The organism is Photorhabdus antumapuensis (genome assembly GCF_020387775.1).
In the GTDB taxonomy this organism is placed as follows: Bacteria; Pseudomonadota; Gammaproteobacteria; order Enterobacterales; family Enterobacteriaceae; genus Photorhabdus; species Photorhabdus antumapuensis.
On record NZ_JAHZMK010000053.1, the window covers coordinates 57,672 to 115,342 of the forward strand.

Consider the following 57,671-nt stretch of genomic DNA (forward strand, 5'->3'; position numbering starts at 1 on the left):
AGCGTAGTCGCTTGGGGGGATCGGGAATATGGTGGCCTAATTCCGCCAGAAATTGCCGCATTAAAGGATATTGTCAGCCTGAGTTTAGCAAGTACTGCTGTCACCGCCCTAAGGGCAGATCGCAGCGTAGTGGCTTGGGGGACTCACGGTTGGGGCGGACAAATCCCACCAGAAATTGCCAAATTGAAAGATATCATCAGCATAAGTGCAACAAATTTTGCTTTCTCAGCCCTACGGGCAGATCGCAGCCTAGTCGCTTGGGGATATTCTGATGCTGGTGGCAAGTTACCACCTGAGATCGCCAAATTACAAGATATTGTCAGTCTGAGTACAACAAGCCTTGCTTTCGCAGCCCTACGGGCAAACCACAGCGTGGTCACTTGGGGGAATCAAGGTCAAGAAAAAGAACAGCTTCCACCTGAAATCGCTAAATTGCAGGATATTGTCAAGCTGAGTTCAACAGGTATGTCTTTCTTAGCACAGAGAGCTGACCGCAGTCTGGTAGCCTGGGGAAATCCAGATGCAGGTGGCCTACTCCCACCTGAAATTGCCAAATTACAGGATATTGTCAGTTGGAGTACAACGGGAAATTCATTTGCTGTTCTGCGGGCAAACCATAGTGTGGTCGCATGGGGCGATGAAAAATCAGGCGGTCTACTCCCACCTGAAATTGCCAAATTGCAAGATATCGTCAGTCTGAATTCATCAGTATCCTCATTTTCAGCTCTGCGGGCAGATCGTAGCGTAGTAGCGTGGGGAAATCCGGATTCCGGCGGCCAAGTCCCATCCGAAATTGCCAAATTACAGGATATCATCGCCATTGAAGCAACAATATCTGCATTCGCGGCCCTACGAGCAGATCGCAGCATAGTCGCTTGGGGTGATCCAGATTCAGGTGGCCTCATCCCACCTGAAATTGCCAAATTGCAGGATATCGTCAGCTTAGATTCTGCCGGAAAAACATTTATGGCCTTACGAGCGAATGGTCAAATAGTAGCTTGGGATACTAAAGTGCATAGTGCATAGTGAATATGATTAGCTCACATCCATTGCATTGTTTGTTTATGTGTAGACCCAAAAAATATGCCAGTGGCAAATATACCTGAACGGTATACCGTCAAACGGGCTATTAAAGGTGAAAAGGGAAAAAACATCGGACAGTCAATACAAGGTGTTGTTTAACTTTTGGCAACACCTCCAACAGGCAGAGCTGGAGTCCAATGAAGCAACCCAATGAAACCTGTCGTTAAAACGGGTAACGCGTAATGATGACCAACACGCTATCTAACTAACCGGAAAAGAGGAATCCCTGAAAGGTAGATGTAATTTAACCAGGACGGGATTACAGCAACAAATGAAAATTTCTAACCTGGCAACTGGGGAATAACTCCCCATTGGAGTATCCAATGTATGCAGATAACACTCTCATCAACAAAATGAAGCAAAATTTCGGCCAAATGACAACTTACTACCGCCGCTGGCTAATATCGGCGGGTGGTGTCTGTTTGTCGGTAAGTGCGCTTTTTTCCACCTCAGCGTTTGCAGACGACTGGATGAACTGGAATTCCACTCATGCCATCAAAGCCCTTGGGCATCCGGTAGTTCATGGAAAAGACAACAACGGTAAGCCGGTTCGTTATCCACCCGTAGGTACTAGTAATTTGCTCGGTGTATTACCGTCAGTAGTAGAGAAAAGTTTTCCACAAACGGGCAAACCTAATCAGTTAAAAGACGTCATATTCTGGGTCAAAGCGAAACATAACATCTTCATAGTCCCGCACGTGGTCACAGGTAAATACACTTGTAAGATGAGTACCAAACGTAAAGATGGGAGCGGGGGACAGGCTACGCTAACCCTTAGTACGGATGCAGTCGTTGAAAATCAAGATTATGCGTCCTTCAAAGGGGACACCAAAGTCATGGAATCTTATCTGACTGACCTGGTTTATTCTGTACGATGCAACGGAACAGGGTTTTCATGGGAACGACAACCTAACGAGAAAGTCCGATTCGAAAAAACTTGGGAAAATCCAGTTCCGTCAATTGAAATGCAAGACAAACAAATCTGGATTCATAATGTTGCTTTCTGGAGTCCACCAGATAACGTTAGCAAACAGCCCAATGGTGAGTTTTTTAACGACCCTGCCATCCTTGCTACCCAAGAGAAGGTGAAGCCCTGACCGATGGATATCATTTATCCGGGATGTAGCGGTAGTAACAAATATAAATCTTTAACAAGACAATCGGGAAGCAATTCCCGGTTGAATATCCAATGAATAGTGATATAACACTTAATTATAATTCACTCTGTCTTTTATTAATCTTAAATATCAGCATAATTAATTGCAGTTGTTACATCGACTTTCTACGGTTAATTATGCCTACAGTAAAAGCTGAATTAATCACCTATAAAAAGAAACTTGCGGGCGCAAAAGATGAAGGTTTTTCATTGATCAGTTTTTGTAAATCTCATCATTTTCCCCGTTTCCTGCCTCGTATTTAAACTTTCCCATTTCCATTAAATTGACATTCGGATTTTTTCGCTTTTACTTTTCATCTATTTGATCTTTAAGGTTTAAAGCCAGAAAAGGTAAAAGAGATACCAATAATATTAAAATAAAAGCCTCTTTTTCAATACTGTTAAATACAATTGTTCTTTCTTCGCTATACGGTTAACCTTGTTAAATGTTTTAATATAATCCCATGTTTTTGTTATTTGGTTAACCTTATCACCTTATTAATCAATCTAAAATCCGTTTTTCCTGATGTTTTCTCTTCCAATATCAGTATAACATCGAATCTTTTATCCGCTTTAAAAAATCCTCAATCACGGTTTTTTACCTTTGATGATTAAAGTTTTTACCTGTTTTTTCTGATTAAAATAGAATGACGAATAAAAAAAGCACACTTCTAACCCCGGCCCCTTTTTTTATTCATTTTTTCGCAATTAATAATTAAATGCACAGGCTGCATTAAATATTTGCACATCAATAACGTAGAAGAACGTTTATGGTCACAGAAACAGTCACTCACTCCACACTGAATCGCCCGAACTGTGCGGAAGCACTATTTGCAGCCAATAAAGCGGTCCTATGTGTAAGGAGATATGATGGAGCTGGAACGGAAGCCAATGACCCTGATTATTTACGAAAAATAAGCCACCAAATTCCGTATTACAGATAAATGCCGACTGAAAAAGTCAAATCCCCGCGATACAAAATACCCATTAGCCATCCTTCCCCAAGAAAATTTCTACGGAAATGCATCGGTAACGCGACACGTATGAGCAGGTACGTGTATACTGTTACAAGAATTTTATTCTGCTTTTATTTATACCCAGTAGATTTCAAGTTGCAGCGCAGCGGTAAAAGCAGCAACCTGAAAGATGAAGGGTATACATTATTATCCAATCAACCAAGATATCATCATGATCCAAGGCACATTATATATTGTCTCTGCGCCAAGCGGGGCGGGTAAATCAAGTCTGATTCAGGCTTTATTAAAAACACAACCTTTGTACGATACTCAGGTTTCTGTTTCCCATACCACGCGCGCAATGCGTCCCGGTGAAAATCATGGTGAACACTATTTCTTTATCACTGAAGAAGCCTTTTGCCAAATGATCGATAATCACGAATTTCTGGAACACGCCCGTGTTTTCGGTAATTATTACGGCACATCCCAGAAAGTGATTGAAGAAACCCTTGCCAGTGGCGTTGATGTCTTTCTTGATATCGATTGGCAAGGCGCGCAGCAGATCCGCAAAAAAATGCCCTCTGCCCGCAGTATTTTTATCCTGCCACCGTCAAAAGAAGAGCTTTGCCGCCGTCTGCGCGGTCGGGGTCAGGACAGTGAAGACATTATTGAAAAACGCATGGAGCAGGCTGTTGCAGAAATGGTTCACTATAACGAGTATGATTATTTAATCGTTAATGATGCTTTCAATACTGCATTGGCCGATCTGCACACCATTATCCGTTCAGAACGCCTGCATCGGGAACGCCAGGCACAACGGCATGATGCTTTAATCAGCAAATTATTGGCAGACTGAACCCAATTTCAGTATTATGCCCAGTCATTTCTTTACCTGTGGAGTCGCACACATATGGCACGCGTAACTGTTCAAGACGCTGTAGAAAAAATTGGTAACCGTTTTGACCTGGTGTTGGTCGCTGCTCGTCGAGCACGTCAACTGCAAACAGGCGGTAAAGACCCGCTGGTTGCTGAAGAGAACGATAAAGTGACCGTTATCGCTCTGCGTGAAGTGGAAGAGGGTCTGATTAACGGTAAAATCCTGGATGTACGTGAGCGCCAGGAACAACAAGAGCAGGAAGCAGCAGAAATGCAGGCGGTTTCCGCTATCGCAGAAAGTCGTCGTTAATCTACGGTAGGTCTGCCTTGTACCTGTTCGAAAGCCTGAATCTGCTGATCCAAAAATACCTGCCTGGGAGTCAGATTGAACTCCTCAAGCAGGCTTATTCTGTTGCACGGGATGCCCATGAAGGGCAAACCCGTACCAGTGGTGAACCCTACATTACGCACCCTGTCGCGGTTGCCTGTATTCTGGCCGAGATGCGTCTCGACCATGAGACACTGATGGCCGCTTTGTTGCATGATGTTATTGAAGACACACCCGCCACCTTTCAGGATATCGCACAACCTTTTGGCCCTGTGGTCGCTGGGTTAGTTGAGGGAGTTTCCAAGCTTGATAAGCTGAATTTCCGCGATAAAAAAGAGGCACAAGCAGAAAACTTCCGCAAAATGATCATGGCGATGGTGCAAGATATTCGCGTCATTTTGATCAAACTGGCAGACCGTACCCATAATATGCGTACTCTCGGGGCGTTACGTCCAGATAAACGCCGTCGTATCGCCCGGGAAACGTTAGAGATCTACAGCCCCTTAGCCCACCGTCTGGGGATTCATCATCTGAAAACGGAGTTAGAGGAATTAGGGTTTGAGGCCCTTCACCCTAACCGCTACCGGGTTATCAAAGAGGTGGTAAAAGCGGCCCGTGGTAACCGTAAGGAGATGATCCAGAAAATTCTGTCTGAAATTGCAGGCCGGCTGGCCGAAGCCAGTATTGAGTGCAAAGTCAGTGGCAGGGAAAAACATCTCTATTCTATCTACCGGAAAATGCACCTCAAAGAGCAACGTTTCCATTCTATTATGGATATCTATGCATTTCGGGTCATCGTTAATAATGTTGATATCTGCTATCGGGTTTTGGGGCAGATGCACAGCCTGTATAAACCCCGCCCGGGCAGAGTAAAAGATTACATTGCCATCCCCAAGGCCAACGGCTATCAATCTTTGCACACATCCCTGATTGGCCCGCACGGCGTGCCTGTTGAAGTCCAGATCCGCACCGAAGATATGGATCAAATGGCTGAAATGGGCGTCGCAGCACACTGGGCTTACAAAGAACAAGGTGAATCCGGTACAGCCGCGCAAGTTCGTGCTCAGCGCTGGATGCAAAGTTTGCTGGAACTACAGCAAAGTGCCGGCAGCTCTTTTGAATTTATCGAAAGCGTTAAATCTGATCTGTTTCCTGATGAGATTTACGTTTTTACCCCGAAAGGGCGCATTGTGGAATTACCCGCCGGTGCCACCCCAGTTGACTTTGCTTATGCCGTACACACCGATATTGGTCACGCCTGCGTGGGTTCACGAGTGGATCGTCAGCCATATCCATTGTCTCAATCGCTGACCAGCGGCCAAACCGTTGAAATTATCACCGCGCCGGGCGCTCGTCCAAATGCTGCCTGGCTGAACTTTGTCGTCAGTTCAAAAGCCCGCGCTAAAATCCGTCAGTTGCTGAAAAACCTTAAGCGGGAAGACTCCATTGGGCTGGGCCGCCGCCTGTTAAATCACGCGTTAGGTAATGGGAAAAAACTGGTTGATATTCCACAGGAAAATATCAATAAAGAGTTGACGAGAATGAAACTCTCAACAATAGATGATCTACTGGCTGAAATCGGGCTTGGCAATACCATGAGTATCGTCGTCGCCCGCAACCTGTTAAGCGAACAGGAAAATACCACAAACACCCGTAGCCATAACAGCGGAGCACGTAAATTGCCCATCAAAGGCGCTGACGGTGTGCTTATTACGTTTGCCAAATGTTGCCGACCCATCCCCGGTGACCCGATTATCGCCCATATCAGCCCCGGCAAAGGGTTGGTTATCCACCATGAATCCTGCCGTAACATTCGCGGCTATCAGAAAGAACCCGAAAAATTTATGGCCGTTGAATGGGATAAAGAGATCAATAACGATTTCACCGCCGAAATAAAAGTGGATATGTTTAACCACCAGGGGGCTTTAGCAAATCTGACAGCCGCCATTAATGCAGCCAATTCCAGTATTCAAAGTATGAATACAGAAGAGAAAGATGGTCGTGTTTACTGCGCTTTTATCCGGCTGACCACCAAAGACCGTATTCAGTTAGCGAATATTATGCGCAAAATCCGAATTATGCCGGATGTGATGCGAGTCAGCCGTAACAGAAACTAAACCGGATAGCCCGCGAAAATCAGCAGGCGAACAGCTAACAGCGCTATCCACCGCCGACCCACAAGACTCGACCGGCAATGACGGCACTAGTGGCACGTCATCCCGGTTATCAAAGAACAGACCAATCAATGCTGAATTAACCTCATCCAGTATACGGTCTAACCAACCCTCTTCACCCACACCAAACATCAATACTAACCCGATAGCGATAAACAACAGTGGCAAGATCCATGTTCGGCACCAATACGCTAACAGCATACGGGGATACAGCGAGTAGCGAATTTTGTTGCCCAATAAGAATCCACAGGCAATCAGCAATACAATACCGATAACCAGTACCACCCGGCTTATCAGCATCCCATAAGGCATCACACACAGAATCGATAAAAACTCATTCTTCCACATGTGTGATACGACTCAGGAGATAAACGGACCACAAGCCCGCTGCAAAAACCAAGTGCGTATGTGATTAGCTTGTGATGATGTCCGGGAGCGCGTCGACTTCACCGTTTTCGTTACCGGTGCCTGACCCTTCTGGGGTATAGGTTCAACGACTGCCGTAACAATCAGCATCAGCCGGCGACTTCCCTGCTTCTCACGAAAGAAGACTTTTTCACAGGCAATCACATCACGTCTCTCATTATAGATATAATTCATCACATCTGTTGCCCGGCGTTCTGTCACTCGGAACACCTGGCTGATTTCACTTTTGGTAAATCCGCTCCCCTTCAATAATCCCCAATACGCGACCGCCATGTACAACGGTGTATCATTCAAATGAGACAAGCAGGCAGGCAGACGAAAATTTCCATGATTACTTTGTTTACCCGTAATAGTCTGACTTCCAAGCAAATCGGTCTGGCTGCCGCTTATCTGAAGCAGCATTGAATCATTAACATTGATTGTCATTTTACTCTCCCCCGATGACTAACTGGTCTACCTGTTACCACATGAGAAATGAAATACTGTGATTTATCTGAAATGAAATACCTATAGGCTAATCTGCCCACCCTATTTAATGATTTGTGTAAAAATAACTTCCATAGTGGGATTATTTCACTACCAAAGTCACGTCCATAGACGTCTCAAAAGGACCATAATCCTTAGCTTGTATCGGCCCGGTCTGTATAAGAGCCACAGTAAAGTCGTTGGCGGATCTAGTCGTCTGTGGCTGGTTCTGCACACTAAAGTTCAGAATATCTTTAGCCTCACGGCTGAATGGTATTGACTTGCCGATTGCAATACCTGATGCCAAAGTCGTCGACTGACCTATACTTCGTAGTTTCAGTTCTACCCTCAGCGGTTTACCAGGCACAGATATACCGTCGCCATCTGGATACGGAGTAGACAACGTCAAAATAACGTTCCCGCCTGTAGCATTTTTCTTATCGCTTACAGTGCAATCAATAATTAGCCTTAAACCAAACCTCTCGGAGCCATCTCCATTATAAATCGTAGCCGGGTATGGTCCGTACGACTGGCGAACCTCGCCAAAGGGAAAAACACTCCGCCAACTACCTGAATTTGCTGAGGCGAGACTACAAACTGGAAGCTCCAGTATTGTTGCAGGATCGCTAAGGCTCTTATTGGAACTCAAATCTTTATGAAGGCCTGATGTCGACCCCCATCCTACAAAATCCATGCCATTAATTAAAAATTCCACTGGTGTGTCACGGCTAGTCTCGAATTCAATGTCCTTGCTAAGTTCTCTCTCCCATGAAAATCCGGTCCCACTACAAGACATATCAAAAAGGAGCTCACTTAGTGCAGCATTTTCTATGTCTTCAGAGTCTGACCTAAGGAAATCCTCAGTACCATAATTATTACCCACAGCAGCTTCCGCTTCATATTTATGCGAGGCTGTCCCTGGGCGACCGTCTTTAAAGCGGGCATTGATTGTACATTCGTACTTACCTGAAATAACTTTTGGGGTCATAAAAAAATGTGTATTCCCCGCTCTAATATTGAATTTGGTGTCTTTCAGTTTTGCGCCAGGAGTCGCCGTAGTTGTTACTTTTATATCCCTCATTATGGGAAAAACCCCATCAAGGTTAGCAGTACCATTTGCCGGATAGCGGATCATCGTGTTGTCCATCGGCCGTACCCTCTGAGGTGGCCCAAGAGCCTGAATAATCTTCTCGGCGCTCCACTGTCCAACGGCTTCCCCCGCAAGCGCCAAAGGAGCAGAAAAGATACCCATAGACAAACAGATTCCCCCTGCCCATATCGGCCACCAGCGACAACGAACCGCTATCCGCCCTAAATCCCATTTCATCCTGTTCATAAGCGTTTTATCGGTATTCATTGGATGCTCAACCGGAAATTACTCCCCAGTTGTCCTGTTAGAAATTTTCATTAGTTACCCTCTCCCCATCCTAGATAAATCACCTATTATCCTAGGGGCTTACTTTCTTCTGGCTATCGTTCTCTGTATCGGGTCGCCCGTACAGATCGTCACTATTATTCCCCCATTTCAGCGACAGGTTTCGTTCAGCTGCTTCATTGGACTCCAGCTCTTATCCGCCTTCTTCATCGGCGGCTCACCCAAGTTAAATGCCACCTCGCACTGACTGTCTGGCGCATTGCCCCATTTCACTTTCAATACCCCATTTAACGGCATACCGCTCAGGTACACTTGTCCACCCTCTCCCACTATCGCCGCCAAACCTTGGTTTGTATCCCCTTTCAGCATTGCCATGGCCCCAAACGGTACGGGTTTACCATTGTGGGTTAGATTCATCATCAATTGCTGCCCGATACGCACGGGATAATCCACCATCACCACGGCACCTTGAGTTGGGAATACGTTCTTACTACCCTGCATCATGCTCGCCCCTTCCGGCAACGATGATGGGTCCAGGCTGATACTGTTACGGTTGTACGTCCGGGCATACGGCACAACCGCATACCCCCAGCGATTAGTCGTAACCTGGCTGGAATTCATCACACGAATGCCTTCAACCCCTGCGGTCCGAACTAATACAGCAGCATCTCCAATACGTGATGCTAAGGTGATACCATGTTGATGAGCTAACAGCCCGCCACTAAATCCGTAGTTCACACCACGCCCGCCTTGTGAATCGTAGTTGTACCCCAAGCTGGCCTGCCCAAAGGCGTCTCTGTATCCCATCGACACTGACCCGCTGTTTCCCTGACCTTGATTAGCCTGGCTTTGTGATACGTTCCAGGACAAACTATTGTCATCCAATATTGAACCGCCTACGCCCAGTTGGTTACTACTACGTCCTGTACTATCATGGGACAAACTGTAGTTGGCATATGCATTATTTAGAACCGCATAGGAGCCAAACAAACTCAGCGGAACGTTCAGGTTCAATGATACTTGCCGGTTCTCAGGCCAGTCGCCGTTACCGCGCGTGCGATCAATACTGTAATTAAGCCCCCAACTTACTTTGGAAAAAGAACCACTCAATCCCATTGACAACGTGGTGTTGGTTTTAGAACTGCCCCAGTAGTTATCCCGTTGACCACTGAGCCACAGAGAATAGTTACCGGGCAACGACTGACTCAGGCTCATCTGCCAGCTACTGCGACGTCGCTCAGAAATCCAAGGAGGGAGCCCCTCCCAAGAACTGTAGCCTTGGGTGTTGGCATCCGAGAAACTCAGGTAGTTACGGGTAGAATAGCGGTAGGCTGTTAAATCCACCGTGGTACCGGTCGTCATCATATTTTTCGAATATTTTGCGCGGTAAGACTCTCCCCGCAGGGTGTCAGTCGTATTTTGCAACCGGGTTCGGGAGGTCGTGACATCTGTGGATAACGCCCCCATCATACCAAGGGATAGCCCTGCCCCCAGTGCCGCAGACTGATAAGATTGCGCTACCAAACCACCGCCATATAAAGTGACGTTGCCCGGCAGACCGTAAATAAGCGAAGCCATACCAAATACTGGTTCACGTATTCCACGGCTATATCTGCCACTCTGATGATAGCGCCCGGCGGCTACTTCATACTTGAATCGTCCTTGACGTAGCATAATGGGCAAACTGGAATATGCCTGACTGAATCCATGATGGGTACCATCCGCCTCAGTTATTGTGACCTGCAAGTCGCCACTGGTACTGCTGCCCACCAGATCCGTGATACGAAATGGACCTGGTGCCACGTTAGTTTGGTAAATCACATTGCCGTTCTGCGTCACGGTGATTTGAGCATTGGATTTAGCTATCCCACTGATAATTGGAGAAAAATAACTCTGCCCGCCCGACATCATCGGGTCGCTGGTAGCAAGCCCAACACCACGATAAGGAAAACCATCAAATACCTGACCAGCCACACTACCCGTCGAAGTATCCCCTATCGTCAGATCACTACGTAACGCTACTACATCCCGCTGCAAGTAGGTTTGCAGGAAATTCCATCTTTGCTGAGACTGAGTCGCTTTCTTCACTGCATCATTAAATGAGTCATACCGATTATAAGTCTGAGCACTATAAGAATAGGTGGCAGTATTACGAAGACGCCAGGCTCCCAAATTCAACCCAGAATTGAAACTACCGAACAGACTCTGCCCAGTCTGTTTATTGCCAAATTGTGAACGTCGGTTCTGACTACCATTGATGTTATAGTTCAACAGAAAAGCCGGAATGCCCTCCTGCCACAACTTCGGATCAACCTGTTCACCCGTTGAAGGTTTCATCGCTATTTGGGGTACACCCAGATTCAACCGCATCTGGGAAAAATTTAGACGAGCCGTCGCCTGAGGAATGAATTTACTCAATGGGCCATCTATCGGCTTATCCATCGGCAACACTTTCAGTGCCGGTGTACCACTGATATTAACACCCGCCGCTGCCAACAAATCTGGGGTAAGTACCGGAACCAACTCCCCATTGCCACCACTGCCAAGCTGGAAAATAATGTCACGTGAGTCAAAAAAAGTGCCATTCATGTAAATGTCAACACGGTAAGTCCCCGGTGCCTGACCTCCAGCCGTTTCAAACTGTGATAAGTCCACCGATTGCCCTGAATTTGAGCCAAAGTCCAGTAAGGCCGGATCAAAATAGTCACGCGCTGCCGCTTGAACACTCCAGCCAGCCAGCAACACCAACATCACTCGACAAAAAACTGGAGAAAAACGCAACCCAACTCCGCGCTTTGATACCGTCAGAGAAGTAGAAATACCTTGATTTATACGACAAGTAGACGGCCGTTCTGAACGACGGCTCATTGCCGAAATTAACTCTTTCATTCTTAATTGCCATCTCTTATTTAATAAAAGATCCATTGCTTATATCTATCTTGGTACCTGCTATTCGCTACCAGATACGACAATGGACTTGCTCTCTTCATCGGTATTCAATCCGAACTCATTGATAGCTCGCCACGATACCGTAACCTTACTGCCAAGCGACACGTTGCCCGTTGGCAGCGACCAGCTCTGCTGACCAAATGGCGGCACCATCTTAAACAAGTCCTTATCCGGTACAGCAAACGCATTGACATGCAAAGTCTGCAACGTTATCCAAAATGGTGATAGGTTACTCAGCGTTACCGTATCCTTTTTGACCGACACCCGTAATTGTTTTACCGCACCAGTCACCCCTTCTTTTGGCAATCCTTCAGGGCGATAAAACATCTTTATCATCAGGACCATCACTATTTTCACCCGGCCAATACCATTTTCTGTGGACACTGACAATGGCTTCTCAGAAGGCAACAGACGCACATTCAGAAAGAACGCCGATTCCCGATCTCTTGGAAAATCTCCACCAGTACGCAGGATTTTCAGTACCTGCCTGCTATGTGCATTTACCTTAGCCAGAGGCGGAATCACCAGAAATGGTGCGTTAACCGCTATCGGTAACCCAGTCTTTGAGTCCAGTTCCCGCACCATTGACTGAATGAGATAGTTGTTACTACTGTTATTACTGAAAGTCGAAATAACACCATTTCTGGATGACTCAGGGTAGATCACACGCATGTCATCCATATATACCCCTTCCAGGCTCTTTTCTTCCGCCCTCAGTGGCAATGCAAGCAAAAGTGATATCATTGCCAGAACGTTCAATACAGCCGTAACTATTTGCTTCATTTGCGTATTACGCCCTACCATGTGATGTTCTTTTATTCCTGAAAACGTTGCTCAATGAGTGTGCAACGTGCCACTCTGTAGTTCACTTACCCCTCCAGCATCAGTTATCATTGACCATGTCACCTTGCCACCAGAATTACCTGCTAAACCTGTCAAGGAAAAAGTTGCCTGATCAAAAGGTGCCAGCATTGATGGGTTTTTGTTCAAATCCACCTTCTCACCATCCAGTTTCAACTGGGCAAATGTCTGGTAATACGGTGTCGGATTGGTGACCACAACGGTATTACCCGTTCGTGTAAACGTCAGCCGGGCATACGCCTGCTTCGGTGTCACTGACAAGCCATCTGGCCGATAAATAAATTTAATATTCATACCCAGTGAGATAGACAGAGATGCAGCAACCCCCTCCTGTTGCTTATTGGCCTCACCCTCACCGGTAGGCATTCCTCTCGCAGGAATTGCGTTGATGCGAAAACTATACAGAGATTCACGATCAGTCGGGAAATCGCCACCGGTACGTATAATACGCATTACATTCGAGCTATTACCCTCTATACGAAACAACGGGGGCAATACAATAAACACCGATGAATGGCTAGTAGAGCTACCCCATGGGGTCACAGCAGCCTGTATCAAATACACATCACTACCTGAGTTCTGTAACGAGATGTTTTGCACCCGGTCACTTTGATGATAAATGATACGTGTCTTCCCCAGTACCAGACCGGCATGCGCCGGTGACACTATCATTACCCATAACCCGAGCATGACTACGACCATCATTTTTATGTTCATACTCTTCCACTATCACTGATACGCAAACTCAAAATGTATTGCGAGCGCCATTGATCCTCCGCACAATACATGCATGTTTTTACTATCATTATTACACTCTGCTTGATTACCTATACCCGCGCCACCTACACCCCCTATATACGCCGTAAACGTCCTCTCCACTCCATTCAGATACCGCTTACCATCTTTATCAGTAGGGATAGATAGATCAATCCTATACGGGTTCCCCTGCGGCCTTGCATCGACAAACTGATTGGCACCGAGAGTATCGTCGCGCAACCTAACCCCTACCCCTTTAGTGGAGTTAACGACCGATGTGCGACTAGACATAAAAAGTTTTCCATCCGTGTTGGTGCCAGCATCAGGGACATCACCCCATATGTATAAAACTGGTGGCCTTTGGTTTTCGGCTAGTGGATCACAATCACTCAATCGCAATTTCAGCTCTTGCCCAGAACTTTCCACATATTTGTTATTTTTGAGTTCACCGGCCTGAACACCATCAAACGTCACGTTATAGCTATTGTTTATCCCCCCATCAGAATCACGAGGCTTCGATTGCCCGTTGACACTCAACTCGCAAGTCTTAGGTATAATAGTGCCCTTAAAAGAAATCGTTTCCGCCTGCACCGGAAACGACACACAACCTCCTGCCCATCCCATCAATATCATAATAAGTAGCAGATATTTTGCCCGGCTGTTATATGTCATTAAGCCACTGTTTATAAGATTTTTATTTCTGGTTTTCATTTAACCTCCATCCTATTCTGACCATCCGTGATGAATTACCCCTCATGGATAAGTGAATATAAATCTGACTTTCGCAACCAGCGAGCCAGGCTGGATACCCTCACTGCCTTTACGTGTAATCGCCACCGTCATAGGAATACTCACACCACTTGCCACCTCAATATCATCGCTTAAAATAGTGGGAACATTATTCATTAACCAGTTGTCTTCCTGCTCTATTTCCTGCTGATCACCCACGGCAAAAACAAACCCCAGTCCCTTAGAGGTTCCACCAGGAGAATCATCAGAGCCAGGATCACGAAACACCGTGCTTGTACCATCGATGGTGTTACCCACTACAGTAATATTAGGTTGAACACCGAGCACGCTTGGATCGCCACAATCGGTTAACTTCAGCACAAATGTCTGAGGATCTAATATATCCCCTGGATTCTTAAACTTTGCCGCAGGTAGTGAGCCAAAATCCAACGTTGAACCGTCCATATGACTATCGCCACCGGAGCCAATATCTACACCACAAGGATCAGGATAAATATCAGCGTTAAAAGTCACACTCACCCCATTCGTTTGCGTACCCATGGGGCCCTTAGCCATGACACCACCGGCCAGAAACGGTAAAGCCAATATGACCCCCCAACAGAAACGGCGCATCACAATACACAACATTGAGTATCCGCCCTTAGTCAGAAAAGTCGGCTGGTCATCCAACCTATGTTTTTCTCGCCTTGCCATTTCGTGTTCACCTCAAGCTTACTTTCTCACCGCTATTTCGCGGACGTAACGTCCTGTAACGCCGATAACATCAACGATAATCAAACGTAAATGTCATCGTTGCGCTGATTTTTCCTGCCTTTTTGCAGTCTGCTATCGTCTGCCCAGCGGCTGGCGCACATACCAGAGAAAAATTTACCGGCACAACCACCGGAGGAGACAGATCGCTTATAATCGTGCCTGGATTAGCCAACTTAAACGGATCACCGTCACTTACCTTCGAAGACCAATCCTTATCACCAAACTTCTTCAATTTCACAGTGATGCCCATTGCCGTTGAAACTTGGCTTCCTTCTTTATTACTGTTACGAAACAACGTCTTATCAGAAGTGCCGTCATGATTTCCGGTAACCGTTATCGTGGGAACAAGACTGTTTTTATTTACCACACTCGTGCAATTTCCTAGCTCCAGCTTAGCTTCTCTATTGACTTGCCCTGACACTACATCGCTAAATTGCACAGTGCCAAGTTCGATATTATTGCTGCTTCCAATAAGAGTGATATCACACGTCCCTTGGGTGATTTCTGCCTTGAATGTGGCTATATCGCAGTTTTTGCCACACTTTCCCGCCCACAAAGGACCAGAAAAAAGCCACAAAACCCCCGCCATACCGATGTAACTCAGGTACCTGCGTACATACAGGACCATTGAGATACCGGTTTTATTGGATTGTGCCATCGAAGTTATCTCCTCCACCGAGATCGTTGATCACCGCCCATTCCACTTTCTTTTTATTCTGACTATTCTGAGCGGGATAAACGTGGGTACTGAAAGGTGCCAGCATTTGTGGATGATTCGCGGAAAACGTCACGGGAATCCCATCAACTTTGATCTGCGTAAAACTGATGTGATAAGGCGAATTGTTGCTGACTTGAACGCCCCCGGGGGCATGGGTAAAGCGCAGCGCTTTGTATGCCAGCTCTGGTGTACCCACCAATCCCGTTGGCCGATAAAATAGTTTGATGGTATTACCGATGGCATAGACCAGCCCACCCGAAATCTTAGCGCTTTCAAAGCGCTGGCCCAGAGGGTTACTTCTGGGAATAGCGGAAGCAGTAAAATAAAAGACACTCTCCCGGTCGGTTGGCAATTTGCTGGTATCACCTAAGATGCGCAGGACATTATTTCCTTTAGGATCGAGACGAAATAAAGGCGGTGAGACGAAAAACGGTGTTTTACCCTTACCATCAACGGTGCTGGTGATTTTAGTTGTCACCAGATAAGGGATATTAGTTGTCGTATTGCGCACCGAGACTGTTGCTTCAGCTTTATCCTGTGGAAAAATAACGCGTGTAGCATCGATGCCAAATCCGCCTTCAGCCTGACTCTGTGACGCGAACAAAAACGCGGCAAATACAAGACTTTTTACTATGATGTTGGGAAGTCGGAGTTTACTGATCATCTTTTATTTCTCATATCTTGGCTCAACCAGCCAGTAGTTGCCTAATAAAAGGCATCATCAATCATCTAAGACTTTTTATCGAAAGAGCCTGAGGAAGCACCCCTCAGGCTGAAACAACATAAACTTAGTTATATGCATAGGAGAAGGTGATTGGAGCGTAAATATCCTGACCTGATTCTGGCTCAGCAATTGTTGATGCCATATGCGCAGTGAATGTTACGGAATAACCATCGAAGTCCTTGCCCTTGGCCCCCGAAGCAGCCCCGCCTTTCAGAAGGACATCGCCATCATTGACAACTATTTTCGTGTCAGAACCATCCTTATAAGTTAGTAGTGCACCTACATTCTTAGCTTTTTCATTATGATTAAAGATGGCGTTATTCGATCCGCCCACCACTGACCCTGTCACATGCAGTTTAACTTTGTTTGCATCGGTATTATCGTCATCACAGTTACTAAGAGAGATAGTAATTGGTTTAGAGAAATCAGAAACATACGATCCGATGCCTATTTGATTAGCAACAGGACTCCCCTTCTTAAATGCTGCTCTCGAAACGTTCCCCAAATCCACTTTCGCGTCTGCACTAGAGCTGCTTACATCACATGTCGCAGCCACAACCGAACCTGAAATTGTTACTAAGGCATTCTTCTTCACCTGCCCCGCCTTCGGCGTCGGCGTCACAGGCCCACCTGCCGAATCTGCCGAAGCTGCCGAAACTACTCCTAAAACCAACGCCGCCACGACGCTTATCTTCAATATCTTTTTCATTTGATTAACCTTATTTAAGTATCGAACAAAAATCATACTTAACTTTACATGCCATTTGCTGATAAACAGCAACATTTAGCTGTACATAAATTTGTCACTTAGGACCATTTTGACAATCAAGATAGACTGTGATATTTTTGTATGAAAACCCAGCATTATCGAAACAACTTAACGACAATCGTCAAAATTTAAGGATATTTTATTGTTGAGTCCGAAAAATAAGATCAACAATTTCAAGCAAGGGACCTGAGAGATTGGGATTTGCGCGCGTTAAAAGTAGACAAGTTGAGTTATTTTTGTTCGTCTGGGGTAGATACATAATGCTTTACAAAGATATACAATTTTGTATCTTTTTTTATTAGAAAATTTTCAGTATAGTTCTATGGCAAGTCTATCTTGATTGTCAAAATGGTCCTAAATGTAACGATCAACGCTTACCTTTCACACCCCAAACTCCTTGAAAACGTTCAGCATTACTCGCTGTATAACGTACAGTGTGCCGAATGTTTTTATGTCCAAGGTAATCTTGTATCAGCCGGGTATCCACTCCCCGGTCTGCAAGGGCAAAACCACAGGCATGGCGCAACATATGCGGATGCGAAACGACAGCAATATTCGCCAATTGCCCTAATCGACTAATAATCTGGTAAATCCGCTGACGCGTAAGCGGCTTCCCAGAACGTGACAAGAACAACCAATCACTCTCTGCCCCCAAGAAAGTTTTGCGCACTTTGAGCCATGCCTTAATCGCCCGGACCTCACGGAGCAACAGAGGATGGTTAGTGCAAAATCCTCCTTTTAGCCGCCGGATATACAGGCATCGCTCTTTCAATTCCATATCAGATAACCGTAAATGTCTGGCTTCGCTGACGCGAAAGCCGTGGATAAAACTCATGTACACCAAACAGTAGTTCCGCTCTGGATTAGCGCCGACTTTCGCCATTTCCAACAGGCTTTCCACTTCTGACTGCGTCAGATATTTTCTTTGGCCCATGATTATTTCTCCCAAATATATTGATAGCACAACCCAGCTATTATCCCCTGACAGACCCGCCCTCAATTCCGAGACACAAACCAAGAACAGATAAAACCTGAGGATAAAATACACACCATTAATTTGCCCAAATGGCATGTTGTTCACCGGGGCTACAGAGGGTTATACAGATGAGAGGTAGAATTTAAACACCTTTTTTTGATTATTTTTTCATCGAAAGGAGATCACGCTGTTGAATTTGGTTGATATATAAGAGTATATGATCTTGACTGTTACAGGAGATTAACGCGGTGTATCAGTATAATTTTCAACCCGTTATTAGGGGGAAGATTACGTTGATTACGTTAAACCCGTCTATATTATTATGGGTGATAAACCATGCCCGATCCTGCCCGGTAAAACATGATGGACTGCCACACAATCAATGGAGAAAAAAATCGTATGAAAGGCCAACTGCTTGATACCATCCCTTTGACTTCCCTGCATGGCGTCGGGGCAAGTCAAGCAGCTAAACTGGCAAAAATGGGGCTGATTAATTTGCAGGATCTGCTGCTGCACTTCCCTCTTCGTTATGAAGACCAAACACGCCTTTATACGATTAATGATCTTTTACCGGGTATCCATGCCACAATCACCGGTGAAATCCTCCATACCAATGTTATTTTTGGCCGCCGCCGGATGATGACCTGCCAAATCAGTGATGGTACCGGTGTGCTCACACTGCGTTTTTTTAACTTCACCGCAGCAATGAAAAGTAATCTGGCAAAAGGGAAACAGGTTGTTGCTTACGGTGAAATCAAAAAAGGTATTCATGGCGCGGAAATTATCCATCCTGAGTATAAGATTCAGAATTATGGCGGGAATGTGCATCTCCAAGAAACATTAACCCCTATTTACCCGACAACAGAAGGTATTCGTCAGGCGGCACTTCGTAAACTGATTGATCAGGCACTGGCATTGCTTGATACCTGTGCTATTAATGAACTCCTGCCGGAAGCGTTAAACCGTTCTATCATCAGTTTGCCACAAGCATTGCATACCCTGCACCGCCCACCGCCAGATATTGCGCTAGCAGAGCTGGAAACAGGCAAACACCCGGCTCATCGTCGCCTGATCCTAGAAGAGCTTTTGGCTCACCATTTGAGTATGTTAGACGTCAGAGCGGGCGCACAACGCCATCACGCTCAGTCGCTACCGGCTGAAAACGAGTTAAAACAGCAATTCCTCAACCGTCTGCCATTTACGCCAACTAACGCGCAACAACGGGTTGTAGCGGAAATTGAGCAAGATCTGGCAAAAGATGTTCCGATGATGCGATTGATTCAGGGAGATGTGGGTTCAGGAAAAACGCTGGTTGCCGCGCTGGCTGCGTTGCGGGTTATTGCGCATGGCAAACAGGTTGCCCTGATGGCACCGACTGAATTGCTGGCAGAGCAGCATGCAAATACATTCCGGCAATGGCTGGAACCTTTGGGGATTCAGATCGGCTGGCTGGCGGGTAAGCAAAAGGGGAAAGCTCGTCAGAAACAACAAGAAGCCATTGCCAGCGGGCAGGTCGCCATGATTGTTGGTACACATGCCATGTTTCAAGAACAGGTGAAGTTTTCCGGTCTGGCGCTGGTGATTATTGATGAGCAACATCGGTTTGGTGTTCATCAACGTCTGGCTTTATGGGAAAAAGGACGTGAACAGGGTTTTCATCCTCACCAGTTGATCATGACTGCGACACCTATTCCCCGTACCTTAGCGATGACTGCTTATGCCGATCTCGATACTTCTATTATTGATGAGCTGCCACCGGGGAGAACGCCGGTCACAACGGTTGCGATCCCGGATACACGCCGTGAAGAGGTGATCAAACGGATCAGAAACGCCTGCCTTGATGAAAACAGACAAGCCTATTGGGTCTGTACGCTGATTGAAGATTCTGATGTGCTGGAAGCTCAGGCTGCGCAAGTCACCAGTGAAGAATTAACGCTCGCCTTGCCAGAATTAAAAGTTGGGTTGGTACATGGCCGAATGAAAGCCGCAGAAAAGCTGGAAGTGATGGAGGCTTTCAAACGTGGAGAGCTACAGCTTCTGGTTGCCACGACGGTTATCGAAGTTGGTGTGGATGTGCCGAATGCCAGTTTGATGGTTATTGATAATCCAGAACGACTTGGATTGGCGCAACTTCATCAATTACGTGGACGAGTTGGCCGTGGGGCTATCGCTTCTCATTGTGTTTTACTTTACAAAACTCCCTTAAGCAGTACCGCCAGAATACGCCTGCAAGTACTTAGAGACAGTAATGATGGTTTTGTTATCGCGCAAAAAGATCTGGAAATTCGTGGTCCCGGGGAGCTACTAGGAACACGTCAAACGGGGAATGCCGAATTTAAGGTTGCTGATTTGTTGCGAGATCAAGGTATGTTGCCAGAAGTGCAGCGCATTGCCCGGCATATTCACCAACACTATCCAGAACATGCTCGTGCCCTGATTGAACGCTGGTTACCGGAACGGACACATTATGGTAATGCGTGATTGAGAATATGTCGGCGCGGACTTGTCGTTTCTCAACGCCGCCAAAAATACGGATATCTGGTTTTATCCCATAATTAAGATGCTCTGCTACAGAGCTTTCTTGTAATTATTCCGTTTAATTGGCAATGTATTATTTCCAAAGGAATGAAAAATATAATTACAATTATTCCTAAATTAACACCAGCGTTAAAAAACATCCCCAAAAAATATAAATGGTTGGTAGATTCACATAATAAGCAACTTTTTATCAAATTCAGTTGATGGTGTGTGCGGTATTAGCGCAACGTTATGCTCGAAGGTTAAAACGGGAATAGATATAAATCTATGATAGGAAATTGTCATTAATATATATTAATGACAATTATTATATTTACAACAATGCAATATTGAATTACTAAGTTTAGATAGTAAATGTTTCCATTAACCCAATGAATGTAATTTTAAATATTTTCTCTTCTAAGTATAGAACTTTGATGGAGGTCACACAAATATTAATTTTGTTTTGGTTTTTTTATCTATACTTAATTTCATTATGGTACATATTAGGGTGTTTTTAAATTAGAGCTAAATAAATCTACGTTGATATAATGGAGAGTTTAATATGATTTATGTCAAAAGTCTTTCAGAGAAAGTGGTTAAAGTTGCAATTAGTAAATGGAGTAGTGAAGAAGGTAATGACGAATATATTGAAATTAATACAGGAGAGGTGGCTCAATGGGATAGATCAGATGGGCGCGGTTTTTTAATGGCAGTAGCACGTAAGGATAGTGTCACACTGTTGTATTCAATAAAATCAAATGGCTACATAATTATTTATGATAGTTCAGTTGTAAATAACGGTAGAGATATCTCTTCTTTATATTCTATACCATCTGTCTAAAAAATTTTATTATTGCACTAGTTTTATTAATTTAATTGCTGCCCTTATGTCATTGAATTAAATGAAAGTATTTATTATTGATATAGTGGAGGATTTATGATTTATGTTAAAAATCTCTCAACTGAACCGGTTAAAGTTTCGGTTAATAAATGTGGAGAGGAAGGTAGAGAGGAATATTTAGATCTTGATTGTGAAGATGTAAAGGTGTGGGATCTATCCGATACGCATGGTTTTATATTTTCAGTAATACAGCGAGGTATTGAAAAATCATATTCTGCTTCGCAGAACAGTTTTATTATTATTTTTGATGATCATGTACAAGATAGCGGAACTAATATATCTCATTTAGAGAAATAAATGAGAATTTGTCATCTGATTTAATTGAGTGTTAGACAAAATTAAATCACCATAATCAGGAATGGAATCTCCATTCCTGTACTATTTGTATTCAACGGTTTGCTACTTTCTCCCCTAATGCTTGTTTCTCTGCTTCACTGATAAAGATATTTCCAGCCTATTTATGATTAATCAGTTGCTTTATCAGCTTCCGCTGACAGTGTTTCCAAAATAGGTGTTTAATCCCAACATTTGATGAATAAAATAATAGAAAAAATTCATCGGCTGATAACTTTAGGTTAATACTAAGTTGATTTTTTGGTAGTTGATTTCAGATTATTTTTATCGATAAAGAGTAAAAATTAAAATTATGAGGCTTGAACCACAGCGTTTAGGGGGGATGTACATCTTTATGGCTATTTTCATTAATACATAAACATGTAAATTAATCTACTAAGTATTAACTGTAAAGCAAAAAATAAAAATCACTAAGGTGTTTACTGTGATATCTGTTCTATTCTGTTTATAAAAAAGTGAGTTATTTTGGTTTTTTTAGGACTTACATTCAAAACTATTTCGTAGAGAGCGGGAGTGATGAGATTTCAAATGAGTAATCGATAGGTTAAATTATTATATTTTTCTCAACCATTGGTTAATGGCCTGAAATAACAAAATAATACTTAATAGATTAACTAATCATATTCACCATACGCTTTAGTCCTGAATGACAAGGTTTCTCGGAGGCTAACTGATAATCATTGCAGAACCGAATGGCGCGGGTAAATTGACGCTCACTTATGTTGTTGAGACACTCCTCATCGGTAAAGGCGAAAGTAAGCGGATGACGATAAAAACAAAATGACTTTTTTATCGTAAAGCAAAGGTAAAGAAGAGCCAGAAACCAGACAACTCATTGAATTACTTTTACTTTATTGGAATATCATCACGCTGGATGCTCTGCATTGTCAGACAGAAACCCTCAATCTTATCACCCAGCGTTGGAGCAATTTCATTGCGGTATATTTATTATACAATTCGTTTACAAGCTATCTCATAAGTTTTCGCATCTTCCCGTTTACCAACAGCGATCACCCATATTACGATCTCTTCTTCTATCACTTGATAAACCAGACGAAAGCCTGAAGAGCGGAGCTTAATTTTAAAGCAGCCAGCCAGATCACCGTGTAATCTGGCTGACTCAATATAGGGATTGTTCTGTAACTTCCGTAGCTTCTTTTTAAACTGGTCGCGTATGCTCTGATCCAGTTTGTACCACTCTTTCAGGGCTCGTTCGTCGAAGTCGATATTAAATATCATCAAGGTTTACCCTGATACGTCTAGCGGGATTTTTAAGGCGGTCACGTACCACTGCTAAGATGTCTGCATCTTCATCATGATCTGCCACCATAACGGAAACTTCAGCGAACGGCAGCTTTTCATTCTCTACAACATAGCGCAGAAAAAGACGCAGCGCATCGGATGGCGATAAGTTCAGTTTCTCAAATGTCTGATACGCACTTTTTTTAAGTTCTTCATCAACTCTGATCTGAATAGTACTCATAACGTTATCTCCTGTAATGACATTTGTATTACATTCTATTGCATGACATTTGTAATGCAATAAAAATTTTTTGCTATAAGTGGAGTATAGAATCGTTGGTAAATGAATTACACATGGCAGGGTAAACAAAGTGGAATCCCACCATGGGCTCATACCAGAGACCATTCGATAATCATTTAAAAAAACCGGGATTTGCCACTTTATCCGGATGACAATCCACAAGAAACGCCATCATTTCAGTAGCATCTTTGCTCAGGTAGAAGCGCACCATCTTTTCGTTGAACTCATGTATTTTCGCCGCAGGCACGCTGATAGCATCTATGCCATTTGACATCAAGATACCGTTCATCATGAAACGTGAAGTGCGTTTGTTACCATCAAAGAAGAATTGCTGTAGCGCACCGAAAAGGAAGAATGCAACCCCCTTTTCGAAAGGCTGACACTCATCCAGTGAGGCAACACCTTCTTGAAAAACATGGTTCAATTCTGGCGCGCCGGGTACAGTAGGCCGACCATACTCACCCAAACTGACATCTGGAGTGTAATTCTCCTCTTGCCCTTCTCCACGGAACTGCCCCCATTCCAAGGCTTCGTTGCGGGCAACTATGCTGTGAAGTTCAGTGAATGTAGCTTTGGTCAACTCAAATTGACCTTTTTTCACCATAAATAACAGTCGTTTGGAACTTTCTGCGAGATTCAGGACTTGTTCCTGGTCGGAAACCTTCCTACCACCGACGGTTACACCGTCCAATAATGTCTTCACTTCTGGGAAAGTAAAAGGATTACCTTCAAGCACGCTGGCATCCCAAACGAACTCTGGTAGCATCCGGTGAAAACGGAAACATACCCGTTCAATAGAATGAATCGGAACAATAAGAGGAACCGCAGACCGGTCCCAACGAAACCCCAGAGCGTTGAAAAGCTTCATCGTTGCTCATCCTATTTTACGATTTTGAATGTACGGAACTATAAGCGAAACACAACGACAATACTGCACCAACTGAATAGCTGGCGCAGTATCTTTCTAATCCCCCTACACTGCTGGGAATATTGGCAACAGTAGATAAAGCTTAATCACAATCGCGTTAACGATATCGATAAAGAACGCACCTACCATCGGCACCACCAGAAATGCCACATGAGAGGGACCGAAGCGATCGGTAATCGCCTGCATGTTCGCAATGGCTGTCGGTGTCGCCCCCAAGCCAAAACCACAATGGCCCGCAGCAAGAACCGCTGCATCGTAGTTTTTACCCATCACACGATAGGTAACAAAAATTGCGTACAACGCCATGACGATGGCCTGGATGGTGAGAATGACCAGCATAGGTAATGCCAGCGATGCCATCTGCCACAATTTCAGGCTCATTAATGCCATTGCCAGGAACAGGGAAAGACTCACGTTACCCAGTACAGACACCGCCCGGTCAAATACCCGGTAAAAACCTAACACCGACAGACTGTTACTGAGGATAACCCCGATAAATAACACACAGACGAATGTCGGTAATTCAAACCATGTCCCTTGCATAAGCTCAGACACAAAATTACCTGCCATCAGACAGATAGCGATCAAAGCGATCGTTTCCAACATGACCAATGCTGTGATCATCCGACCGGTATAAGGTTTTTCAAATGCCGTTGGCACTTCCGTATCATCTGACCTCAAGCCTGGGGTTTTGGTATTTCTCACCAGAAAACGAGCAACCGGACCACCAATCAAACCACCCAGTACTAAGCCAAAAGTCGCACAGGCCATTGCCACTTCTGTTGCATTTTCAAAGCCATAACGCTCAATAAACAGTTTACCCCAAGCAGCACCAGTACCGTGACCACCCGACAGCGTAATAGAACCCGCCAGCAAGCCCATTAATGGGTCTAGACCCAGCAGTTCAGCCAACGCAATACCTACTGTGTTCTGAACCAACAATAGGCCAACGACGACGAAAACAAACGTGAAAAGTACCTTACCTCCCGCTTTCAGGCTGGCAATATTCGCATTCAGGCCGATAGTGGCGAAAAAAGTTAACATCAAAGGGTCTTTAAGAGATAAATCAAAACTGATTTCCCAGCCAGTCGTTTGCTTAAGTACTAAAAGACTCAAAGCAACTAACAAGCCACCCGCGACTGGTTCAGGAATGGTGTATTTTTCAAGAAATGGAACTGATTGTACAAGTTTACGCCCAAGTAATAGCACTAATGCGGACGCAACAAGCGTGCCATAAACATCAAGATGATACATCTATGTACCCCAGCTATATTGTTAAAATTATGTAAGTTATTACGACGTTATACTCATCCTTTAGAGAACGCCAAAAGCAGGCAACGCTGGATTAGAAAAAAAATCTGCAACAAACACAAGTTAAAACATATAAAAATGTGACCAGAGCGAATCATGACAAGTGACAGAATTTTTACGCAACCGATTGCTTTTACACGACTGATCATTAAAATGCGTTCTTTGTCAGTCCGGGATTTCACACCATGTTCACCTCATCCTCCGAACAAGCCGCAACAATACCGCCTAAAAAACCAGCTAGTGAATTGATTTATCGCTTAGAAGATCGGCCACCATTACCACAAACGTTGTTTGCTGCCTGCCAACATTTACTGGCAATGTTTGTCGCTGTCATCACACCAGCAATTTTAATCTGCCAAGCACTCGGACTGCCCGCTCACGATACACAGCGGATTATCAGTATGTCTCTGTTTGCTTCGGGACTAGCATCATTGATTCAGATCCGAACTTGGGGGCCAATCGGTTCTGGTTTGCTTTCCATTCAAGGGACCAGTTTTAACTTTGTTTCCCCACTGATTATGAGCGGGTTGGCACTGAAAAACGGCGGTGCCGACATTCCCACCATGATGGCGGCGCTATTCGGCACTCTAATGGTGGCATCCATCACAGAAATTCTGTTATCCCGCGTATTGCATCTAGCCCGGAGAATCATCACTCCGCTGGTTTCCGGCGTTGTAGTGATGATTATCGGTTTGTCTCTTATTCAGGTTGGGTTGACCTCTATTGGTGGCGGATTCTCTGCTATCGAAAATCACACTTTTGGTTCTCCAGAGAATTTGTTTCTGGCAGGCGCTGTGTTAGTGGTGATTGTTTTGCTGACCCGCCAGCGTAATCCTTATCTACGTGTCGCTTCTCTGGTGATTGCAATGGCAGTCGGTTATGTTGTCGCCTGGCTGATGGATATGCTGCCCCAAGCAACCGTACAGGAAAACCGTTCGATGATGACGATTCCTGCACCACTTTATTACGGCCTTTCCTTTGACTGGAATCTGCTTATTCCGTTAATGCTGATTTTTATGGTCACTTCGCTGGAAACTATCGGGGATATTACCGCGACTTCCGATGTTTCTGAACAACCGGTCAGCGGGCCTGTATACATGAAACGTATTAAAGGCGGGGTTTTAGCTAACGGCCTGAATTCTATGCTGTCTGCCGTATTCAATACTTTCCCAAATTCCTGTTTTGGACAGAATAACGGGGTTATCCAGCTAACCGGTGTTGCCAGCCGTCATGTGGGTTATGCCGTGGCGCTGATGCTAATCCTGTTAGGTCTGTTTCCCGCGGTAGCAGGATTTGTACAACAGATCCCTGAACCGGTATTGGGAGGCGCCACTATCGTGATGTTCGGTACGATCGCCGCGTCTGGTGTCCGTATCGTTTCCAGAGAAGCACTTAACCGCCGGGCAATTATGATTATCGCGCTCTCTTTAGCGGTTGGTATGGGCGTTGCTCAACAACCGCTAATTTTACAGTTCGCTCCTGACTGGCTGAAAACTTTACTCTCTTCCGGTATTGCTGCTGGTGGTCTGACAGCCATCACTCTTAATCTGGTGTTTCCCCAAGAGAAATAATCTTTCTACAAATCTGATATCGGGTTACACATAATCAATTCATCACGCACGTATATTCCATCATCGCGCGTGATGATGATTTATCTCCTAGCGGTTGGAAGGCCAAATAAAATCGTTACCAACCCAACCATCCAGATCGTATTCACTCATACACTGCTCAGCAAACCCTTTCAATTGATCCACTAAGCCCGTGGCTTGGGAAGCCAATAACACATCGATTCTAATAGCTTCATGGTTGCCGGAATAATTGCGCTCGTATAATTCATGCCTGCCCGCGAATTCCGTACCGATAGAGTCCCAAATCAGTTTCATAAGCTTGACTCGCTCAACCGCACTGTAACCATTGGAGCCACGCATGTATTTATCAAGATAAGGAGACAGTTCCGGGTTGGAAAAATCGCGGGCATGGGAGTTAATATAAATCAAGGCACTGCCCAGATCCTGTTCAATAATTTCTTTTACCCGCGGGTAACCCAACGTCATAAACCAACGATAAGCTATCCCATATTCGTACCGAGGTAATAGGGCATCTCCACTCCAAGGCTCCGGAGATTTAACCATCGCATCACTGAGAGCCCAAAACATATTACGCCATGACAATACTTCACCAACCCGTGCTTGTACGCCACGAAAATCCTTCGTACCCGTAGCTTCAACACCCTTAATAAGCAACCCAGAAAGAAAATCAAGTTTAACAGCCAGTCGAGTCACACCATGCAACATCGCCCGATGAAAATAACCCGATTCAGCAAAAAATAACGAAACTTTATCTACATCTCCATAGATAAATATGTTTTCCCAAGGAACCTTCACTTTATCCAGAATCATTATCGTATCGTTCTCATCAAATCGGGACGAGAGCGGATAATCAAAAGGACTGCCCATTTTATCAGCCGCCATTGCGTAAGAAGGACGACAAATTAATTTCACTCCTGGGGTATTCATCGGCAAGGTAAAGACCAACGCAAATTCCCGTTTCTTTATTGGTAAACCGTAATGACCAATAAAGTTGTAGTGACTAATCGCCGATCCTGTGGCAACAACTTTAGCGCCACTGACAATTAATCCATCATCACACTCTTTTTCAACATGAATACAAATATCCCCAATTTCATCAGGTGATAAATGACGATCTATTGGCGGATTAATAATCGAGTGATTCCAGTAATACACGTTTTCCTGCGAACGGATATACCAGTTTTTTGCATTATCAGCAAACTCACCATAAATTTCCGGTTTTACGCCGAGCGAGGTAAGAAACGAAGCCTTATAATCAGGGCTTCTACCCAACCAGCCATAACTCATGCGAGCCCACGCGGCAATAGCATCACGATCAGCAATTAAATCCTGCTGTGAGCGCGGTATACGGAAAAAAGGATGTGTTACACCACAACTACCCGTATCTGTAGCCGTGGTCAATACGTCACGATAAGCAGGATCGTGCAAAGCGTCGTAGAGTTTCGCAACAGCTCGGGCCGGATTTTGAAAAGCAGGATGGTTGACAACATCGTTAATGCGTTCACCATAAGCCCAGACTTCCCGACCATCGTTTAGCCCATCCAGAAATTCCTTTCCATTAAGTGGGCGGGTTGTGCGGATATTACCTTCATTCGACGATTTTTGTTTCATGTTTTCTGACATAGAAGATTCCTTACATTATTTATTTGCCGGAAGATGGGTGAAAATAAACTATGCAGTGTTATTTCAAGCATCAATCAAACTGAGAAAGGAATAGAAAGGAATGACGAAAAAATATCATTATTCCATTTATAGCCATCCATTAATACATTAATTCATTCGGATGTCATTGGCTATATTGTCATGCAATAAAATATAGATTTAATGATTATATTAATCACACAATATAATTATTAACAAATTCACACAAAAACGCCAAGTTATTAATAAAAACTTAGCACAAAAAACAAAAATATAATTAATCAAAGATTAATCTCTGAAGTTTATTTTAATAGAATAAAACGATAACGAATAATTCATTATTTTTTCATTTCATACCCTGAAACTATTAGAAATAACAACTAATATAGTGACTTGTTGATATTTTTATTGTTAAATTATACAAATGTTAAAAATAATAATTTCGCCTCGCTCATAACTTTTATCCACCATCTCTTGAGTGAACACGAAAATTACGGCATAAAAGGAAACTATAAACCGATTAAATTGGAGTCCGATGATGAGATGGTTAGGAAAATCGCTGGTTACTCTGTTATTACTGGGAATACTGGCAGTAATCACTGTTTATGTCGTGGTACAGACAAATTGGGGAGCACATCAGCTTAGTCAATGGCTGAGTCATCACAGCCGTTATCAGGTTCAAATCGGCAATATTGAACATAACTGGTCACAACCAGGTACTCTGGCACTTTCCAATATTGTCATTAGCAATCAGCAACAGACTTTTATTTTAGCGGCTCAAGTTGTCGCATTCGATTTCAACTGGCAGCAACTCACTTCCCCGCGTCATTTTCATCGTCTGTTATTGCAACAGGGCCAATTAACAATCAAAGGCCAGCAACAATCCTTGCCTTTTAGCACCAATATTCTGCAACTTAATCAGATGGCTATTCAGGCAGAAAATGCAGATTGGCAAATTCAAGGACAAAACATCACCGGCGGTATCACCCCCTGGAACCCACAATCAAATAAGTTAGCAGGGAATGGGGAATTTCAATTCAGCGCTGATAAACTGAATCTCAATGATATTTCTCTTGAAAAAGTCATTATGCGAGGAAATAACCAGCAGAATACGCTGACTATCCGTTCATTTGGTGCAACATTGGCACAGGGTTCGGTATCAGGCAATGGGCAGCATCTGCCTGATGGTCGCTGGCAGTGGGATAATTTACTTATCAGCAATATTCGTTGGCAAACGCCAATGACACTTGAAGAGTTATTGCTAAAAACGAACAAATTACCCGCCGTCAGCATCAAAGATCTGAGTCTCACTAATGCCAAGCTGGAAGGTAAAAACTGGTCTGCTAACTATTTGGATGTCTCAGTAAAAAATGTCGGTTTGACTAACGGGAGCTGGCAGGCAAAAGAAGGCATCATTGATTTCAACGTCATGGATACTACGCTGAATGATCTTCATTTCACCGATGTTATTGGTCACCTTCTTATCGCCGGCAATGAACTCACTATTTCCAATCTCACTTCCCGTTGGGAAAAGGGATTATTTCACGTCAAAGGTCAATGGAATCACCAAACAAAGCAATTCAACATCACCAATGCAACAGTTGCCGGTTTAACTTATACCTTGCCACAAAACTGGCATCAGTTGCTGAAAAAATCATTGCCTGAATGGATATCCGGATTTTCCATTAACGAGCTGACAATTAACAACAGCTTGTTGATTGATATTAACCCCGATTTTCCATTCCAGCTTACCGCCCTCAGTGGTTATATCTATGACATGGAGTTACTGAAAGAAGGGAAATGGGGGATCTGGCGTGGCTCTTCGAACCTAAGTGCCACCAGCGCAACATTTAACAAAGTTGAATTACGTCGCCCTTACCTTAAATTACATACAGAGGGAAATAAACTGATCCTCGACCAATTAGATGCCTCTGTTGATGATGGATTACTGAAAATAAAAGGCACAGTAGATCAACAGGTACAGAAGCCATTCACTTTAGATTTCCGGGGAATAGATGCAGATTTGGCGATTTTACCTCAATGGCGGTGGGTGCCGTTGAAATTACAGGGTAAAGGCAATTTCACGCTGTTAATACAGGGAGATCTTGCTGCTGATGATATTAAAAGTACTATTGATGGTACATTGACAGCCACTGATAAACAATCAGGCAGCGAAACTCAAACCATCGATAAGGGGCAAATATCCACACCAAACTGTGAAACCTGTCCGGTTGTTAAGTTATAGTAATGAATGTTCGGGTACATTATGTGCCCGATTCAACTTTATAATCGTTATTTTCTATTTCAATCCATTAATAAAATATCCGATCAGTATCAGCCGAAAAACCGTATTAATATCGATACGTTAAAAATGTAATTAAATTTTACCCATTGAAGTTGTGACAAGGTACAAAAAATGATGTGTATACTGCCTGAATCTATTGAAAACAAGCTACAAAATTATGACCGTATTGTTGTCGATGGCATCATCAGAGACCAAAACGGCAATATTCTGTTCTTACAACGAGCTCCTGATGAATTCCCACCAAATCTCTGGGAAATGCCTTCTGGCGGAGAAAATCTATTACAAGCACTATCTCGTGAAATAGAAGAGGAGACCGGGCTGTTTCTTAATGATGTTATTGGTTTTCTCAGCGCGGTGGAATATTCTATTAAGGAGACTCAATGCCTCCAGGTAAATTTTAATGTCACATGCACAGGTGAAATTAAACTTTCGCCTGAACATACCCAATATATATGAAAAATACCCCCAGTGGCATATTTAATGCCACTGTGAAATGAAATCTAAGCGATGGCCGTATAAGCATTTGGCAATACCATATAGGTGCCAGTAAATACCGCACCGACGCCCTGATCACCGCTGACAATCACATCCAATTTCACTCTTGCTTTACTGCCTTGTGCCAAACGAGCCAAATCGCCGCTCATATTTTTAAGATCCGCAACAGATTTTGGCCTGCCAACAACCGGTTTTTTGTAACGGATATCGGCATCAGCCAGAATGATATCACCACCCAATTGACGCTCCTGTAGCAACAACCAGATCAATCCCCAACCGGTCAGGGTTGCCAGAGAAAACAGACTGCCGGCAAAGATAGTTTGATGAGGATTTTGATTCCCGGCTTCCGGCATGGTGGTAATAAAGCTCTGACCGGTATATTGAGAAATGCGTACCCCCATTTTTTCACTGAGGGGAATATGTTTGTACCAAGCCTGTTGCAGTTCGTTGCACCAATCTGGCCGGTGAAGAATATCATCAAGTGTTGCAACCGGCTTTATCATCAGAAAATGGCGAACGGGTGTCGTTTGCGGGCTAGTAATCGGCCCACGGTTTTCAAACCCCAGTTTACTGAAAAACGCCACTGCATGTTCACGAGCACTGCATACTACCCGTTTAACACCCTCCTGACGGGCAACAGATTCCAGGGCCATTGCGATTAATTTTCCCAACCCTCTGCCTTGCACGTTGGGATGAACTGCCAGAAAGCGGATTGCCCCCTCACTATCCGCATTGATATATAAACGCCCTACTGCCACCGGGTTCCCTTTCTCATCCACCACCATCTGGTGATGAGCCGTAGTGTCGTAACCATCTTTCTCAGAGCCTACAGGCTGATGCAGTGGTTTCCGCAACATTTCCCAACGAAATCGGTAATATGCTTCCAGTTCTTGTTCTGTTTCAGGTACTCGCAGATGATACATAGAAACTGCCCCTTTCTTTTGCTCATGATGTTTAATCGGGGATGGTTGCGTTCTACTGGCTATTTTTGGTTGCTAGACCTGCAACCAGAAAGTGACTGGCCCATCGTTTGTCAGGCTGACTTTCATATCGGCAGCAAACCGCCCGATTTCTGTTTTTACACCACTTTGGCGGCATTGTTCAACAAAATAGCGATATAATTCATCGGCCTTATCTGGGGCAGCGCCACCAGAAAAGCTGGGTCGCATGCCCTTTTGAGTATCAGCAGCCAGTGTAAACTGGGAGACTACCAACAAACTGCCTCCGATTTGTTGGACGTTCAAGTTCATTTTGTCCTGTTCATCACTGAATATCCGATACCCTATCACCCTCTCACACAACCGTTTTGCCTTCTGTTGATCATCACCTTTCTCAACACCTAGCAATACCAGCAGGCCGTGGCCAATTTCCCCAACCACTTCGTTCTTAACAACAACATTTGCCTGTGTTACCCGCTGGATTAACGCGATCATATTTTTCCTTTACTCAAATAGTAGCATCAGCACACTATCCTCTATTATCCGTTCAATCCCTCATTTTGTTCAGAAAAACCGATTGCTTCGAAATAATCTGGCACTGTCTGCCTATCAACAACATGAACGCTATTGATCCCTAACGCCCTGGCTGCTTCCACATTTTCCAGCACATCGTCAAAGAACACCGCCTGATCCGGTGAAAAACCTTCTGTCTCAAGCACATATTTGAAAATATCAGGTTCAGGTTTACGCATTGCCAAATCCTGCGACAAATAGAGGTAATCAGCGGATGCAGCAATCTCCGGATAATTATGTGGCCAGTAATCCAGGTGCAAACGGTTTGTGTTGGATAACACAACAACCCGGTGTCCCGCCTCACGTAATTTCTTCATTATCTGAATGACTTCAGGCCGAATATTAATAAAGATAGCATGCCATCCAGCAGCAAACTGCTCAAAACTGAGTGAAATATTCATTTCCTGACATAAAGTATCAGCGAATTCCAGATCAGTAATTTGACCACGCTCATGTTTTTCAAACGTTTCTCCCATAGAGAAACTTTTAGTCAAAATCGCAAGAGGTGTACCGCTCAAATTACTCCATACCGCTAAAACTCTTTTAAAATCAATCTCAATAATCACATTACCCATATCGAAGATATATAACATAATTACCCCCTGGCTAATTAATAACTTTTTACTCTAATCGTATTTTCAATTAGAAAACAGTACAGACAAGTAAAAAGCGAATCACTTCACGGTATTTTTCTTACGAAACGATAAAGTAGCATCCAGATTAAAAAAGTCGAGTAAGGTGTTATATTTATGTTGTGGTTCCTCCTCTGTATCGGCCTTCTTCTGGCTGGATATTTCATATATGGCAAAATTGTCGAAAAGATATTCACTATTCGACCAGAAAGAAAAACCCCCGCGCTTTCTATGGCTGATGGTGTTGATTACGTTGCTATGTCCACCCCAAAAGTTTGGTTAATTCAGTTACTGAATATTGCCGGCGTTGGTCCTATTTTTGGTCCGATCCTTGGTGCCCTCTATGGCCCGCTTGCCATGCTGTGGATTGTATTCGGCTGTATCTTTGCCGGCGCAGTACACGATTACTTCTCCGGTATGCTCAGTGTGCGTGCCCGCGGTGCATCCGTGCCCGTTATCGTTGGTAACGAACTGGGCAAAACCATGAAGCATTTCATGAATATATTTGCTGTTATTCTGCTGATGCTAGTTGGAGTCGTCTTTGTTTTGAGTCCAGCCGGCTTGCTGAATAACTTGCTGAAAGAGGCAATGGGTTGGGATAACATTGCTATCTGGGTCGGTGTTATCTTTGCTTACTATATTCTCGCAACGCTAGTGCCTATTGATAAAATCATCGGTCGCCTTTACCCACTGTTTGGTGCATTGCTGCTGTTTATGTCTGTCGCGCTAATGGTCGGTTTAGCAATGAGCGATAAGCCTTTCTATTCACAAGGGTTGGATTTCACCACTAACTTTAACCCGAAAGATCTGCCTGTCTGGCCATTGCTGTTTGTCACGATTGCCTGTGGTGCTATTTCTGGTTTCCACGCTACTCAGTCTCCGCTGATGGCACGTTGTATGCAAAATGAAAAAAATGGCCGTTTCGTTTTCTACGGTGCAATGATTGGTGAAGGTATTATCGCGCTAATCTGGTGTACATTGGGCCTGAGCTTCTATGAAGATACTAACGCATTACAGGCCGTGATTGATCAAGGCACGGCCTCTCTGGTTGTTCACGAAGTGTCCACCTCTCTGTTAGGGACTGTCGGCGGTATTCTGGCAATCCTCGGTGTGGTGATTTTGCCAATTACTTCTGGCGATACCGCATTCCGTTCTGCCCGGCTGATTATTGCTGAATTCTTGAATATTCCTCAGCAGCAAATGGCTAAACGCCTGCTATTAAGTGTGCCAATGTTTATTGTCGGTTATCTGATTACCAAAACTGACTTCAATATTATCTGGCGTTATTTCGGTTGGGCGAACCAAACCACAGCAATGGTCATGTTATGGGCGGCTTCCGCATGGCTGCTGCGCCGTAATAAATTCCATTGGATTACCACCCTGCCAGCCATGTTTATGACCGCGGTGTGTTTCACCTATATGGCATTTGCACCAGAAGGTTTTGCGCTAAACTGGAACATCTCTGTTGTTATCGGCCTGGCAGCAATGGCGGTTGTCACCATTGCTTTCTTTGCAAAAGTCCGCTCCCAATCAGCTTCCGATAATATAAAAGCCGAAGCATTAAATGAGTAAAAACCCAAGCAGAGATTAAATATCACAACAGCCCCTCACAATAAAAAGTTGAGGGGTTTTAATTGACGACCTCCTTTACCGTGGTAAGAAACATTTATTCCTCCTGCAAATATCAGGCGAGATACCACATGGATATTGATAATTTAAGCGTTACGGCCAGAACAATTAGTGTCTACATATTGCAAGTTATGCCAGAAGCTCACGGCCCATTATAGTGACAAACAATGAAAAAGAATTCATCCGGGTAGAGGGTTAATTGCAGAAAATTGGATAGATTAGGCCATTTAAAAGCAAACCGACGAATAGTCGTTACACTGGGAAGTTTCCAGGCAAAGATACAATTTGTCGTTTTTAATCGTTTCCTGCTTAACTATTAAATAAAAAACAACTCATTGAAACTCTTGCCAAATGATAATCACGTTGATCCTGCTGAATAGTGGCAGACATAAACAAGATTGACTACAATTGTTATTAGCAGCACACTATGAATAGTGTATTAAATCATACACCATTCGAATACTAAAACTTTGCTTTAATAAATGTAGGTTTGTACGTTTTCAAATGTGATACCCAAAGAGAGCGACTTCCATTAATGGCACCAAAGCTTTTCTTTTAATGGACAACTTGTCTTTGGATAATTGATCGCTTGTATCGAAGTAAACGATCCTAAACTGAGTTCGATGAATTCCCTACCCTGAAGAAAGCCATCTACTACAGGGAAAGGTCTTGAATGTTTTTAGAAAACAGGAGAATCAACTATGTATATGTTTTTACCTTTTTTACTCGCATTATTTGCGGTTATCACCACCCTATATGGCAAGTATAAAACCAGTTATACCCTGTGGGGTCTTCTTTTGGTGACGACTGTAGCTTGGTTTATCCATCATGCAACTGATTCGTTAAATCTATCTTTTTAACGGGAGACAATCTAATGAATCAGGTATTAGCAACAAAACAACAGATCAGCTTTGGCATGATATTTAACCTCATTGGGTTATTTGCTATCAGTGCGGTCCTAACCCTTGCCTTCTATTATCAATTGGTCCTTTCAGAACTCCCTTGTCCATTATGTTTGCTACAGCGAGCAGGCATGATCATGATAGGGTTTGGTTTCCTGTTTAATCTGTGTTTTGGTATCAAAAGTGCGCACTATGGCTTATCACTTATCGGCTGTGTCGTGACTGGCATTATTGCGATCCGACAAGTGTTTTTACATATCACACCCGGTGATCTCGGTTATGGTTCCGCGCTTTTTGGTATACATTTCTATACTTGGGCCCTTATCTGCTCAGTTATCGCGATTATCGGCATATCAACCATGCTGATATTGAAAAGCCTGGAAAAAACAACCGAGGAAAAGCAAAAAACGTCTGCTATCGGTCAGATTATTATCGGATTATTTGTCATATTAATTACCGCAAATTTAATCTCCACCATTTTGGAGTGTGGCGGTGGGCAGTGTGATGACAACCCAACGTTCTATCAATTGCTGGGTAAATAAATCCCAAAAAACTCAGGGCGCCATTGGCGCCCTAAGCATTGGTATTGCAGGAAAGATTATGCTTCTTTACTGCGATACGCCCGACGGCGTTCGTTTTCCGTCAGATGGCGTTTACGCAGGCGAATAGACACCGGGGTCACTTCCACCAGCTCGTCATCATCAATAAACTCCAGAGCCTGCTCCAGGGTTTTCTTAATATGTGGAGACAGGGTTGTCGCTTCGTCGGTACCGGATGCACGGACGTTAGTCAGTTTCTTACCTGTCAGACAGTTAACTGTCAGGTCATTAGAACGAGAATGAATACCGATCACCTGGCCTTCATACACTTCCGCGCCATGACCAAGGAACAACTTACCGCGATCCTGTAAGCTGTAAAGTGCATAAGCAACCGCTTTGCCCTGACCATTGGAAATCATCACGCCGTTCTGACGGCGACCGATTTCACCCGGACGAATATCATCATAGTGGCTGAATGTTGCATACAGCAGACCGGTACCGGAGGTCATCGTCAGGAACTCAGTACGGAAGCCAATCAGACCACGGCTTGGAATAACATAATCAAGGCGCACACGGCCTTTACCGTCTGGTAACATATCGCGCAGATCTGCTTTACGCTCACCCAAGCCCTGCATCACATCTCCCTGATGCTGCTCTTCAATATCCAGCGTCACTTGCTCGAAGGGTTCTTGCTTACGGCCATCGATCTCACGGAAGATAACTTTCGGACGGGATACCGCCAGTTCAAAGCCTTCACGGCGCATGTTCTCAATCAGAACAGATAAGTGCAATTCACCACGGCCAGAAACACGGAACGCATCCGGATCTTCTGTTTCTTCGACACGTAGGGCGACATTGTGAACCAACTCTTTCTTTAGACGCTCAAGGATTTGACGTGAGGTGACATATTTGCCTTCGCGTCCACAGAAAGGGGAGGTGTTAACACAGAAATACATGCTTACCGTCGGCTCATCAACAGCCAACGGTGGCAGCGCTTCAACAGCATTAGTATCACACAGCGTATCGGAAATATTCAGCTCACCCAGGCCAGTAATCGCAACGATGTCGCCCGCTTCCGCTTGCTCACTCTCAATACGCTCCAGCCCCAGATGGCCCAGTACCTTACCGATTTTGCCGTTCCGGGTTTTACCTTCACTATCAATAACTGTAACGTTCTGGTTTGGCTTCACAGTACCGCGCTTAATACGACCAATCCCGATAACACCAACATAATTGTTATAGTCCAGCTGAGAAATCTGCATCTGGAATGAACCATTAAGGTCAACTTTCGGTGGCTCTACATGATCGACAATCGCCTGATACAACGGCGTCATATCTTCCGCCATATCTTCATGATCAGTACCGGCAATTCCCATCAATGCCGATGCATAGATAATGGGGAAGTCCAGTTGCTCATCAGTCGCTCCCAAATTAACAAACAGGTCAAACACCTGATCCACAACCCAATCAGGGCGTGCGCCAGGACGGTCAACTTTGTTAATGACCACAATCGGTTTCAAACCATGAGCGAACGCTTTCTGTGTCACAAAACGGGTCTGAGGCATTGGCCCGTCCATAGCATCGACCAGCAATAGTACGCTGTCGACCATAGACATAACACGTTCTACTTCACCGCCGAAATCGGCATGTCCCGGAGTGTCTACAATATTAATACGGTAGTCATTCCATTTAATGGCGGTATTTTTTGCGAGAATAGTAATTCCACGCTCTTTTTCCAAATCATTGGAGTCCATCACACGCTCTGTCGCTGTCGAACGGTCACCGAAAGTACCGGATTGTTGCAGCAGCTTGTCAACCAGGGTAGTTTTACCATGGTCAACGTGCGCGATGATGGCGATATTACGCAATTTTTCGATCACAAACTTTGCCTCAGGCATTTTATAAATGGCGCGCTATTGTACACACATTGGTCGAAGGACTAAACAGGATCACAATAATCTATGCTTAACAACTTGATAACAATGAAATTGTGATCCCTTTCACGCCCATAAACAGACGCACTTTCGGCACAAATGCACTAATATTGTGCTTCGCAGTAACATAATTGCACCAATTTAGTGCAATCTTCCCAAATATCAAAGTATCCCATCACGGGCATACTCACAACACAGTATATGGCAAGGCGTTAAAAAGTTGGCACGCTTTTCGCAAATGCTTCCGTAATTGAATTGATTTTCACAACTATTTGACTTTCAAAATTATAAGTTTGCAAACGTGTAAATAGCCTTGTTAAGGTAAAACGATGTGACTGTGTTTTCTTTAGTCTTAACCACAACCATTTTATCAAGACCGACACAAACCAGGAGAAACCGAGTATGTCCGTTGAACATGTTTTAACCATGATTGAAGAGCATCAGGTGAAATTTATTGATTTGCGTTTCACTGATACCAAAGGTAAAGAACAACATATGACCATTCCTGCTCATCAGGTTAATGCAGACTTCTTTGAAGATGGCAAAATGTTTGACGGATCTTCAATCAGCGGTTGGAAAGGGATTAACGAATCTGACATGGTACTGATGCCAGACCCAAGCACAGCCATGCTTGATCCCTTCTTTGACGATGCCACACTGATTCTACGTTGTGACATTCTGGAGCCAGGCACCATGCAAGGCTATGACCGTGATCCCCGTTCCATCTCCAAACGTGCTGAAAACTTCCTGCGTTCAAGCGGAATTGCCGATACTGTCCTGTGTGGACCAGAACCTGAGTTTTTCCTGTTTGATGACGTGCGCTTCGGCAGTGCCATGTCCCATTCTTACTACCACATCGATGATATCGAAGCTGCATGGAATTCCGGGACGCAATATGAAGGCGGTAACAAAGGTCACCGGCCTGCGGTAAAAGGCGGTTATGCTCCGCTGCCTCCTGTTGATTCTTCGCAGGATTTACGTTCAGCGATGTGCCTGACGATGGAAGAGATGGGGTTGGTTGTGGAGGCTCACCATCATGAAGTGGGAACAGCAGGTCAAAATGAAATCGCTACCCGCTTTAACACCATGACCAAAAAAGCGGACGAAACCCAGATTTACAAATACGTCGTACATAATGTCGCGCACAATTTCGGCAAAACCGCAACCTTTATGCCAAAACCACTGGTTGGTGATAATGGTTCCGGTATGCACTGCCATATGTCTCTGTCTAAAAACGGGACTAACTTGTTTGCCGGTGACAAATACGGCGGTCTATCTGAACTGGCGCTATTCTACATTGGCGGTATTATCAAACATGCTCGTGCGCTGAACGCGTTTACCAACCCGACAACCAACTCTTATAAACGTTTGGTTCCGGGCTATGAAGCACCGGTTATGCTGGCCTACTCTGCCCGTAACCGTTCGGCATCCATCCGTATTCCCGTTGTTGCCAGCACTAAAGCTCGCCGTATTGAAATACGTTTCCCTGATCCAGCGGCTAACCCTTATCTGGCATTCGCCGCTCAGTTGATGGCGGGTCTTGACGGCATCATCAACAAAATTCATCCCGGTGATGCGATGGATAAAAACCTGTATGACCTGCCACCGGAAGAAGCCAAAGAGATCCCAACTGTCGCCCCTTCTCTGGATGAAGCGCTGGCAGCATTGGATGCCGACCGCGAATTCTTGACCCGTGGCGATGTATTCACCGATGACGCCATTGATGCTTATATTGACTTGAAAAACAGTGAAATAGAGCGTGTCCGTCTGACACCCCATCCACTGGAGTTTGAACTCTATTACAGTGTGTAATTAACAGCGCCGTTTCCGCTGATCATTTTTTGTTGCCGTGAAACCTTTAGCCCATCTTCGGATGGGCCTTTTTCCTGCTCTCTAGATTTCAGGCTTTGACTGGGTTTTACGCTCGAACATGATACAGTGCACCAAAAAAGTGCAGGGGTGTGGATGAAAACGGAAAATCTGCCCGGTAGCGGGCAAATATTAAATTCGCTGATTAACAGTGTGCTGGTACTGGATACTGATCTCGTCATCCGTTATGCCAACCATGCAGCCCTACAATTATTCGCTCAGAGTGCCCGTAAATTATTCGGTACACCTCTTCCAGTGCTGTTCAGTTATTTTTCACTGGATACAGAATTGATGCACTCCAGTCTGGTCAGCGGCCAGAGTTTTACTGATAACGAAGTAACATTAGTGGTTGATAACCGCTTTCACATTATGTCGCTCAGTGCCCAACCAATTTCCGAGCAGTTCATCTTGCTGGAACTGGCGCCTATGGATAGTCAACGCCGGTTAAGCCAAGAGCAGGTACAACAAGCTCAGCAGATAGCCGCACGGGAATTGGTTCGGGGGCTGGCACATGAAATCAAAAACCCCCTTGGTGGGCTGAGAGGAGCCGCGCAATTACTGTCAAAAGCACTGCCTGATCCTGCTTTGCAGGAATACACCCAGGTAATTATTGAACAAGCCGACCGATTGCGCCATCTGGTAGACCGATTGCTTGGCCCACAACATCCGGGTGAACACATTAAGCAAAGCATTCATTATGTTGCTGAACGGGTCTCCCAGTTAGTCTCGCTGGAAATGCCGAATAACGTCACACTGGTAAAAGATTACGATCCCAGTTTGCCAGAACTGGCCCACTATCCTGATCAAATTGAACAAGTATTGCTAAATATCACCCGTAATGCCTTGCAAGCGCTAGGAAAACAGGGGGGAACCATTACCCTCCGCACTCGTACTGCTTTTCAGATTACCTTGCATGGTAAGCGCTATCGTCTGGCGGCCAGAATTGACGTGGAAGATAACGGGCCAGGTATCCCACCACACATTCAGGACACTTTGTTTTACCCAATGGTCAGTGCGCATGAAGGTGGAACAGGTCTTGGTCTATCCATTGCTCGCAATTTAATCGACCAACACTCCGGCAAAATAGAATTTACCAGTTGGCCGGGGCACACAGAATTTTCTATCTACTTACCAATTAAGAAATAGAGGATAACGATGCAACAGGGAAAAATTTGGATCGTCGATGATGACAGTTCAATCCGCTGGGTACTGGATCGGGCGTTAAGTAACGCGGGGATGGAATGTACCAGTTTTGCAGACGCGGATAGCGCACTAACCGCGCTGGCCCAAAACACACCTGATGTACTGATTTCGGATATCCGAATGCCGGGGATGAATGGACTAAACCTGCTGAATAATATCAAACAGAGCAACCCGTTGCTGCCAGTCATCATTATGACCGCTCACTCTGATCTGGATGCCGCAGTTAGTGCTTATCAGCAAGGCGCTTTTGATTACTTACCAAAACCCTTTGATATTGATGAAGCCGTTGCCTTGCTGGAACGGGCACTTAGCCACTCCCGCGATCAGAATCAATCAATCAAAAGTCCACAGGTCATCGCACCCGTTTCTGACATGATAGGAGAAGCGCCTGCCATGCAGGACGTTTACCGTATTATCGGCCGCCTCTCCCGTTCCTCTATCAGCGTCCTGATCAATGGCGAATCCGGTACCGGGAAAGAGCTGGTGGCCCATGCGCTGCACCGTCACAGCCCACGGGCCAATGAGCCATTTATTGCCCTTAACATGGCAGCCATTCCTAAAGATTTAATTGAGTCAGAGTTGTTTGGTCATGAGAAAGGCGCTTTCACCGGCGCTAATCAGGTACGTCATGGGCGATTTGAACAGGCTAATCACGGCTCACTGTTTCTTGATGAAATTGGTGATATGCCTCTGGACATTCAGACCCGTCTGTTACGGGTATTGGCGGAAGGTCAGTTCTACCGAGTTGGCGGTTATGCTCCCGTGAAAGTGGATGTAAGAATTATCGCGGCAACCCATCAGGATCTAGAACGTTTGGTAGAGAAAGGCAAATTCCGTGAAGATCTCTATCACCGCCTCAATGTTATTCGTATGCAATTACCGCCCTTACGTGACAGAGTAGAGGATATTCCTCGCCTGACTCGCCATTTCTTGCAACAGACCGCTAAAGAGTTGGGCGTAGAAACAAAGATTCTCCATCCTGACGCAGAAATAGCCTTAATGCGTTTACCTTGGCCGGGCAATGTCCGCCAGTTGGAAAACATCTGCCGTTGGCTGACAGTCATGGCCGCAAGCCAGGAGGTGCTGGTACAAGATTTGCCGCCTGAATTATTTGAGCCCCATCATACCGAAACCAGCCCAACAACATCTGTAAATACAGTACCTACAAATACAATACCGGAAGATTGGCCGCAGCGACTTGCCCAATGGGCAACAAGTGCCTTGGAAAACGGTCAACAGGATCTGCTATCTGAAGCATTACCGTTATTGGAGCGTACCTTACTCAATTGTGCACTTAAGCATACCAAAGGCCATAAACAAGAGGCTGCACGATTGCTAGGCTGGGGACGCAATACAATTACACGGAAGTTAAAAGAACTTGGGCTGGAGTGTTGAAACAGGGCTATAATCGCCCCGTTTCTATTTCTCTTACCAGTGCTGATATATCTGCACCGTAATTCATTGACGTTTCCGACTCTGGTCCGCATGCCTGCTCAGGAATCCGTTGACATTGATAGTGAAGATTCTTGCTCTTCTGAAAGCCCTTAGTAAACAGTATTTCAGCTCGCAATGCTTCAAAACTGTAACCACGACCAACACGGTTCACCACGCTCATCAGGTTGTTCAGACTCTCTATATAAGCATTGGTGCTCGGATGGTCGAAGTAAGCAAAAACATCGTCGTACCAGTTATCTATAGCTTTAACGAGTGGGTCAAAATGCACCTTCATTTCAGGTGTTATCTGTCTAAGCCAAACATCGTAAGCTACATAGCGCACCTGATAGCGATCTTTTCGTTTAGTTAGGTATCGGAGACAAAAGCGTCAATCACCAAATCGACCGCATAGGTTGAAAAGGGAATTAAATGTTGAGTATGAATCTGATCACCATGGACCTGAGCAAAACAAATGTGCTCACCGTCAATAGCTATTCCAATGAAATCAGATTCGGGAATTCCTGTTTTCGCTGACTCACACTGTATATATGGCAGAAGTCGTTCTTCTGTAGCATTTTTGAAGCCCGGGCTGTCCTTCTTGCCACGAAACAAACCTGGCGCTTTGAATTCAATGATTACGTGATTATGGCTTGAGTCTTTACGCCCTCGCTCAGCATTCAAATGAAGGCCAGTAGCATCTTCTATCACCTTCATCCAAATGTATCGAACCTCCTCTTCACCTTTCCAAGGCTTTAGGCGCTTTTCCTGAATAGCTTCGTATGCGTCTTGACTCATTACGTACCACCTTGTAAACCGGCGTAAAAATTTGCCCAATAATGAACCTGAACAATAATAGCATCAACCGTATAATCCGATTTTAAAAAATTTAATCGGATAAAGCTGATCAATACAGAATGCCGTTTCAATAATTCGGCAATACACAGGAAACCACTTGGCTGAAAGGACTAAGTGAATGTAAAGACGGTAGCTTATTAGTCGAATCCGCCATGCTATTTTATTATTTAATGAATTAACCAATTTATTTAAATAGATATATACCCTTCATCTTTCAAGCTGCTGCTTTGTTGGCTGCTTTCACTCACCCCAATCACATCGTTATCTATGCTCCTGGGGATTCATTCACTTGCCGCCGCGCTGCGGCTCGAAATCTATTAGGTATAGGTAAATGAGGCTAAGTGAAAACTATAAAAGCGAATACCCAAATGTAAAATAAAAAGATTTCAAAGAGGTTAAAACCTTTTTATTTAAAAACCATGCTCTGAACAATCAAATCACCCTTGAAAACTGACGCTGGCTAACTTCCCGGCGTAAATAAATATCAAAACACATACATATATTACGAATCAGTAACCGGCCTCGTGGTGCTACCCAGATCTGTTTTTCATTTACTTCAACCAGCCCATCTTCAACCAGTGGCGCTAATAATTGCAAATCTTCCGCGAAATAACAGGTAAAACTCAGCCCATATTGTTGCTCAATATCAGCAAAATTTAGACGAAAATTACAGATAAGCGCTTTAATAACATCACGGCGAATACAATCATCTTGGGACAGCGTTAAGCCACGCCATAAGGCATGCCCCTGTTTTTCTAATTCCGCATAATAGGTTTTTAACTCTTTTTGATTTTGGCAATAGCTATCACCCAACATACTAATAGCAGAAACTCCCAAGCCTAACAGGTCACACTCTTCCTGAGTGGTATAACCCTGAAAATTGCGATGTAATTTCCCTTCCCGCTGAGCTACCGCCAGTTCGTCATCCGGGCGGGCAAAATGGTCCATACCGATAAACTGATAGCCATTGTTTGTCAGCGTCGCGATTGTTTCTTGCAATATATCCAGCTTTTGCTCGGCACTCGGTAAATCATGCGCTTTGATTTTACGTTGAGCAGCAAATAAATTCGGCAAATGAGCATAATTGAAAATACTCATTCTGTCCGGTGACAATGCTAATACGCGCTCCAGAGTGAATGCAAAGCTTTCTGGTGTTTGTTTCGGCAAGCCATAGATCAGGTCAATACTGGTGGAATTAAAACCCGTTTCGCGGGCACGTGCTACCAAAGCAAAAATAAACTCTTCATCCTGTTCACGGTTAACCAGACGCTGTACTTCTTTATTGAAATCCTGCACACCCATGCTCAGACGGTTAAAACCTTCATTGCGCAGGTGATCAATCATATCCAGTTCAATTTCACGTGGGTCAATTTCAATAGAAATTTCAGCATCTGGCAGAAAATCAAAATGGTTACGCAACAATCCCGTCAATTTACTGATTTGGTCTTTATCAAGATAGGTTGGTGTGCCACCGCCCCAATGCATCTGACTCACTTTACGACCAGAAAACAACTTTGCTCGGCCACGAATTTCCCGTTCAAGCCATTGCAGATATTCATCCGCTTTATGCTTCTGGCGGGTGACCAATTTATTACAACCACAGAAATAACAGAGCTTATGGCAAAACGGGATATGGAGGTAGAGAGAAAGCGGTCGTTCAGGGTAACAGGTAGCAGCCTGGATAAATGCTGTATTATCATACTGTTGATTGAATTCTAGCGCCGTAGGATATGAAGTATAACGGGGGCCGGAATAATTGTATTTTTGGATCAAAGGCAGATCCCAAACGATGGCTTGCTCAGACATGCTTATTCCTTCCGATGTTTTTGCCCATCAAAACGTAACGCTTTCATATAGTTAATATGTTGCTCTGTAGTGACTCTGCGCAACCGGGTTTTACACCGCGACAATCGCCATAGTTTACCCAATAACCATAGCAAATAACATACTAATGGTATGGTTATTAGGAGCAATCCGCCTTTGATCATGAGAGGTTAAATTATTTACCTTTCAGCAGTTGCATAATGTCATCCTGCTTCTCTTCTTCACTCTCTTCCTCATCCAGTTTAATACCCAACTCTTCCATCAGAGCATCAATCCGATCCAACGTGATATCAATATAGTCATGCTCTTCTTTAGACAGACTTTCGCCATTTTCCAGACGTTCTAGCAATGCATCCAGACGATCGTCGTTTTCCAGCATTGCCAACTCTTCCTGTGGCGACAGACGTGGTTTTGTCTCAACTTTATTAGCAACGACAGGTTTTGTCGGTTGTTCTCCAATAATCAGCGGAACAGGTACTTTACTGCCAAGACGTGGATCACGTTGCTGCTTGTCTGACGAGTATTTATCACCGCTTTTCTCCTGATAGCGGTTACCCGGCGGATTGCCACGATGTTTTTTCTCACGCTTACGTGCACGCCCTTCCGCATTCAATTCTTCGCGGTTTTTTCTTTTCTGTTTACCAGCAGATGCTCTGGCCGGTGTTTTTTTCTTTAACGGGTTCATAGCCTGTTACTCAGTTTGGTTTATCAGGGTATTGCTGCGCCGGAATCTAGCAGAAACCGCACGTATAGAAAAGCGCCGCGAATAATTCTTTATCTTTTAACAAATATAGCCAAAATCTCTTATCATTCATGCATGGTTTAACCATCAACGAATATTCTATTACTCTTAGCTTTCAATAAATGATAAATCGATATGCCTATTTTTGATACTTCTTGCTATAAATCCGTTTACTTGTGGGTAGTTGGTTATGCTTTGTTATGGATGATAGTGAGTTATTCATTCGACCCAACCGTCCCTTATGATGCCGTCGAAGCATTGAACTGGGGAAAAAACGGCGAATGGGGTTCACCTAAAAATCCGTGGTTAGTTGGTGTAATGATGCTGCCTGCTATCCATATAAGCGGTGTTTCATTGAGTTTTTACTGGTATTTCATTCACTTTATTGCTATCGCGATTGGCATGCTCGGTGTATGGCATCTGGCATTTCGGCTGACCGGGAAAAAAGAGCTGGCATGGCTCGCCATGCTGACATTGAACCTGTCTGGTATTATTAACTTCGATATTATCCCTTATAACGATAATTATCTGCTAATTATGTTGTGGCCGTGGGCCATGCTGTTCTTTCTGCGCGCAGTATACGACAATCCACACTGGTGGCTGGCATTTGCTCTCAGTTCCGGGCTGGCAACAATGGGAAAATATTCCACATTAGCATTGGTTGGTTCAGTTTTTCTGTTGACCCTGTTTGTGCCTAAAGTTCGCCAATGTTACCGCCAACCCGCGCTTTATATCGCCCTGGCTATCTGGTTCATGCTGGTCCTGCCTAACTTCTGGTGGCTGTGGAACAATGATTTTGCCGCCTTCAAATGGGTAGATTCACAAATAGATAGCGGATTTAATCTACACACCACCCGATCGTTATTATCGGTATTTTATCCACTGATTATTGTTGGCATTATTATCCATCAGCTTGGCGGCCGTATTAGCTGGCCGAAGGAGCAACCGAACCGATTGGTAAACATTGTCATCTTGCTGCCATTACTGATTATCTACTGCTGGTTCTCATTCAATAAAGGCGGAAGAATGACAGAATGGCTGCACCCCTTTATGTCTGTTTCATCAGCACTGTTGGTTGGTTCTATTACCCGATTTCCACAAAAATCATTGCGCAGCACTCTGGGAGGGTTGATTGTCGTTGCGGTATTGATTTTGATGGGATATGTACTGATTATGGCAGCCAATGTTCGCGGTGCTGGTCATAAATTCGAAGGTATCAAAGACTTTTCCTGGCAACTAGAACAACGCTGGCATCAACTCTACCCAACTCCGCTCCATTATGTTGGGGGTGAATACTTGCATCAGTGGCTAACTTTCTACGCACCAAGTCAGCCAGAGACGATCCAACCTTGGACGTTGGAAGGGCAAACGCCAAATGTCTATAACCGCCATGTTAAAGCAAGCGATATTGTACGCGACGGCGCTATTTTGATCGGAAGAAAAGGTAAAGCCTGTGAACAGGAAGATTTTCACAGCGTTTTACAAGACTGGCCCAAACTGAAAATAAACAGTACTGAGGAGTTTCTTTTCCAGCCTGAACCTGAAACGAAACCAATACCAATCTGTGTAGGTTTTGTGTCACCGGAAAAATATCAGTAGTTTTCTCTGAAATTTGAAAGCCTGATTTAACAGGCTTTCAATTCTTCATACGCCTTTAACATAATGGCAATATACAGTATTGTCTACAGAGTTATATGTAATGTTGTTCTTTGTCGGAAAACCTTACTCAACGCTGCTGTCTGTAAGAATACCGAATCGTTGTTGAAGTATTGGCCCAATCTCTTTAAGCGGGCCTTCACTTAACATACTATCGTGGGAACAATTAATATCATACAAGGCGATGTTTCCTTCAATATACTCCCCCCATAAGTGCGGATCGTAATTAACATTATCGGCTTCGCTATGGTTTTGTAGTGCCCTAAAAAATACGAGGTCACCTTGGAACCGGCTGGGTGAAAATTCGCTGAGCAAATGCGGTGCATCTCGGAACTCGGCAAGAATACGTTCGAAAATATTCTGATCGAGGTTTGCTAATGGATGCTCGATCTCAGACAACCGTTTTTTCAAGCCAACCACGCTAAACTGCCGATCGTTTTCAGGTGCCGAACCGGTAAATGCCTCAAACATTGCACGCAGGCTTTCCCGATCGGTGCGTACCATGTCTCTGTAAGTCTTCCACAATGGATAACCATCCATAAAGATCAGGACATTGACCACTTTATTATCCTTTTGCAGCAAGGTGGCTATTTCATGCGCGAGATGGCAGCCGAAAGACCAGCCCAGCAATGAATAAGGCCCCTCTGGCTGGATCTTATAAATATCTGCCAGATAATTTTTCGCCATGTCATAAATCGATGTTGGTACAAGGCCGGTGCTCAACCTGCGTGCCTGAATGCCATAAAGAGGCTGCTGCTCGCCCAGATACGGGATCAACCCCGCATAAGACCAACTCAATCCTCCCCCGGGGTGTAAACAGAACAGCGGCGTTTTTTCGCCAGCCGGTTGCAATGGCAGCATGACATCCAGAATATTGCCACACGGATTGCTTTCAAGACGCCGTGCCAGCAGTGCAACGGTGGGCGATTCAAACAGGTCACGAATAGTCAGTTTCTCATCCAATTCTTTTTCGATACGCGCAATCAGCCGTGCTGCCAGCAGCGAATGCCCTCCCAGTACGAAGAAGCTGTCATCAATGCTGATGTGTCCAACACTCAATAGCTCGCAGAACTGCGCGTAAAGCCATTTCTCGCTTTCAGTCTGTGGTTGGCGTCCTTGCCGCGAACCCAAGTTTAGGTGTGGCAACGCGACAACATCCAACTTGCCGTTGGCGTTTAATGGCAGTTCTGTCAGTAGCATGATCACAGCAGGCACCATAAAATCAGGTAAATGCTCACGCGCATGCTGTTGCAGTAACACCGGTAGATCTTCGGGGCTTGCAAAGGGCACCACATAGGCGACCAATTGTTTATTGCCCGAATGATCCTCACGCGGAATGACCGCCACTTGCTGCACGGCGGTATGCTGCTTCAGCACGACTTCGATTTCCCCCGGTTCAATACGAAAACCACGAATTTTCACCTGCTGATCGCTGCGGCCAACAAAGTTGAGCACGCCATCACGCCGCCATTTCACCACGTCCCCGGTGCGGTACATGCGGCTGCCCGCAGGCCCGAAGGGATCGGCGATAAAGTGTGCCGCACTTTGCCCCGGACGCTTAAAATAGCCACGCGCCAGGCCGCGGCCGGCAATGTATAGTTCCCCTGGTGCGCCAACTGGTACCGGCTGTAAAAATTCATCTAATACATAGAGGCTGGTATTATCCAAAGCAGCGCCAATAGGGACGTCTAGATAAGGGGCATCTGTTTTGGTGATGGGGTAATCCGTAGCATAGGTGGTGGTTTCCGTTGGGCCATAGATATTCATCAATTCAAGATTGGGCCAATGTTCCCGCACCGCCTGCACCGCGCTGGCGGATATCTTTTCACCACCGGTGAATACCTTCTGCAAAAAACCTAGGCATTGCGGATGTTCTTCCGCAATCAGCCTGAATAACCCTGATGTCAGAAATGCGGCGGTTACCTGTTGCTCAACGATGGTCGATGTCAACAGATCCAGATCGAGATCGTCGCCCGGTACGATGACGGCCTGATGGCCGTTAAGCAGAGTGGCCCACAGCTCATAGGTTGAGGCATCAAATGCGTAGGGGGAATGCAATAGAACGCGCTGGTGATGCTCGCTGCGCCAGCGCCGATCGAGAGTCAGGGTAATGACGTTATCTTGCGTGGTGGCGATCCCTTTGGGCTGCCCCGTGGAACCTGAGGTAAACATCACGTAGGCCAGATTCTGGGCGCTTACCGGCTCGCTGGCCCACGCAACAGTGTTCTGGCTACTGGCGTTGCCTACGGTTTCCACCTGTAAACCCGCTGGCAAAACCACATGGCTATGTGCATCATCCACCAACGCAACCTGCACCCCGACTTCATCCACTATATGCTGCCAGCGTTCCAATGGATCGCTGGTACGCAGCGGCACATAGAACCCTCCGGCCTTAATTACCGCCAATATGGCGATCACGAGCGACGGCGAGCGCTCCATCAGCAATGCAACGCCATGTTCCGCTTTCACGCCAATCTGTTGCAGGCGTTGTGCCAAATCATTTGCGCACTCGTTCAGTTGTGCATAGGTAAGTTGCTTATCACCACAACTCAGAGCAATGTGTTCTGGTGCCGCCGCCGCCTGTTTTTCAAACAGACTGGCCAGCGACGCCATCGGCACTTTCTGTTCCGTGGCATTCCACTCGATTGCCATTTTGCATTGCTGCTCGTCTGTTAACAGTGGAATGTTCGCCACTGGTGTGTCTGGTTTTTCTGCAATGAACGACAGCAATCGAACAAGGTACTGCGCGAGCGCCGCCACTGTATCGCAATCAAACAGATCGACGGCATACTCAATCTGGGCATTGAGTGCACACACCTCGCCATCATCGCTATAGACTTCATCAAAATTGAACGTCAGATCGAATTTGGCAGGGACAAAACCAACCGGCTGCGGCTTCGCCTGCACATTAGCAAATTGCAGGGTGTTGTCGCCGTTATTTTGCAATACCAACATTACCTGGAACAACGGATGTCGTGAGGCAGAACGCTCAGGGTTAAGCGCTTCTACCACCCGATCAAAGGGCACATCCTGATTTGCATAGGCAGAAAGCATGAACTCACGCACGCTGGCAAGCAACTGATTAAATTCAGGGTTACCCGCGCAATTTACTCTCAGCACCAGCGTATTGACAAAGAAGCCAATCAAATTGGCCATGGCCTCGTCGGCTCGCCCGGCAACGCCTGTGCCCAGCGTAATATCATCACCTGCCCCCATCCGGCTAAGCATGACGGCGACCCCAGTTTGCAGCAACATAAATAGCGTTACGCCCTCATCACGCGCCAGTTTTTCCAGGCGGCCATAAAGCGCTTGGTCAATCGCATAGCTGACCCGGGCACCTTGTTGGCTCGGTACAGATGGACGCGGGCGATCGGTCGGTAGATACGTTTCCTGGGGTGATCCTGCCAGCGCGCTACGCCAGAATTCGATTTGCTGTGCGCCGCGTGTGGAGGCATCCTGCACATCCTCCAATAGTTGGCGCTGCCATAACGCATAGTCGGCATATTGCACGGTTAATGGCGCCCACTTCACTTCCTGGCCCGCGCAGCGCGCCTGATAGGCCAAAGACAGATCGTTCAGCATTGGCCCTAACGAACCTCCGTCACAGGCAATGTGGTGAATGACCAGCAGCAGCACATGTTCGTTCTGGACCGGTAAGTGGAACAGCCACCCACGCAGCGGCAAATCATTTGCCAGATCGAACCGCCAGGCGGCAGCCTTGTCGATGCTTTCCAGCAACTCCTCCTGCGTCACATTGCCGATGATCAGAGATGGCACCACGCTATCAGGCGCTAGAATATGCTGATAAGGCTGATCAAGATGCAGAGGATATAGCGTGCGCAGAACTTCATGGCGCTGTACCAGATCGCCCAATGCCTGGCGCAATGCTTCATCATTGAGCGACCCATTCAGCTTCAGGGCAAGCGGCATATTATACGCTGCATGATCGTTGCCAATGTTATCCAACAGCCACATTCGCTGCTGGGCAAAGGAAAGGGGTAAATACGCCTCACGGGCTTGGCGCGTGAGCGTTTCACGGCGTTGAGTGCCCTTTATTGCCAACTGCTCGGCAAACTGTGCCACGGTTGGGTAATCAAACAGTGTGCGGATCGGCAACTCAATGGCTAATACGCTGGATACACGGCTAATCAGGCGCATCACTAACAGCGAGTGGCCGCCCAACGCAAAGAAGTTGTCGTCCATGCTTACCGTTTCCAGCCCTAGCACCTCGGCAAACAACCCTGCCAGAATTTCTTCCTGCGCCGTGCGCGGCTGGCGCCGTCTGCCACCATGGTTGAAGTCTGGCGCCGGTAATGCCCGTTTATCCAGTTTCCCATTGACCGTCAAAGGGAAACGTTCAATCTGAAGGATGGCCGTAGGCACCATATAGTCAGGGAGTTTTGCCGCCACGCGGTGGTACAGTGCCGCCGTGTCAATAGCGGCGTCACTATCGCTGGTGATATACCCCACCAATTGTGGATTGCCAGGCTGATCTTTACGCATCAGCACCACGGCTTGGGTGACCTGCTGGTCATCCACCAGAGCCGCTTCAATTTCCCCCAGCTCAATGCGGAAACCACGTAGTTTCACCTGCTGATCGGCTCGGCCTATATAAATCAGTCCACCTTCTGGTGATCTGAAGGCCAAATCTCCTGAACGGTACATACGGGAACCCGGTTCACCATACGGGTCGGCGACAAAGCGCTCGGCGCTTAACCCCGCGCGGTTCAAGTAACCGCGCGCTAGCCCGGCACCAGCAATGTACATTTCCCCTTCAACACCTATAGGAACGTAGCGCAAAGCGTCATCCAACACATAGATACGCAGATCGGGGATCCCAACACCAATCGGGCTACCCGACTGGCTGCGCATCATTGCCGGAGTCAGCGCCTGATAGCTGACATGCACGGTTGTTTCGGTAATGCCATACATGTTAATTAATTCAGGCGCTGCCGGATCGTGGCGTTGGTACCAACGTTCAAGCTGGCTGAGATCCAGCGCTTCCCCACCGAATACCACTTTGCGCAGCGTCAGTGGATATTTCTTCTCGCGATCGCTTTGATCCGCTTCTATCAATTGATAGAAGGCAGAGGGTGTCTGGTTTAATACCGTGACTTTCTCTTCGCTCAGTAGCTTGAGGAATGCCTGAGGATCACGGCTCACCATAAACGGTACGATGACCAACCGCCCGCCATATAACAATGGACCCCAGATTTCCCACACTGAAAAATCAAAGGCATACGAATGGAACAGGGTCCAGACGTCATTGCGGCTAAAATCGAACCACGATTGCGTTGCTGTAAAGAGCCGTAACACGTTTTCGTGCGGGATCAGCCCCCCTTTCGGGTTCCCCGTAGAGCCAGAGGTGTAAATGATATAGGCCAGGTTTGCCGTACTAACTGGGCGTAAAAGTTCATCGGGTTGAAGATCCCGTTTGCTGAACGGTGCCAGGCGCTGCTGATATTCAGGAATATCAACCACCAAATCAGACGTGGAGCCGCTTAACGTACCGGCATTTTCTGCGTTGGTGATGATAAGCGTCGGTTTGGCATCTGACACGATAAAACCAAGCCGTTCGGCAGGGTTATGGAGATCCAGTGGTAGATATGCAGCGCCGGCTTTTAATACGGCTAACAACGCAATCAGTGTCTCCATCGAACGTGGCAGCGCCAATGCCACGACATCCTCAGCGCCAATGCCGCGGTTCACCAGATAACGAGCCAACTGATTGGCCCGCTGATTAAGTTCGCCATAGCTCAGGCGATCGTTGCCCAAGCTCAGCGCAATCGCATCTGGCATTTCGCTCGCGCGTTTTTCAAACATTCCGTGAAGTGTATCGGCTGGCAATGACGCCAGCACAGGGTAAGGTTGAACCATGGCCTGAACTTCTTGCGCCAACAGCAGCGGTACGCTGCCAATAATCGTCTGCGGATCGTCAATAATGGCATGCAGTATCAGCATAAAGCGTTCGGCCAAGTTTGCCACCGTTTGATCGTCAAACAGGTCTGGCAATGAGCTGAAGCGCAGGGCTAGCGTTTCACCCGGAACCGCCACCAACCCAAGCGGGTAATGCGAGGCATCCCCGCCATGGTGCACCGTTAGCGAGATGTTCAGCGCGGTATCAGATTGCCCACTGCTGCCTTTTATAAGCGGGTAGTTCTCGAACACCATCAAGGTATCAAACAGCTCGCCGTAACCAGCATCCGCCTGGATGGTCGTCAGGTCAAGATATTGGTAATCAAGCAGCCGGGTTTGCTCTGCCTGTAGGCGTTGCAAAAGCGTAGTAAACGTCTCCGCCAGGCTGAACGTCAGGCGTAATGGCACGGTATTGATTAGCAGCCCAACGATGCTTTCCACACCGGGCAATTCACCCGGCCGGCCGGAAACTGTGACGCCGAACACCACATCGCTACGCCCCGTCATCCCCCCCAGCAGCACGCCCCATGCGGCCTGGATCAGTGTATTTGCCGTCACGCCAAGCTGTTTGACACGTAAGTTCAGCCGCTGCGTGTATACCGCATCCAGATGCTTATGCAACAGATTCGGTTGCAGATTTTCCGTGGTGCGCCCCTTTGCCAAGCAAGTTGGCACCACCAGGCCACTTAGCGTTTCGCGCCATACGGCTCGCATTTCGTCAACATCACGCGCCGCAATCCATTGCAGATAGTTGCGATAGGGAGTGATCGCCGGCAAGGTACTGCCTTGCACATCGCCCAGATACAGAGTGCATAACTCTTGCAGCAGAATAGGAATTGACCAGCCATCCAGCAACAGGTGATGGTTGGTAAAGACCAGATAATGCTGCTGCGCTGCCAGTTTGACCAGGGTGAATCGCAGCAACGGCGGATCGTGCGGATCAAAGCGCTCATCATAATCGGCCTGTAACAGCGCGGCGAATGCCGGCTGTTGCTGCTCTGGTGATAGATGACTCACATCTACCTCATGCCACGGCAACGGTAACCCCGCTAGGATCAGTTGTACCGGCGTTTCTACGTCTTCGTACTCAAACCCCGCGCACAAGTGCGGGTGACGTTGCAGTAAGGTTGTGACGGCCTGTTTCAGCTTTTGGCTATCTAAAACGCCAGCAAGCTGGAAAACCTGCTGCACCTGATATGCATCGCTGCCTTGGGTATCGTACAGCATATGGAACAACAGACCTTTCTGTAATGGCGATAACGGTAGTATCTCTTTAATTTCCATATTTATTTTTTCTTCTTCCACTTGGCTTGAAGTTTTTCCAAGCTATTCTGTTTAAGCGATAGCATCGTGATGTCCGATGGTGTGAATCCCCCCGCGTCAGGCACCGTAGAAAGCTGTGACATTGCTTTTAGCCAACGGAACCAATGGTTACCCAACACGCTAATGCGCTCTTCAGTGTGCAGCGCCCTGGCCCATGACCAGTTGGAGACCAGAACCGGCCCTTCCGACCGCTCTTCTACCAACGCATTGAGTGAAAGCGCATGAGGGAGCGCAAAATTGTCGTCAGCCGTTGTATCCAGCAGATTCGCCTCTGCGGCCACCTGCCAGTCGCGATCGCCGCCCACAGCCATGCGGCCCAGATAGTTGAAGCCAATCTGGGCCTGCTGTGGCTGTGACAAGACCAGCTGTGTTTGCGGATTCAGATAGCGTAGCAACCCATATCCAAGGCCGTTCGCAGGCACCTGGCGCAACTGCTCTTTAATGCGTTTTAGCGCATGGCCTAATGAATAAGGGTCTGCCAGCTGCGCAACGCCCGGTTCGAGCCGCACAGGATACATGTTGGTGAACCAGCCAACAGTGCGCGACAGCTCCGTGCCGGAAAGTTCTTCACGCCCGTGCCCTTCAAGATCCAGCAGGACATCCGTCTGTGAAGTTTGCCGCCAGTCATTAACGGCCAGAGCAAAGGCGCAGAGTAGCACGTCGTTGATACCTGCATGGAAGAGCGCCGGTATCGTCCCCAGCAACGGTTGGGTAAACGCCGCCGGTAACTCGAGCCGCAGTGAGTCGCTGGCCGCAACGGTGTCTTGCATCCCGTCTAACGGGCGGGAAGTCAGCAGCGTATCCGGCTTCGCCAGCACCGTTAGCCAGTGATTCAGTTCGTTACGCCGCGCATTGGCCTCTTGCTGCAATTGATACGCCCACGCACGGAAAGAGGTACCAACCGGCAACAGATCCGGCGTTTTCCCCGCACTCATGGCTGCCCAGATGTTTTGCAAATCCAGCGCTAAAATACGCCAAGAGACACCGTCCACCACCAAGTGGTGAAATACCAACATCAGCCGACCAGGCTGCCCAACTGATGCGCGGAACCAAACCGCCTGTAGCATTTTGCCCGCAGCCGGATCGAGGCGCTGTTTTGCACGTTGGCTTTCTGCCTTGATGCAGCGTTGCAGTTCCGCCAGTGTGAACGCCTGGCAATCCACAATGCTCAATGCGCCATCCACGATGTCTGACATCATTGGCGGAATGGTCAGCAGGACATCACCGCTCGTGGAGCGATTCGCCACCAAGCGCAAGGCATCGTGCTGCTCTAACAGCAGCGTCAGCATCTGCCTGAGTTGTTTCTCATCCAGATGCTCCGGCGTTTGCAACAACGTTGCCTGGCTGAACCCGTTGATGTTACCGGGGTTTTCCATCAACCAATGGATAATTGGTGTAACGGGTAATTCACCTACCGCGCCAACCCGCGTTTCAGCAACCGTGGTAATGTTCGCCTGCATTTTTCTGGCCAAGGAAGCAACGGTTTTGTGCTCAAAGACTTGGCGTGGTGTGAATATCCAACCAGCCTGGCGCGCACGCGCGACCAGCTGTATCGCGGTAATACTATCACCCCCCATTTCGAAGAAGCTGCCGTCAACATCAACCTGCTCCACGCCCAATAAATCGGCAAAGAGCGTGCAGAGCAGTTGCTCTTGCGTATTGTGCGGGCCACGGTGATGGGGCTGATGGAAATCAGGCTGCGGCAATGCGCGCCGATCGACTTTACCGTTCGGCGTAACCGGAATTGCCGGCAGCATGACGATGGCCACAGGCACCATATATTCCGGCAGGTGGCTACGCAGATATTCGCGTAGTTCTGCGGTATTAACGTCTCCTTCATTCACCACGGCGTAAGCAACCAGTTGGCGAAGCCCCGGCTTATCTTCACGCACGATCACCGTGGCCTGGCTCAGTTGAGGATGCCTCAGCAGCAGGGATTCAATTTCACCCAATTCAATACGGAAACCCCTGATCTTGACCTGATGATCCACACGCCCAGCAAACATCAGCTCACCGTTGG

Annotated in this window: 44 protein-coding genes and 2 pseudogenes (2 of these 46 cut by a window edge); 19 read left to right on the forward strand and 27 right to left on the reverse strand. The window is 45.9% G+C overall.

The window, feature by feature from the left end:
• The 5 genes from KZ793_RS19585 to spoT form a co-directional block, all read left to right on the forward strand.
• A protein-coding gene (locus KZ793_RS19585; RefSeq protein WP_225816852.1) for an RCC1 domain-containing protein crosses the window boundary here: on the forward strand, window positions 1-1,026 show its 3' portion. 276 nt of this gene lie to the left of the window's left edge; only the last 1,026 of its 1,302 coding nucleotides appear in the window; its start codon lies off the left edge, out of view; the stop codon is at window positions 1,024-1,026.
• Between the two features lie 431 nt (window positions 1,027-1,457).
• On the forward strand, window positions 1,458-2,180 hold the full coding sequence (locus tag KZ793_RS19590; protein WP_225816853.1) for a hypothetical protein: 723 nt from the start codon (window positions 1,458-1,460) through the stop codon (window positions 2,178-2,180).
• A 1,247-nt stretch (window positions 2,181-3,427) separates the two neighbouring features.
• Window positions 3,428-4,051, forward strand: coding sequence for a guanylate kinase (gmk, locus tag KZ793_RS19595; RefSeq protein ID WP_152963294.1), 624 nt, complete (start codon window positions 3,428-3,430; stop codon window positions 4,049-4,051).
• Between the two features lie 54 nt (window positions 4,052-4,105).
• Complete coding sequence (rpoZ, locus tag KZ793_RS19600; protein WP_011144672.1) at window positions 4,106-4,381, forward strand: DNA-directed RNA polymerase subunit omega; 276 nt, start codon at window positions 4,106-4,108, stop codon at window positions 4,379-4,381.
• A gap of 17 nt (window positions 4,382-4,398) precedes the next feature.
• Window positions 4,399-6,516, forward strand: coding sequence for a bifunctional GTP diphosphokinase/guanosine-3',5'-bis pyrophosphate 3'-pyrophosphohydrolase (gene spoT, locus KZ793_RS19605; RefSeq protein ID WP_225816854.1), 2,118 nt, complete (start codon window positions 4,399-4,401; stop codon window positions 6,514-6,516).
• Here the strand turns inward: spoT and KZ793_RS19610 are convergent.
• The 12 genes from KZ793_RS19610 to KZ793_RS19665 form a co-directional block, all read right to left on the reverse strand.
• The gene (locus KZ793_RS19610; protein WP_225816855.1) at window positions 6,448-6,921 is read right to left on the reverse strand and encodes a hypothetical protein; all 474 of its coding nucleotides are present in this window, start codon (window positions 6,919-6,921) and stop codon (window positions 6,448-6,450) included. The two genes, spoT and KZ793_RS19610, sit on opposite strands and share 69 nt — an antisense overlap.
• Window positions 6,922-6,933: 12 nt before the next feature.
• Window positions 6,934-7,425, reverse strand: a complete 492-nt coding sequence (locus KZ793_RS19615; protein ID WP_225816856.1) for a CaiF/GrlA family transcriptional regulator — start codon at window positions 7,423-7,425, stop codon at window positions 6,934-6,936.
• A 142-nt stretch (window positions 7,426-7,567) separates the two neighbouring features.
• Window positions 7,568-8,821, reverse strand: coding sequence for a hypothetical protein (locus tag KZ793_RS19620; protein WP_225816857.1), 1,254 nt, complete (start codon window positions 8,819-8,821; stop codon window positions 7,568-7,570).
• 168 nt (window positions 8,822-8,989) lie between these two features.
• The gene (locus KZ793_RS19625) at window positions 8,990-11,728 is read right to left on the reverse strand and encodes a fimbria/pilus outer membrane usher protein (protein WP_225816858.1); all 2,739 of its coding nucleotides are present in this window, start codon (window positions 11,726-11,728) and stop codon (window positions 8,990-8,992) included.
• Between the two features lie 60 nt (window positions 11,729-11,788).
• Complete coding sequence (locus KZ793_RS19630) at window positions 11,789-12,571, reverse strand: fimbrial biogenesis chaperone (RefSeq protein ID WP_225816859.1); 783 nt, start codon at window positions 12,569-12,571, stop codon at window positions 11,789-11,791.
• Window positions 12,572-12,622: 51 nt separating this feature from the next.
• A complete protein-coding gene (locus KZ793_RS19635) occupies window positions 12,623-13,366 on the reverse strand; it encodes a fimbrial biogenesis chaperone (RefSeq protein ID WP_225816860.1) in 744 nt (247 codons plus the stop codon).
• A gap of 12 nt (window positions 13,367-13,378) precedes the next feature.
• The gene (locus KZ793_RS19640; RefSeq protein WP_225816861.1) at window positions 13,379-14,116 is read right to left on the reverse strand and encodes a fimbrial protein; all 738 of its coding nucleotides are present in this window, start codon (window positions 14,114-14,116) and stop codon (window positions 13,379-13,381) included.
• Between the two features lie 42 nt (window positions 14,117-14,158).
• Window positions 14,159-14,848, reverse strand: coding sequence for a fimbrial protein (locus tag KZ793_RS19645; protein ID WP_225816862.1), 690 nt, complete (start codon window positions 14,846-14,848; stop codon window positions 14,159-14,161).
• A 70-nt stretch (window positions 14,849-14,918) separates the two neighbouring features.
• The gene (locus tag KZ793_RS19650) at window positions 14,919-15,566 is read right to left on the reverse strand and encodes a fimbrial protein (RefSeq protein WP_225816863.1); all 648 of its coding nucleotides are present in this window, start codon (window positions 15,564-15,566) and stop codon (window positions 14,919-14,921) included.
• A complete protein-coding gene (locus KZ793_RS19655) occupies window positions 15,550-16,290 on the reverse strand; it encodes a fimbrial biogenesis chaperone (protein WP_225816864.1) in 741 nt (246 codons plus the stop codon). The genes KZ793_RS19650 and KZ793_RS19655 overlap by 17 nt, the downstream gene beginning before the upstream one ends.
• 124 nt (window positions 16,291-16,414) lie before the next feature.
• Complete coding sequence (locus KZ793_RS19660) at window positions 16,415-17,134, reverse strand: fimbrial protein (RefSeq protein WP_225816865.1); 720 nt, start codon at window positions 17,132-17,134, stop codon at window positions 16,415-16,417.
• 352 nt (window positions 17,135-17,486) lie between these two features.
• Window positions 17,487-18,053 (reverse strand): tyrosine-type DNA invertase, encoded by a 567-nt coding sequence (locus tag KZ793_RS19665; protein WP_036846205.1) that lies wholly within the window; start codon window positions 18,051-18,053, stop codon window positions 17,487-17,489.
• 441 nt (window positions 18,054-18,494) lie between these two features.
• On the opposite strand from KZ793_RS19665, the gene recG reads away from it, so the two are divergent.
• The 4 genes and pseudogenes from recG to KZ793_RS19685 form a co-directional block, all read left to right on the forward strand.
• Entirely contained in the window at window positions 18,495-20,576 is a 2,082-nt protein-coding gene (gene recG, locus KZ793_RS19670; protein ID WP_225816866.1) for an ATP-dependent DNA helicase RecG, read from the forward strand.
• Window positions 20,577-21,177: 601 nt separating this feature from the next.
• Window positions 21,178-21,456, forward strand: a complete 279-nt coding sequence (locus tag KZ793_RS19675) for a hypothetical protein (protein WP_225816867.1) — start codon at window positions 21,178-21,180, stop codon at window positions 21,454-21,456.
• A 96-nt stretch (window positions 21,457-21,552) separates the two neighbouring features.
• Window positions 21,553-21,813 (forward strand): hypothetical protein, encoded by a 261-nt coding sequence (locus tag KZ793_RS19680; RefSeq protein WP_152963283.1) that lies wholly within the window; start codon window positions 21,553-21,555, stop codon window positions 21,811-21,813.
• Window positions 21,814-22,668: 855 nt separating this feature from the next.
• Window positions 22,669-22,806 (forward strand): annotated as a pseudogene (locus KZ793_RS19685) (ISAs1 family transposase); the annotation flags it as partial.
• Between the two features lie 12 nt (window positions 22,807-22,818).
• Here the strand turns inward: KZ793_RS19685 and KZ793_RS19690 are convergent.
• The 4 genes from KZ793_RS19690 to gltS form a co-directional block, all read right to left on the reverse strand.
• Window positions 22,819-23,109, reverse strand: coding sequence for a type II toxin-antitoxin system RelE family toxin (locus tag KZ793_RS19690; protein ID WP_133814458.1), 291 nt, complete (start codon window positions 23,107-23,109; stop codon window positions 22,819-22,821).
• Entirely contained in the window at window positions 23,099-23,353 is a 255-nt protein-coding gene (locus KZ793_RS19695) for a type II toxin-antitoxin system RelB/DinJ family antitoxin (protein ID WP_118985207.1), read from the reverse strand. The genes KZ793_RS19690 and KZ793_RS19695 overlap by 11 nt, the downstream gene beginning before the upstream one ends.
• Window positions 23,354-23,525: 172 nt before the next feature.
• On the reverse strand, window positions 23,526-24,281 hold the full coding sequence (locus KZ793_RS19700; RefSeq protein ID WP_225816868.1) for a Fic family protein: 756 nt from the start codon (window positions 24,279-24,281) through the stop codon (window positions 23,526-23,528).
• A gap of 105 nt (window positions 24,282-24,386) precedes the next feature.
• Window positions 24,387-25,595, reverse strand: coding sequence for a sodium/glutamate symporter (gene gltS / locus KZ793_RS19705; RefSeq protein ID WP_225816869.1), 1,209 nt, complete (start codon window positions 25,593-25,595; stop codon window positions 24,387-24,389).
• Window positions 25,596-25,837: 242 nt separating this feature from the next.
• Between gltS and KZ793_RS19710 the strand changes: the two genes are divergently transcribed.
• Window positions 25,838-27,223, forward strand: a complete 1,386-nt coding sequence (locus KZ793_RS19710) for a uracil-xanthine permease family protein (protein ID WP_225816870.1) — start codon at window positions 25,838-25,840, stop codon at window positions 27,221-27,223.
• Between the two features lie 87 nt (window positions 27,224-27,310).
• On the opposite strand, the gene KZ793_RS19715 is transcribed toward KZ793_RS19710, so the two are convergent.
• On the reverse strand, window positions 27,311-28,864 hold the full coding sequence (locus KZ793_RS19715) for a 4-hydroxyphenylacetate 3-hydroxylase family protein (RefSeq protein ID WP_397443643.1): 1,554 nt from the start codon (window positions 28,862-28,864) through the stop codon (window positions 27,311-27,313).
• A gap of 556 nt (window positions 28,865-29,420) precedes the next feature.
• Here KZ793_RS19715 and KZ793_RS19720 point away from each other — a divergent pair.
• Together KZ793_RS19720 and KZ793_RS19725 are read left to right on the forward strand one after the other, a co-directional pair.
• On the forward strand, window positions 29,421-31,127 hold the full coding sequence (locus tag KZ793_RS19720; protein WP_225816871.1) for an AsmA family protein: 1,707 nt from the start codon (window positions 29,421-29,423) through the stop codon (window positions 31,125-31,127).
• A gap of 171 nt (window positions 31,128-31,298) precedes the next feature.
• Complete coding sequence (locus KZ793_RS19725) at window positions 31,299-31,643, forward strand: NUDIX domain-containing protein (protein WP_225816872.1); 345 nt, start codon at window positions 31,299-31,301, stop codon at window positions 31,641-31,643.
• A gap of 44 nt (window positions 31,644-31,687) precedes the next feature.
• On the opposite strand, the gene fabY is transcribed toward KZ793_RS19725, so the two are convergent.
• From fabY to yihX, 3 genes are all read right to left on the reverse strand, one after another.
• Window positions 31,688-32,605: a fatty acid biosynthesis protein FabY gene (gene fabY, locus KZ793_RS19730; protein WP_225816873.1), complete on the reverse strand. Its 918-nt coding sequence runs from the start codon at window positions 32,603-32,605 to the stop codon at window positions 31,688-31,690.
• A gap of 72 nt (window positions 32,606-32,677) precedes the next feature.
• Window positions 32,678-33,115 (reverse strand): D-aminoacyl-tRNA deacylase, encoded by a 438-nt coding sequence (gene dtd / locus KZ793_RS19735; protein WP_225816874.1) that lies wholly within the window; start codon window positions 33,113-33,115, stop codon window positions 32,678-32,680.
• Window positions 33,116-33,159: 44 nt separating this feature from the next.
• Window positions 33,160-33,786, reverse strand: coding sequence for a glucose-1-phosphatase (yihX, locus tag KZ793_RS19740; protein ID WP_225816875.1), 627 nt, complete (start codon window positions 33,784-33,786; stop codon window positions 33,160-33,162).
• A gap of 156 nt (window positions 33,787-33,942) precedes the next feature.
• Between yihX and KZ793_RS19745 the strand changes: the two genes are divergently transcribed.
• From KZ793_RS19745 to KZ793_RS19755, 3 genes are all read left to right on the forward strand, one after another.
• Entirely contained in the window at window positions 33,943-35,397 is a 1,455-nt protein-coding gene (locus tag KZ793_RS19745; RefSeq protein ID WP_225816876.1) for a carbon starvation CstA family protein, read from the forward strand.
• A 764-nt stretch (window positions 35,398-36,161) separates the two neighbouring features.
• Window positions 36,162-36,314, forward strand: coding sequence for a DUF5993 family protein (locus tag KZ793_RS19750; RefSeq protein ID WP_036768332.1), 153 nt, complete (start codon window positions 36,162-36,164; stop codon window positions 36,312-36,314).
• 14 nt (window positions 36,315-36,328) lie between these two features.
• Window positions 36,329-36,898 (forward strand): disulfide bond formation protein B, encoded by a 570-nt coding sequence (locus KZ793_RS19755; RefSeq protein ID WP_225816877.1) that lies wholly within the window; start codon window positions 36,329-36,331, stop codon window positions 36,896-36,898.
• A 56-nt stretch (window positions 36,899-36,954) separates the two neighbouring features.
• On the opposite strand, the gene typA is transcribed toward KZ793_RS19755, so the two are convergent.
• Window positions 36,955-38,793: a ribosome-dependent GTPase TypA gene (typA, locus tag KZ793_RS19760; protein ID WP_225816878.1), complete on the reverse strand. Its 1,839-nt coding sequence runs from the start codon at window positions 38,791-38,793 to the stop codon at window positions 36,955-36,957.
• A 438-nt stretch (window positions 38,794-39,231) separates the two neighbouring features.
• On the opposite strand from typA, the gene glnA reads away from it, so the two are divergent.
• The 3 genes from glnA to glnG all read left to right on the forward strand — a co-directional run bounded on the left by glnA (window position 39,232) and on the right by glnG (window position 43,296).
• Window positions 39,232-40,641, forward strand: coding sequence for a glutamate--ammonia ligase (gene glnA, locus KZ793_RS19765; protein ID WP_225816879.1), 1,410 nt, complete (start codon window positions 39,232-39,234; stop codon window positions 40,639-40,641).
• Between the two features lie 153 nt (window positions 40,642-40,794).
• On the forward strand, window positions 40,795-41,844 hold the full coding sequence (glnL, locus tag KZ793_RS19770) for a nitrogen regulation protein NR(II) (RefSeq protein ID WP_225816880.1): 1,050 nt from the start codon (window positions 40,795-40,797) through the stop codon (window positions 41,842-41,844).
• Between the two features lie 9 nt (window positions 41,845-41,853).
• Window positions 41,854-43,296, forward strand: a complete 1,443-nt coding sequence (glnG, locus tag KZ793_RS19775) for a nitrogen regulation protein NR(I) (RefSeq protein WP_225816881.1) — start codon at window positions 41,854-41,856, stop codon at window positions 43,294-43,296.
• A 7-nt stretch (window positions 43,297-43,303) separates the two neighbouring features.
• Here glnG and KZ793_RS19780 read toward each other — a convergent pair.
• From KZ793_RS19780 to yihI, 4 genes and pseudogenes are all read right to left on the reverse strand, one after another.
• Window positions 43,304-43,693 (reverse strand): annotated as a pseudogene (locus tag KZ793_RS19780) (transposase); the annotation flags it as partial.
• Window positions 43,694-43,701: 8 nt separating this feature from the next.
• The gene (locus KZ793_RS19785) at window positions 43,702-44,130 is read right to left on the reverse strand and encodes a hypothetical protein (RefSeq protein WP_225816883.1); all 429 of its coding nucleotides are present in this window, start codon (window positions 44,128-44,130) and stop codon (window positions 43,702-43,704) included.
• Window positions 44,131-44,622: 492 nt separating this feature from the next.
• Complete coding sequence (hemN, locus tag KZ793_RS19790; protein WP_225816884.1) at window positions 44,623-45,996, reverse strand: oxygen-independent coproporphyrinogen III oxidase; 1,374 nt, start codon at window positions 45,994-45,996, stop codon at window positions 44,623-44,625.
• A 193-nt stretch (window positions 45,997-46,189) separates the two neighbouring features.
• Window positions 46,190-46,699 carry a Der GTPase-activating protein YihI gene (gene yihI / locus KZ793_RS19795; RefSeq protein WP_225816885.1) on the reverse strand — a complete coding sequence of 170 codons (510 nt, stop codon included), beginning with the start codon at window positions 46,697-46,699 and terminating at the stop codon, window positions 46,190-46,192.
• Between the two features lie 192 nt (window positions 46,700-46,891).
• Here yihI and KZ793_RS19800 point away from each other — a divergent pair, with 192 nt between their 5' ends.
• A complete protein-coding gene (locus KZ793_RS19800) occupies window positions 46,892-48,355 on the forward strand; it encodes an ArnT family glycosyltransferase (RefSeq protein ID WP_225816886.1) in 1,464 nt (487 codons plus the stop codon).
• A 123-nt stretch (window positions 48,356-48,478) separates the two neighbouring features.
• Here KZ793_RS19800 and pttC read toward each other — a convergent pair whose 3' ends face one another.
• Together pttC and pttB are read right to left on the reverse strand one after the other, a co-directional pair.
• Complete coding sequence (gene pttC / locus KZ793_RS19805) at window positions 48,479-55,633, reverse strand: phototemtide A non-ribosomal peptide synthetase PttC (RefSeq protein ID WP_225816887.1); 7,155 nt, start codon at window positions 55,631-55,633, stop codon at window positions 48,479-48,481.
• Window positions 55,615-57,671 carry the final stretch of a phototemtide A non-ribosomal peptide synthetase PttB gene (gene pttB / locus KZ793_RS19810; RefSeq protein ID WP_225816888.1) on the reverse strand. It continues 8,821 nt past the right edge of the window, so 2,057 of the gene's 10,878 nt are visible here — the last part of the coding sequence; its start codon lies off the right edge, out of view; the stop codon is at window positions 55,615-55,617. Before pttB ends, pttC begins: the two co-directional genes overlap by 19 nt.

What these genes read in the sequence shown, in the direction of transcription:
- KZ793_RS19800 (WP_225816886.1), top strand. Translation starts at nt 46,892, where the DNA reads ATGCCTATTTTTGATACTTCTTGCTATAAATCCGTTTACTTGTGGGTA.
- KZ793_RS19710 (WP_225816870.1), top strand. Translation starts at nt 25,838, where the DNA reads ATGTTCACCTCATCCTCCGAACAAGCCGCAACAATACCGCCTAAAAAA.
- KZ793_RS19590 (WP_225816853.1), top strand. Translation starts at nt 1,458, where the DNA reads ATGACAACTTACTACCGCCGCTGGCTAATATCGGCGGGTGGTGTCTGT.
- KZ793_RS19745 (WP_225816876.1), top strand. Translation starts at nt 33,943, where the DNA reads ATGTTGTGGTTCCTCCTCTGTATCGGCCTTCTTCTGGCTGGATATTTC.
- KZ793_RS19725 (WP_225816872.1), top strand. Translation starts at nt 31,299, where the DNA reads ATGATGTGTATACTGCCTGAATCTATTGAAAACAAGCTACAAAATTAT.
- KZ793_RS19700 (WP_225816868.1), bottom strand. Translation starts at nt 24,281, where the DNA reads ATGAAGCTTTTCAACGCTCTGGGGTTTCGTTGGGACCGGTCTGCGGTT.
- KZ793_RS19690 (WP_133814458.1), bottom strand. Translation starts at nt 23,109, where the DNA reads ATGATATTTAATATCGACTTCGACGAACGAGCCCTGAAAGAGTGGTAC.
- KZ793_RS19785 (WP_225816883.1), bottom strand. Translation starts at nt 44,130, where the DNA reads ATGAGTCAAGACGCATACGAAGCTATTCAGGAAAAGCGCCTAAAGCCT.
- KZ793_RS19695 (WP_118985207.1), bottom strand. Translation starts at nt 23,353, where the DNA reads ATGAGTACTATTCAGATCAGAGTTGATGAAGAACTTAAAAAAAGTGCG.
- yihI (WP_225816885.1), bottom strand. Translation starts at nt 46,699, where the DNA reads ATGAACCCGTTAAAGAAAAAAACACCGGCCAGAGCATCTGCTGGTAAA.
- KZ793_RS19615 (WP_225816856.1), bottom strand. Translation starts at nt 7,425, where the DNA reads ATGACAATCAATGTTAATGATTCAATGCTGCTTCAGATAAGCGGCAGC.
- KZ793_RS19715 (WP_397443643.1), bottom strand. Translation starts at nt 28,864, where the DNA reads ATGTCAGAAAACATGAAACAAAAATCGTCGAATGAAGGTAATATCCGC.
- gmk (WP_152963294.1), top strand. Translation starts at nt 3,428, where the DNA reads ATGATCCAAGGCACATTATATATTGTCTCTGCGCCAAGCGGGGCGGGT.
- yihX (WP_225816875.1), bottom strand. Translation starts at nt 33,786, where the DNA reads ATGTTATATATCTTCGATATGGGTAATGTGATTATTGAGATTGATTTT.
- typA (WP_225816878.1), bottom strand. Translation starts at nt 38,793, where the DNA reads ATGCCTGAGGCAAAGTTTGTGATCGAAAAATTGCGTAATATCGCCATC.
- KZ793_RS19755 (WP_225816877.1), top strand. Translation starts at nt 36,329, where the DNA reads ATGAATCAGGTATTAGCAACAAAACAACAGATCAGCTTTGGCATGATA.
- rpoZ (WP_011144672.1), top strand. Translation starts at nt 4,106, where the DNA reads ATGGCACGCGTAACTGTTCAAGACGCTGTAGAAAAAATTGGTAACCGT.
- KZ793_RS19640 (WP_225816861.1), bottom strand. Translation starts at nt 14,116, where the DNA reads ATGAAAACCAGAAATAAAAATCTTATAAACAGTGGCTTAATGACATAT.
- KZ793_RS19620 (WP_225816857.1), bottom strand. Translation starts at nt 8,821, where the DNA reads ATGAATACCGATAAAACGCTTATGAACAGGATGAAATGGGATTTAGGG.
- KZ793_RS19675 (WP_225816867.1), top strand. Translation starts at nt 21,178, where the DNA reads ATGATTTATGTCAAAAGTCTTTCAGAGAAAGTGGTTAAAGTTGCAATT.
- glnG (WP_225816881.1), top strand. Translation starts at nt 41,854, where the DNA reads ATGCAACAGGGAAAAATTTGGATCGTCGATGATGACAGTTCAATCCGC.
- KZ793_RS19630 (WP_225816859.1), bottom strand. Translation starts at nt 12,571, where the DNA reads ATGAAGCAAATAGTTACGGCTGTATTGAACGTTCTGGCAATGATATCA.
- gltS (WP_225816869.1), bottom strand. Translation starts at nt 25,595, where the DNA reads ATGTATCATCTTGATGTTTATGGCACGCTTGTTGCGTCCGCATTAGTG.
- KZ793_RS19665 (WP_036846205.1), bottom strand. Translation starts at nt 18,053, where the DNA reads ATGGGCCAAAGAAAATATCTGACGCAGTCAGAAGTGGAAAGCCTGTTG.
- KZ793_RS19660 (WP_225816865.1), bottom strand. Translation starts at nt 17,134, where the DNA reads ATGTTGCTGTTTATCAGCAAATGGCATGTAAAGTTAAGTATGATTTTT.
- KZ793_RS19625 (WP_225816858.1), bottom strand. Translation starts at nt 11,728, where the DNA reads ATGAAAGAGTTAATTTCGGCAATGAGCCGTCGTTCAGAACGGCCGTCT.
- hemN (WP_225816884.1), bottom strand. Translation starts at nt 45,996, where the DNA reads ATGTCTGAGCAAGCCATCGTTTGGGATCTGCCTTTGATCCAAAAATAC.
- KZ793_RS19635 (WP_225816860.1), bottom strand. Translation starts at nt 13,366, where the DNA reads ATGAACATAAAAATGATGGTCGTAGTCATGCTCGGGTTATGGGTAATG.
- recG (WP_225816866.1), top strand. Translation starts at nt 18,495, where the DNA reads ATGAAAGGCCAACTGCTTGATACCATCCCTTTGACTTCCCTGCATGGC.
- dtd (WP_225816874.1), bottom strand. Translation starts at nt 33,115, where the DNA reads ATGATCGCGTTAATCCAGCGGGTAACACAGGCAAATGTTGTTGTTAAG.
- KZ793_RS19645 (WP_225816862.1), bottom strand. Translation starts at nt 14,848, where the DNA reads ATGGCAAGGCGAGAAAAACATAGGTTGGATGACCAGCCGACTTTTCTG.
- glnL (WP_225816880.1), top strand. Translation starts at nt 40,795, where the DNA reads ATGAAAACGGAAAATCTGCCCGGTAGCGGGCAAATATTAAATTCGCTG.
- glnA (WP_225816879.1), top strand. Translation starts at nt 39,232, where the DNA reads ATGTCCGTTGAACATGTTTTAACCATGATTGAAGAGCATCAGGTGAAA.
- KZ793_RS19680 (WP_152963283.1), top strand. Translation starts at nt 21,553, where the DNA reads ATGATTTATGTTAAAAATCTCTCAACTGAACCGGTTAAAGTTTCGGTT.
- fabY (WP_225816873.1), bottom strand. Translation starts at nt 32,605, where the DNA reads ATGTATCATCTGCGAGTACCTGAAACAGAACAAGAACTGGAAGCATAT.
- KZ793_RS19655 (WP_225816864.1), bottom strand. Translation starts at nt 16,290, where the DNA reads ATGATCAGTAAACTCCGACTTCCCAACATCATAGTAAAAAGTCTTGTA.
- KZ793_RS19750 (WP_036768332.1), top strand. Translation starts at nt 36,162, where the DNA reads ATGTTTTTACCTTTTTTACTCGCATTATTTGCGGTTATCACCACCCTA.
- KZ793_RS19720 (WP_225816871.1), top strand. Translation starts at nt 29,421, where the DNA reads ATGAGATGGTTAGGAAAATCGCTGGTTACTCTGTTATTACTGGGAATA.
- KZ793_RS19610 (WP_225816855.1), bottom strand. Translation starts at nt 6,921, where the DNA reads ATGTGGAAGAATGAGTTTTTATCGATTCTGTGTGTGATGCCTTATGGG.
- KZ793_RS19650 (WP_225816863.1), bottom strand. Translation starts at nt 15,566, where the DNA reads ATGGCACAATCCAATAAAACCGGTATCTCAATGGTCCTGTATGTACGC.